Source organism: Thiomicrospira sp., assembly GCF_036568485.1.
GTDB lineage: Bacteria > Pseudomonadota > Gammaproteobacteria > Thiomicrospirales > Thiomicrospiraceae > Thiomicrospira.
Map to the genome: position 1 here is coordinate 57,672 of NZ_DATCSL010000008.1, position 51,199 is coordinate 108,870.

Annotated in this window: 54 protein-coding genes (1 of these 54 running past the window's edge); 14 read left to right on the forward strand and 40 right to left on the reverse strand. The window is 43.1% G+C overall.

Annotated features, from left to right (window positions below; genetic code table 11):
• Positions 1 to 114: the final stretch of a single-stranded-DNA-specific exonuclease RecJ gene (locus VIM91_RS01000; RefSeq protein ID WP_331862975.1), read on the forward strand. It extends 1,680 nt beyond the left edge of the window; 114 of the gene's 1,794 nt are visible here — the last part of the coding sequence; the start codon falls outside the window, past its left edge; it ends in the stop codon at positions 112 to 114.
• An 88-nt stretch (positions 115 to 202) separates the two neighbouring features.
• Here the strand turns inward: VIM91_RS01000 and thrC are convergent, their stop codons facing one another.
• The 4 genes from thrC to alaC all read right to left on the reverse strand — a co-directional run bounded on the left by thrC (position 203) and on the right by alaC (position 5,318).
• Positions 203 to 1,675, reverse strand: coding sequence for a threonine synthase (thrC, locus tag VIM91_RS01005; RefSeq protein ID WP_331862976.1), 1,473 nt, complete (start codon positions 1,673 to 1,675; stop codon positions 203 to 205).
• A 106-nt stretch (positions 1,676 to 1,781) separates the two neighbouring features.
• A complete protein-coding gene (locus VIM91_RS01010; RefSeq protein ID WP_331862977.1) occupies positions 1,782 to 2,795 on the reverse strand; it encodes a hypothetical protein in 1,014 nt (337 codons plus the stop codon).
• An 11-nt stretch (positions 2,796 to 2,806) separates the two neighbouring features.
• Positions 2,807 to 4,120, reverse strand: coding sequence for a homoserine dehydrogenase (locus VIM91_RS01015; protein WP_331862978.1), 1,314 nt, complete (start codon positions 4,118 to 4,120; stop codon positions 2,807 to 2,809).
• Between the two features lies 1 nt (position 4,121).
• On the reverse strand, positions 4,122 to 5,318 hold the full coding sequence (gene alaC, locus VIM91_RS01020) for an alanine transaminase (RefSeq protein ID WP_331862979.1): 1,197 nt from the start codon (positions 5,316 to 5,318) through the stop codon (positions 4,122 to 4,124).
• 170 nt (positions 5,319 to 5,488) lie between these two features.
• Here alaC and VIM91_RS01025 point away from each other — a divergent pair, with 170 nt between their 5' ends.
• Entirely contained in the window at positions 5,489 to 5,860 is a 372-nt protein-coding gene (locus tag VIM91_RS01025) for an Mth938-like domain-containing protein (RefSeq protein ID WP_331862980.1), read from the forward strand.
• A gap of 73 nt (positions 5,861 to 5,933) precedes the next feature.
• On the opposite strand, the gene VIM91_RS01030 is transcribed toward VIM91_RS01025, so the two are convergent.
• From VIM91_RS01030 to surE, 4 genes are read right to left on the reverse strand one after another with little or no spacing between them, the layout of a single operon-like run.
• A complete protein-coding gene (locus tag VIM91_RS01030; RefSeq protein WP_331862981.1) occupies positions 5,934 to 6,614 on the reverse strand; it encodes a LysM peptidoglycan-binding domain-containing M23 family metallopeptidase in 681 nt (226 codons plus the stop codon).
• Between the two features lie 5 nt (positions 6,615 to 6,619).
• Positions 6,620 to 7,192 carry a YqaA family protein gene (locus VIM91_RS01035; RefSeq protein WP_331862982.1) on the reverse strand — a complete coding sequence of 191 codons (573 nt, stop codon included), beginning with the start codon at positions 7,190 to 7,192 and terminating at the stop codon, positions 6,620 to 6,622.
• Positions 7,189 to 7,899 (reverse strand): protein-L-isoaspartate(D-aspartate) O-methyltransferase, encoded by a 711-nt coding sequence (locus VIM91_RS01040; RefSeq protein ID WP_331862983.1) that lies wholly within the window; start codon positions 7,897 to 7,899, stop codon positions 7,189 to 7,191. Before VIM91_RS01040 ends, VIM91_RS01035 begins: the two co-directional genes overlap by 4 nt.
• Positions 7,881 to 8,645 (reverse strand): 5'/3'-nucleotidase SurE, encoded by a 765-nt coding sequence (gene surE / locus VIM91_RS01045; RefSeq protein ID WP_331862984.1) that lies wholly within the window; start codon positions 8,643 to 8,645, stop codon positions 7,881 to 7,883. Before surE ends, VIM91_RS01040 begins: the two co-directional genes overlap by 19 nt.
• Positions 8,646 to 8,693: 48 nt before the next feature.
• Between surE and VIM91_RS01050 the strand changes: the two genes are divergently transcribed.
• Positions 8,694 to 9,218, forward strand: a complete 525-nt coding sequence (locus VIM91_RS01050) for a Smr/MutS family protein (RefSeq protein ID WP_331862985.1) — start codon at positions 8,694 to 8,696, stop codon at positions 9,216 to 9,218.
• 49 nt (positions 9,219 to 9,267) lie between these two features.
• Here the strand turns inward: VIM91_RS01050 and VIM91_RS01055 are convergent, their stop codons facing one another.
• The 6 genes from VIM91_RS01055 to VIM91_RS01080 form a co-directional block, all read right to left on the reverse strand.
• Complete coding sequence (locus tag VIM91_RS01055; RefSeq protein ID WP_331862986.1) at positions 9,268 to 9,630, reverse strand: FtsB family cell division protein; 363 nt, start codon at positions 9,628 to 9,630, stop codon at positions 9,268 to 9,270.
• A gap of 14 nt (positions 9,631 to 9,644) precedes the next feature.
• Complete coding sequence (gene eno / locus VIM91_RS01060; protein WP_331862987.1) at positions 9,645 to 10,925, reverse strand: phosphopyruvate hydratase; 1,281 nt, start codon at positions 10,923 to 10,925, stop codon at positions 9,645 to 9,647.
• A gap of 79 nt (positions 10,926 to 11,004) precedes the next feature.
• The gene (gene kdsA / locus VIM91_RS01065; RefSeq protein WP_331862988.1) at positions 11,005 to 11,841 is read right to left on the reverse strand and encodes a 3-deoxy-8-phosphooctulonate synthase; all 837 of its coding nucleotides are present in this window, start codon (positions 11,839 to 11,841) and stop codon (positions 11,005 to 11,007) included.
• A 13-nt stretch (positions 11,842 to 11,854) separates the two neighbouring features.
• Entirely contained in the window at positions 11,855 to 13,477 is a 1,623-nt protein-coding gene (locus VIM91_RS01070; protein ID WP_331862989.1) for a CTP synthase, read from the reverse strand.
• Positions 13,478 to 13,590: 113 nt separating this feature from the next.
• A complete protein-coding gene (gene tilS / locus VIM91_RS01075; protein ID WP_331862990.1) occupies positions 13,591 to 14,934 on the reverse strand; it encodes a tRNA lysidine(34) synthetase TilS in 1,344 nt (447 codons plus the stop codon).
• A 23-nt stretch (positions 14,935 to 14,957) separates the two neighbouring features.
• Positions 14,958 to 15,917, reverse strand: a complete 960-nt coding sequence (locus VIM91_RS01080) for an acetyl-CoA carboxylase carboxyltransferase subunit alpha (RefSeq protein WP_331862991.1) — start codon at positions 15,915 to 15,917, stop codon at positions 14,958 to 14,960.
• Between the two features lie 134 nt (positions 15,918 to 16,051).
• Here VIM91_RS01080 and VIM91_RS01085 point away from each other — a divergent pair, with 134 nt between their 5' ends.
• Positions 16,052 to 16,795 carry a DUF481 domain-containing protein gene (locus VIM91_RS01085; RefSeq protein ID WP_331862992.1) on the forward strand — a complete coding sequence of 248 codons (744 nt, stop codon included), beginning with the start codon at positions 16,052 to 16,054 and terminating at the stop codon, positions 16,793 to 16,795.
• A 67-nt stretch (positions 16,796 to 16,862) separates the two neighbouring features.
• On the opposite strand, the gene ycaO is transcribed toward VIM91_RS01085, so the two are convergent.
• Entirely contained in the window at positions 16,863 to 18,584 is a 1,722-nt protein-coding gene (ycaO, locus tag VIM91_RS01090) for a 30S ribosomal protein S12 methylthiotransferase accessory factor YcaO (RefSeq protein WP_331862993.1), read from the reverse strand.
• A gap of 131 nt (positions 18,585 to 18,715) precedes the next feature.
• On the opposite strand from ycaO, the gene VIM91_RS01095 reads away from it, so the two are divergent.
• Positions 18,716 to 18,997 carry a cytochrome c gene (locus VIM91_RS01095; protein ID WP_331862994.1) on the forward strand — a complete coding sequence of 94 codons (282 nt, stop codon included), beginning with the start codon at positions 18,716 to 18,718 and terminating at the stop codon, positions 18,995 to 18,997.
• A gap of 54 nt (positions 18,998 to 19,051) precedes the next feature.
• On the opposite strand, the gene VIM91_RS01100 is transcribed toward VIM91_RS01095, so the two are convergent.
• The 4 genes from VIM91_RS01100 to VIM91_RS01115 all read right to left on the reverse strand — a co-directional run bounded on the left by VIM91_RS01100 (position 19,052) and on the right by VIM91_RS01115 (position 23,081).
• Positions 19,052 to 19,849 (reverse strand): hypothetical protein, encoded by a 798-nt coding sequence (locus tag VIM91_RS01100; protein ID WP_331862995.1) that lies wholly within the window; start codon positions 19,847 to 19,849, stop codon positions 19,052 to 19,054.
• A gap of 57 nt (positions 19,850 to 19,906) precedes the next feature.
• Complete coding sequence (locus tag VIM91_RS01105; protein WP_331862996.1) at positions 19,907 to 20,359, reverse strand: universal stress protein; 453 nt, start codon at positions 20,357 to 20,359, stop codon at positions 19,907 to 19,909.
• A gap of 114 nt (positions 20,360 to 20,473) precedes the next feature.
• On the reverse strand, positions 20,474 to 21,127 hold the full coding sequence (gene tsaB / locus VIM91_RS01110; RefSeq protein ID WP_331862997.1) for a tRNA (adenosine(37)-N6)-threonylcarbamoyltransferase complex dimerization subunit type 1 TsaB: 654 nt from the start codon (positions 21,125 to 21,127) through the stop codon (positions 20,474 to 20,476).
• Positions 21,128 to 21,152: 25 nt separating this feature from the next.
• Positions 21,153 to 23,081 carry an ATP-dependent DNA helicase gene (locus VIM91_RS01115; RefSeq protein WP_331862998.1) on the reverse strand — a complete coding sequence of 643 codons (1,929 nt, stop codon included), beginning with the start codon at positions 23,079 to 23,081 and terminating at the stop codon, positions 21,153 to 21,155.
• A gap of 192 nt (positions 23,082 to 23,273) precedes the next feature.
• Between VIM91_RS01115 and ykgO the strand changes: the two genes are divergently transcribed.
• Complete coding sequence (gene ykgO / locus VIM91_RS01120) at positions 23,274 to 23,399, forward strand: type B 50S ribosomal protein L36 (RefSeq protein WP_006459136.1); 126 nt, start codon at positions 23,274 to 23,276, stop codon at positions 23,397 to 23,399.
• Between the two features lie 144 nt (positions 23,400 to 23,543).
• On the opposite strand, the gene VIM91_RS01125 is transcribed toward ykgO, so the two are convergent.
• The 15 genes from VIM91_RS01125 to rpsB form a co-directional block, all read right to left on the reverse strand.
• Positions 23,544 to 24,527, reverse strand: coding sequence for a chemotaxis protein (locus VIM91_RS01125; protein ID WP_331862999.1), 984 nt, complete (start codon positions 24,525 to 24,527; stop codon positions 23,544 to 23,546).
• Positions 24,528 to 24,610: 83 nt separating this feature from the next.
• Positions 24,611 to 25,231 carry a ribonuclease HII gene (locus tag VIM91_RS01130; protein WP_331863000.1) on the reverse strand — a complete coding sequence of 207 codons (621 nt, stop codon included), beginning with the start codon at positions 25,229 to 25,231 and terminating at the stop codon, positions 24,611 to 24,613.
• A complete protein-coding gene (gene lpxB / locus VIM91_RS01135; RefSeq protein ID WP_331863001.1) occupies positions 25,232 to 26,389 on the reverse strand; it encodes a lipid-A-disaccharide synthase in 1,158 nt (385 codons plus the stop codon).
• A gap of 9 nt (positions 26,390 to 26,398) precedes the next feature.
• The gene (gene lpxA, locus VIM91_RS01140; protein ID WP_331863002.1) at positions 26,399 to 27,169 is read right to left on the reverse strand and encodes an acyl-ACP--UDP-N-acetylglucosamine O-acyltransferase; all 771 of its coding nucleotides are present in this window, start codon (positions 27,167 to 27,169) and stop codon (positions 26,399 to 26,401) included.
• A gap of 4 nt (positions 27,170 to 27,173) precedes the next feature.
• Complete coding sequence (gene fabZ, locus VIM91_RS01145) at positions 27,174 to 27,611, reverse strand: 3-hydroxyacyl-ACP dehydratase FabZ (RefSeq protein ID WP_331863003.1); 438 nt, start codon at positions 27,609 to 27,611, stop codon at positions 27,174 to 27,176.
• A 48-nt stretch (positions 27,612 to 27,659) separates the two neighbouring features.
• A complete protein-coding gene (lpxD, locus tag VIM91_RS01150) occupies positions 27,660 to 28,724 on the reverse strand; it encodes a UDP-3-O-(3-hydroxymyristoyl)glucosamine N-acyltransferase (protein WP_331863004.1) in 1,065 nt (354 codons plus the stop codon).
• Positions 28,725 to 28,735: 11 nt separating this feature from the next.
• The gene (locus tag VIM91_RS01155; RefSeq protein WP_331863005.1) at positions 28,736 to 29,281 is read right to left on the reverse strand and encodes an OmpH family outer membrane protein; all 546 of its coding nucleotides are present in this window, start codon (positions 29,279 to 29,281) and stop codon (positions 28,736 to 28,738) included.
• 98 nt (positions 29,282 to 29,379) lie between these two features.
• Positions 29,380 to 31,692: an outer membrane protein assembly factor BamA gene (gene bamA / locus VIM91_RS01160; protein ID WP_331863006.1), complete on the reverse strand. Its 2,313-nt coding sequence runs from the start codon at positions 31,690 to 31,692 to the stop codon at positions 29,380 to 29,382.
• Positions 31,664 to 33,055 carry an RIP metalloprotease RseP gene (rseP, locus tag VIM91_RS01165; RefSeq protein ID WP_331863007.1) on the reverse strand — a complete coding sequence of 464 codons (1,392 nt, stop codon included), beginning with the start codon at positions 33,053 to 33,055 and terminating at the stop codon, positions 31,664 to 31,666. The genes bamA and rseP overlap by 29 nt, the downstream gene beginning before the upstream one ends.
• A 12-nt stretch (positions 33,056 to 33,067) precedes the next feature.
• Complete coding sequence (locus tag VIM91_RS01170) at positions 33,068 to 33,874, reverse strand: phosphatidate cytidylyltransferase (protein ID WP_331863008.1); 807 nt, start codon at positions 33,872 to 33,874, stop codon at positions 33,068 to 33,070.
• Positions 33,874 to 34,608: an isoprenyl transferase gene (locus VIM91_RS01175; protein ID WP_414719576.1), complete on the reverse strand. Its 735-nt coding sequence runs from the start codon at positions 34,606 to 34,608 to the stop codon at positions 33,874 to 33,876. Before VIM91_RS01175 ends, VIM91_RS01170 begins: the two co-directional genes overlap by 1 nt.
• A 130-nt stretch (positions 34,609 to 34,738) precedes the next feature.
• Positions 34,739 to 35,296 carry a ribosome recycling factor gene (frr, locus tag VIM91_RS01180; RefSeq protein WP_331863010.1) on the reverse strand — a complete coding sequence of 186 codons (558 nt, stop codon included), beginning with the start codon at positions 35,294 to 35,296 and terminating at the stop codon, positions 34,739 to 34,741.
• Between the two features lies 1 nt (position 35,297).
• On the reverse strand, positions 35,298 to 36,017 hold the full coding sequence (gene pyrH / locus VIM91_RS01185) for a UMP kinase (protein WP_331863011.1): 720 nt from the start codon (positions 36,015 to 36,017) through the stop codon (positions 35,298 to 35,300).
• Positions 36,018 to 36,196: 179 nt separating this feature from the next.
• Positions 36,197 to 37,084 (reverse strand): translation elongation factor Ts, encoded by an 888-nt coding sequence (gene tsf / locus VIM91_RS01190; protein WP_331863012.1) that lies wholly within the window; start codon positions 37,082 to 37,084, stop codon positions 36,197 to 36,199.
• A gap of 86 nt (positions 37,085 to 37,170) precedes the next feature.
• Positions 37,171 to 37,917, reverse strand: a complete 747-nt coding sequence (gene rpsB, locus VIM91_RS01195) for a 30S ribosomal protein S2 (protein ID WP_331863013.1) — start codon at positions 37,915 to 37,917, stop codon at positions 37,171 to 37,173.
• Between the two features lie 321 nt (positions 37,918 to 38,238).
• Between rpsB and map the strand changes: the two genes are divergently transcribed.
• Together map and glnD are read left to right on the forward strand one after the other, a co-directional pair.
• A complete protein-coding gene (gene map, locus VIM91_RS01200) occupies positions 38,239 to 39,015 on the forward strand; it encodes a type I methionyl aminopeptidase (protein ID WP_331863014.1) in 777 nt (258 codons plus the stop codon).
• A gap of 16 nt (positions 39,016 to 39,031) precedes the next feature.
• A complete protein-coding gene (gene glnD / locus VIM91_RS01205) occupies positions 39,032 to 41,650 on the forward strand; it encodes a [protein-PII] uridylyltransferase (RefSeq protein WP_331863015.1) in 2,619 nt (872 codons plus the stop codon).
• Positions 41,651 to 41,660: 10 nt separating this feature from the next.
• Here glnD and VIM91_RS01210 read toward each other — a convergent pair whose 3' ends face one another.
• Positions 41,661 to 42,035, reverse strand: coding sequence for a VOC family protein (locus tag VIM91_RS01210; RefSeq protein WP_331863016.1), 375 nt, complete (start codon positions 42,033 to 42,035; stop codon positions 41,661 to 41,663).
• Positions 42,036 to 42,121: 86 nt separating this feature from the next.
• Between VIM91_RS01210 and dapD the strand changes: the two genes are divergently transcribed.
• From dapD to VIM91_RS01235, 5 genes are all read left to right on the forward strand, one after another.
• Positions 42,122 to 42,949, forward strand: a complete 828-nt coding sequence (gene dapD, locus VIM91_RS01215) for a 2,3,4,5-tetrahydropyridine-2,6-dicarboxylate N-succinyltransferase (RefSeq protein WP_296830490.1) — start codon at positions 42,122 to 42,124, stop codon at positions 42,947 to 42,949.
• A gap of 96 nt (positions 42,950 to 43,045) precedes the next feature.
• Positions 43,046 to 43,381: a Spx/MgsR family RNA polymerase-binding regulatory protein gene (locus VIM91_RS01220; protein ID WP_331863017.1), complete on the forward strand. Its 336-nt coding sequence runs from the start codon at positions 43,046 to 43,048 to the stop codon at positions 43,379 to 43,381.
• Complete coding sequence (dapE, locus tag VIM91_RS01225; protein ID WP_331863018.1) at positions 43,378 to 44,517, forward strand: succinyl-diaminopimelate desuccinylase; 1,140 nt, start codon at positions 43,378 to 43,380, stop codon at positions 44,515 to 44,517. The genes VIM91_RS01220 and dapE overlap by 4 nt, the downstream gene beginning before the upstream one ends.
• 3 nt (positions 44,518 to 44,520) lie before the next feature.
• Positions 44,521 to 44,751, forward strand: a complete 231-nt coding sequence (locus tag VIM91_RS01230; RefSeq protein WP_331863019.1) for a hypothetical protein — start codon at positions 44,521 to 44,523, stop codon at positions 44,749 to 44,751.
• Positions 44,752 to 44,798: 47 nt separating this feature from the next.
• Positions 44,799 to 45,275: a cyclic nucleotide-binding domain-containing protein gene (locus tag VIM91_RS01235; protein ID WP_331863020.1), complete on the forward strand. Its 477-nt coding sequence runs from the start codon at positions 44,799 to 44,801 to the stop codon at positions 45,273 to 45,275.
• A gap of 44 nt (positions 45,276 to 45,319) precedes the next feature.
• Here the strand turns inward: VIM91_RS01235 and VIM91_RS01240 are convergent, their stop codons facing one another.
• Positions 45,320 to 46,768: a sodium-dependent transporter gene (locus VIM91_RS01240; protein ID WP_331863021.1), complete on the reverse strand. Its 1,449-nt coding sequence runs from the start codon at positions 46,766 to 46,768 to the stop codon at positions 45,320 to 45,322.
• Positions 46,769 to 46,912: 144 nt separating this feature from the next.
• On the opposite strand from VIM91_RS01240, the gene murB reads away from it, so the two are divergent.
• Positions 46,913 to 47,935 (forward strand): UDP-N-acetylmuramate dehydrogenase, encoded by a 1,023-nt coding sequence (gene murB / locus VIM91_RS01245; protein WP_331863022.1) that lies wholly within the window; start codon positions 46,913 to 46,915, stop codon positions 47,933 to 47,935.
• On the opposite strand, the gene nagZ is transcribed toward murB, so the two are convergent.
• From nagZ to VIM91_RS01265, 4 genes are all read right to left on the reverse strand, one after another.
• Entirely contained in the window at positions 47,932 to 49,002 is a 1,071-nt protein-coding gene (gene nagZ, locus VIM91_RS01250; protein ID WP_331863023.1) for a beta-N-acetylhexosaminidase, read from the reverse strand. The two genes, murB and nagZ, sit on opposite strands and share 4 nt — an antisense overlap.
• Positions 49,003 to 49,032: 30 nt before the next feature.
• A complete protein-coding gene (locus tag VIM91_RS01255) occupies positions 49,033 to 49,833 on the reverse strand; it encodes an ABC transporter permease (RefSeq protein WP_331863024.1) in 801 nt (266 codons plus the stop codon).
• Between the two features lie 23 nt (positions 49,834 to 49,856).
• Entirely contained in the window at positions 49,857 to 50,780 is a 924-nt protein-coding gene (gene nikB / locus VIM91_RS01260; protein ID WP_331863025.1) for a nickel ABC transporter permease, read from the reverse strand.
• Positions 50,777 to 51,199, reverse strand: a 423-nt coding sequence (locus VIM91_RS01265) for a L,D-transpeptidase (protein WP_331863026.1), incomplete at its 5' end; no start/stop codon positions are given. The genes VIM91_RS01265 and nikB, both read right to left, overlap by 4 nt.

Genomic DNA, 51,199 nt, shown 5'->3' on the forward strand with positions numbered 1-51,199 from the left:
ACTTTACCTTACAAGCAAAACGATTGGATTGAGTGTGTTTATCAGCCGACTTTAAACCAATATATGGGACGGACTTCTCTGCAGTTGCGTTTACAGTTTGCTTTTAAAGTTTAATAACCCTGCACTTTGATCTATTCAAGCCATAAAAAAACCACAGGAGAATCGCTTCGCCTGCGGTTTTTTATAAATAGTGACTATTCAGTTATTTAAAGAAACTTAAAATCTCACTTTCGATATTCTGCTTATCAATCACCTTGTCTTGAGTCGCCGGCAAATCAAATAAACGTGAAATTTGCTGCGGAATTGGAATTTGACCTTTATCAGCAATACGTTTTAACGCATCAATATCTGTACTTATTTCACCACCAAACAGGGTTTTGGCAATCACGGGTGAAAACTTAGTCCATTCCGCAGTCGAATAAGCAATGGTTTTGAGCTTTTGATCACGTTTGGTATCGTAGACTTTTAAACAGGTTGCGGTATGTGGGTCCATCAAATAGCCGTCTTCATAGGCTTGTTTAATGTAGTCTTGACCTTCCTGGTTGGTACAAAAGTCGGCGGCAAAAATACGTTGAACCGTTGCTAATTCATCGGTTGTCAGTTGATAAAACTTATCTTTATCCAACGCCAACATGAGTTCTTTCGTGCGTTCGGCACCAAATAAATCAAACAAAATACGTTCGATATTAGATGATTTTAAAATATCCATCGCGGGCGAAGTGGTAGCGATCACACTACTCTCTCTTAAATCGTATTTACCTTGCTCAATAAACTGGGTTAAAACATTATTTTGATTAGAGGCAATTAAGATTTTCTCGACCGGTAAGCCCATTTTATAAGCATAATACCCGCCTAACGCATTACCAAAGTTGCCACTCGGTACATCTAAATAAACCTTATCACCCAAGTTAATTTCTTGCTGTCGAACCAATTCTAGATAACTGTGGATATGGTAAATGGTTTGGAAAATAATACGTCCAAAGTTGACCGAGTTAGCCGCCGAAACCTGCACACCCTGCTGCTTTAACGTATCGCGGAAACTGGTTGAAACCAATAAAGATTTCAACGCGGTTTGCGCATCATCAAAATCGCCTTTAATGCCGATTACTTTTAAATTTTCGCCGGTTTCGGTCACCATCTGCAAACGCTGTACGTCTGAGGTGCCGCCGTCTGGATACATACAAACCACTTGTACATTTGGTTTATTACGGAAGGTATCCAACGCAGCTGGACCGGTATCGCCGCTGGTCGCAGCTAGGATTAGGAATTTTTCATTGCGTTTTTGCGCCACCGCAGACAACACCGTACCAAAAGGTTGTAACGCCATATCTTTAAACGCACGGGTTGGGCCGTGATAAAGCTCACTGACAAACAAATCATCACGCACTTTAACCACTGGTACTGGATTGGCCGGATCATCAAACTGATCATAAAGCGCCACCGCTTGATCAATTACCGCTTGATCAATGTCGACTTCAAATTCAGCCAATACCGCTTTAGCTAGGGTTTTATAATTTGAGTTTAAGTGGGTCTTTAAAAACTCCAAACCCAACATAGGTAAGCTTTTGGGTGAATAAAGCCCACCAAACGAAGACATTGGGCTTAGAATGGCTTGTGAAAACGTCACTTCTTTTGGGAATTGACCGTCGTTACCGCGTGTTTCTATAAAATTCATGAGTTCTTGCCTTGGGTGCTGACGAATCCGCCAGGTTTCAAAATAATGCGCGGATTATACCAAAAACCCGCTCAATCGCTAAATTCATGTGCTCTAAGTGCTTTGACTAGGATTTAAGTGGATTGCGCCAGCGTCGCCAAAAACGACGTAAATGTGAAGGTTCAATTAAGAAGCCTTTGGTACCACCTAAATCAATAAACAACGAATGAATACGAGCTTGCTTAAGATCCTCCAACAAGCCCTGCATCCAATCTTTCTCAAGATTCAACAGCAGTTGATTGTCTGTAGTCTCTGTATCCGGTTTCATTAAATGCTTTAAATCCAGCGTTATAAAATGCGCTTGCTGTGTTCTATCCAAGCACCAGGCCTGGTGGTCACTTGGTGTTTTCTGAAACTGAGCTTGGGCCAAATTTGCTAGGCCTTTTAAATAAGCATGGTGACCCCAAATTTTCGCTTGTGGGCGCATTTGAATATTATCTAGCTTAACTTGGCCTTCACCCCACACCCAAACACTGTTAATTTCAGCTTGTCCAACTTCACGGCGCGCCAGATTAACCGGATGCTGATAAAACAACATTTGAACTTCATTCATTAAAGTTCGCCAATAAGCTCCAGCATGGCCACTTGGATAAAGGCCGTGTAAGTTGCGATAATTGGCTTGCGCCAGATCGGTGGTTTGCAGATCGATCGCTTGCGGCAATTGCATATACCAGGAATCATTCGCGCCCCACTCGAGCTTGACACCATCTTGGGCAAAATGCTGGTTAAATGCGTCCAACAAAGCTTGTGACTCGGCTTGTGTAATGTCGAGATCTTGAGCCGAAACCAATACTAAGGTATCGCGATCAGGAATCATTTGAACCGGATCGACTTTTAACCAAAAAGCCTGCGGGTCGAAATCAGTTAGTTCAACGGAAGCCATGGTCGCCGCAGCACTGAGTGTTTGTGGTTGGTGGAAAAGTTGACTGGCGCGTTCAATAAAGCTGTAGGGTTTAAGGGGGTAAACATCCGCTTTATTAAGCAACGTTTGAAAAGCAGAACCCGACCACCAGGCCTGGTGGTCGGGTTGAAAATGATCAAGTAATCCAGGAATCCATAAAGTCACGGCCTGGTTGGTCACGTTTGAGTCCCTCAAAAATCGCTAACGCGGATTTTGGTGATTTTGCCTTCTACATCGTCCAGACCTTCCAGCACCGCTAAAGCTTCACCAAACTGTCCTTCATTAACCACATTCGTGGTTAATACCACCAAGGCAAACTCAGGCTCATCGCCGATCGGTTCTTGGTGCAGATGCTCAATACTGATATTGCAGTCGGCCAAAGTTTGCGATAAACGCGCCAACACACCCGGTTGGTCCTTAACCATAAAACGCACATAAAACGCGGTGTCAATATCATCAATCGACATAATATTGGCGTCTTTAAAAATCGCGTCGGCTTGATAACCTAGGCCTGGTACATGGGCATCAAATGGCGCATCCCAGCAACGAGTTAAGTCCATCAAATCCGCCATCACCGCTGAAGCGGTCGCGCCACCACCGGCACCGGCACCGTAATACATGGTCGAACCCACATGGTTGCCGTGAATCAATACCGCGTTCATAACACCGTTAACATCCGCCAATAATACCTTCTTAGGCACTAAGGTTGGATGAACGCGCAGTGAGAACCCATTATCGTCACCACGACTCGCAATACCCAAGTGTTTGATTTCATAGCCAAATAGATTAGCGAAGCGCACATCGTCGCCAGTAATATGACTAATCCCTTCGGTATAAACGCGCGAATAACTCAGTTCGATACCAAATGCGAGTGACGCTAAAATCGTCAACTTATGCGCCGCATCAATGCCCTCAACATCATAAGTTGGATCGGCTTCAGCATAACCTAAGTCTTGAGCAGTTTTTAATACGGCGGCAAAGTCGGCGTTGGGCTTTTTCATTTCAGTCAAAATGTAGTTGCCCGTGCCATTAATAATGCCCGCTAACCAGTCAATCTGGTTACCCGCTAAACCTTCACGTAAGGCTTTGATAATTGGAATACCACCAGCCACAGAGGCTTCGTAATAAATTTGTACCTGATGCTTTTCGGCCAATTCAAATAGCTCATTACCGTGTAACGCAATCATAGCTTTGTTTGCGGTCACAATGTGTTTGCCATTTTTGATCGCTTGCTCGACCAAATCACGTGCCAAAGTTGTGCCGCCCATTAATTCAACGACAACTTGAATATTTGGGTTTTGCACCACCTCAAACGGATCATCGGTTAACGGAATATCTTGGGTATCAATTCGACGAGGTCGATTTAAGTCTCTAACCGCAATACTGCCAATCTCAAAACGCTTACCTAAGCGACGTTCGATTTCGGTTGAACTGGTACGTAAAATGTTAACTAATCCACTACCAACCGTGCCTAGCCCTAAAAGTCCTAGTGTTATTGCCTTCAAACTATACTCCTTGAATCAAGCCGTCTTTTTTGAACATCTCACGAATTCCCCGAATGGCTTGACGGGTACGGTGTTCATTTTCAATTAAACTGAAGCGTACATGACCATCACCATAAGTACCGAAACCAATCCCCGGTGACACGGCAACCTTGGCTTCAATCAAGAGTTTTTTAGAAAACTCAATTGAGCCCAATTCACGATAAGCTTCTGGAATCGGTGCCCATAAGAACATGGTGGCTTTAGGGTATTCCACTTCCCAACCAATCGCATTTAATCCTTGGCAAAGTACATCGCGACGTAATTTGTACATGTCGCAAATTTCTTGCACACAATCTTGCGGGCCTTCTAACGCTGCAATCGCCGCCACCTGAATCGGCGTAAAGGTGCCGTAATCCAAGTAAGATTTCATGCGTTTAAGCGCGTTGACTAAAGTGGGATTACCCACCATAAAGCCAACACGCCAGCCTGGCATGTTATAGCTTTTTGATAAGGTGTAAAATTCAACTGCAATATCTTTTGCACCTTCAACCTGCATAATCGATGGCGCAACATAACCGTCAAATACGATGTCGGCATAAGCCAAATCGTGAATTACCCAAATATTGTGTTCTTTGGCGATTTCAATCACTCGCTCAAAAAAGGCCAAATCAACCGTTTGAGTGGTTGGATTGCCAGGAAAGTTCAGTACCAACATTTTAGGTTTGGGCCAAGAATCTTGAATCGCCTTTTGCAACTCTTCAAAAAAATCGACATTAGGTGACATTTCAACATGACGAATATCCGCACCCGCAATCACAAAGCCGTAAGGGTGAATCGGGTAAGCCGGGTTCGGCACTAATACGGTATCACCCTGCTCGACCGTCGCTAAAGCCAAGTGCGCCAAGCCTTCTTTCGAACCAATCGTCACGACCGCTTCTTTGTCGGCATCTAAATCCACATCAAAACGGGTTTTATACCAATTACAAATTGCCTTACGTAAACGCGGAATCCCTTGCGAAACGGAATAGCGGTGCGTGCCTTCACGCTGAACCACTTCAACCAGTTTGTCGACGATATGCTTAGGTGTATCCTGATCTGGGTTCCCCATACCGAAGTCGATAATATCTTCGCCACGACGACGAGCTTCAGCTTTTAGTTCGCCAACAATATTAAACACGTAAGGTGGTAGACGTTTGATTCTTTGAAATTCGCTAGTCACGAAAAAGGCCTTTTCAAGATTGCTGCAAAAATTGCGAGATTGTTTAAAAATTTGATGGTCAAAATGACGTTATTAAGCCGATAAATGATACAGAATCTATTAGATTCGTCAATTGAATTTCGGGTAAAACTAGGATTAAATAGAGACTTCACTTATAAAAGAAGCATCGAATGAAATTTACCGAACATCGCGACCCGAAAATCAACATGATTAACCGCTATGCACCAGGCCTGGTATCCGTTAATAACCAGGATTACCAAACTAGTTGCATTATTACTCAACAAAATCTCAACCCAGATTGGGCGGTTAAAAGTTTAGACGAATTAACCCCTGAAAAAATACAGCAGCTTTTAGACTTTTCACCGGAAGTGTTGATCTTAGGTACGGGTGAAACTCAGCAATTTCCTTCAGCTGAGATTTTTGGCTTGTGTGCACAAAACGGTGTCAGTTTAGAAGTTATGAACAATGCCTCAGCTTGTCGAACCTATAACGTACTCACCACAGAAGATCGTGAAGTCGTGCTGGGATTAATATTTAACTAACCTTTGAAACCGCTTTAAATAAACTTAAAAACAATTTATAAAACAAATCGTTAAAGTAAAAATCTAAGCCGCACTATGGCTGTTTCAACAAACCTTCAGCCGCTACTTTTCGACCATGTAAACGCGCTTCAAAATACAATTTAGGTAAATCCGTTGAACCGGAACGCCCTAAGTTGGCAATCACCTCACCACGCTTGACGATTTGGCCTTCTTTCACCTGTAAACGTTGATTGTGTGCATAAACGGTTAAATAGCCATTCTCGTGACGAATAATCACCATTAAGCCGAAATTACTGACACTGTTATCAGCAAACACAACTTCGCCGGCATCAACGGTTTTAACTAAACTGCCTGTTTCAGAGTAGATATTTAGGCCGGTAATCCCCGCTGAATCCTTCACATAATCAAACTTATCAAAATGTTCAACCGGCCATAGCCAATCCGGCTTCTGCACCGTAACTGAAGGCTTAGCCGCTTTATCAGGCAGACTTAGTTCTTGGCCCGGGTACAGTACATAAGGTGGGAAAATACTGTTCTTTTTTGCGAGTGCATTAAAGCTAACCTGACAACGTACCGCGACTTGGCTCAAAGTATCGCCTTTCGCGACCACATAATGACCCGACTTACATTTACCGGCATTTTGGTTTAAAGGATTGGATTGATAACTTTGATCAGCTTGCAAATAACTACGCGGCGTCTGACCGCAGCCAAATAAACTGATGGAAATCAAAGCAATCAACAACACTCTAAACATTAACTTTACCTTAACACAATATACAAAATCACTAATACCACAAAGGCCCAACCCAACCATTCAACCCAACGTCTAATCATCGGTTCGTAACGCGGCCCGCCCCACTTCATTAGCCAAGCCACCAAAAAGAAACGTGCGCCCCGACCAACTAATGAAGCCAATAAAAATGGCACTAACGCCATACCCGTGGCCCCAGCACTAATAGTAAACATTTTATAGGGTAAAGGACTAAAACCGGCGACAAATACAATCCAGACGCCATAAAGGTCAAAAAACTCAACGATTTGATGATAATGATGTTCATAACCCGCCGACACAATAAACGGCCAAACCGACTCCAGCAATAACATGCCAATCAAATAACCTAACAACCCACCTAAGGTCGAGAAAAGCGTAGTAAGCCAAGCAAAACATAAGGCCTTATTGGGTTGCGCCAAACTCATCGGCATCAACATAACATCAGGGGGAATGGGAAAAAATGAAGATTCAGCAAAACTCATCCCACTTAAATACCAAGGGGCTTTGGGGTGTTTAGACCAACGCAGGGTTAAATCATATAAAGGGCCAAATAATCTCACACTTCCACCCCAGTTTTTAATGGTACAAACATCACTTCTCCTAAAAAACTTTCTTTGACACCAGTTGAGGTTTTTTCATACCCCTTTAACATCTGAACCTCTTTGCCAATTGGCAAGACCAAACGCCCACCTTCATGTAATTGGTCTAACAAGCTTTCTGGAAGCTTTTCCGGTGCGGCCGCACACAAAATCGCATCAAAAGGCAATTTTTGCTGCCACCCCCAATGGCCATCACTGATATCAAACTCAATATTGGTTAAACCTAATTTTTTCAAAACTTGCTGAGCGCGAATCTGCAGAGGTGCAATGCGCTCAACACTATAAACTTTATCAGCTAATAAGGACAAAATAGCGGCTTGATAACCCGATCCGGTGCCAATATCCAACACCTTACGCAAAGGTCGACCCGCTCGAATCCAACTGGTCATCATCGCGACCACCCAAGGCTGCGAGATAGTCTGACCATAACCGACCGGCAACGCGGTATCTTCATAAGCTTGTCCGGCCAGAGCTTCATCAACAAACAAATGCCTGGGGACGACACGCATCACCTTTAAAACTTCAGCATCTTGAATACCTAAGGCCATTAAGCGTGAAATTAACCGATCTCGTGTTCTCTGAGAGGTCAAACCCACCCCTTGAAACTGCTCAAATTCAGCTGTCGGGTAAATGGGTTTTTGAGTCAAATCTACTGCGAGATGGGCCATTTTTTATCTATCCATTGATGCATAGTATTCAACATAGTGTGGTGCGTTAAATCAATTTGCAACGGCGTAACCGATACGTAGCCGGAAGCCACCGCATGAAAGTCGGTACCTTCACCCGCATCAGCCGCACTCCCGGCTGGGCCAATCCAGTACATCTGGCCACCTCTAGGGTCCACTCCTTTCACCACCGGCTCAGAAGCATGGCGTTTGCCTAGGCGCGTGACTTTTACGCCTTTTATCTGCTCAAAAGGTAAATCCGGCACATTAATATTAATAATGGTGTTGGCATCTAAGTCTTGGGTATGCAGGTCTTCTAACAAGTTCGCCACGATTTTAGCCGCGCTGGCAAAATGCCTGTCTCCACAAAGTGAGACTGCAATCGAAGGCTTGCCTAGAAATCGGCCTTCCGTTGCGGCGGCGACGGTGCCGGAATATAAAACGTCGTCCCCCATGTTTGCACCGTTATTTATGCCAGACACCACCATGTCAGCTCGATAAGACAACGCGCCATTAATACCGAGGTGCACGCAATCCGTTGGTGTACCATTCACACTATATACTTTTGGTTGATGCTGAGTAATACGCAATGGATCCAATAGGGTTAAGGAGTTGCTGGCTGCACTGCGATTACGATCCGGCGCAATTAATACTAAGTCATCAACGGAGGCATGATTAATGAGCGCATCAAACAAGGTTTGAATACCCGGCGCAAGATAGCCATCATCATTCGATAACAAGATGCGCATAGCTCTTATATCCTTTAAAATATAATTTGAATGAGTAAGGATTATAAAGTGTCTAAGCTGTCAGAAGAAGACAAATTACTATTTGCGCAAGCAATTGAAGGCGTATTGCCTATTAACAGGTCAAAAAAAGCTGAACTAGCGCGGCCTAAATTAAAAGTCAAACGGTCTAAAAAAAGACATATTGAGCTAATAGAACCTGAAAATATCGAATTAGTAGAGGCCGTCAGCGCTCACCAAAGCCTACTATTTCACAAAAAAGGTGTACGCCCTCAAGATTTGAGTCGGCTTCGAAAAGGCGAATTCCATATTCAAGCTCGTTTGGATTTACATGGCGATACCGAAGACGTCGCGCAACAACGTTTATTACAGTTTGTTCAACAGGCTTACCAGGCTAAATATCGATTTGCCTTAATCATTCATGGCAAGGGTTATAATTCAGATACCGACTACCCTGCACTGAAAAACTTAGTAAATCAAAACCTTAGGGGCCTATCATCTATTATCGCTTTTTGCAGTGCACAGCAAAAAGACGGCGGAACAGGTGCGGTTTACATCATGCTCAAAGCGCATTAATTTTAAGATAGAAATGAACACAGACACCAGGCCTGGTGCTAGCAAAGACTCAATCAGTAACAATACGATTGATAGGCTGAGGGTTCTCAATCACCGGAGTGGCCGATTGATCAGGAGATGGTGCGACAATATTACTGGGTTTAAGCTCAAGAAGCTGAACAAATACCTCACCTTCTGCCACCATGCCTAAACGTTGACGTGCAATGGTTTCAATTGCGGTATCGCCCGATTGTAAGTCCAACACTTCCTGCTTAAGTAATGCGTTAGTGTTTTGACGCGTTTCCACTTGTGTTTCGATTTCAGCCAGACGTGACTGTAAAGAAAGAAGCTCGCCTAAACCGCCATTAGAAGACAGTAGACGAGCCAGAGATAGAAACAGTAAGACAGTGAGAATGATTAAAAATACTCTCATCCGTCCTTACCGATTTACTTTAGGTTATAAAACGCAGACATGCCAGGGTAAACGGCCTTGTCACCTAAAGCTTCTTCGATACGTAGCAACTGGTTGTACTTAGCAATACGGTCAGAACGTGACATAGAGCCAGTTTTAATTTGACCCGCACCCGTCGCCACCGCGATGTCCGCAATAGTTGCATCTTCCGTTTCACCCGAACGATGTGAAATAACCGCTGTATAACCCGCGTCTTTTGCCATTTGAATCGCGTTCATGGTTTCAGTCAGCGTACCGATCTGGTTTACTTTAATTAGAATTGAGTTGGCAATGCCTTTATCGATACCTTCTTTTAGAATCTTGGTGTTGGTGACAAACAAGTCGTCGCCGACCAACTGAACTTTTTTGCCCAGTTTTTCAGTTTGCATTTTGAAACCGTCCCAATCACTTTCATCAAAACCATCTTCGATTGAGATAATTGGGTAACGTTCACACCAGTCAGCATAGAAATCAACCATTTCAGCACTGCTCAAGGTACGACCTTCAGAGGCCAACACATAGTTGCCGCCTTTGTAGATTTCACTCGCTGCCACATCTAATGCAATCATAATATCTTTACCAGCGACATAACCGGCTTTTTCAATTGCTTCTAGAATAACGGTAATCGCTTCTTCATTAGACTTAAGGTCCGGGGCAAAACCGCCCTCGTCGCCTACAGCCGTATTATAACCCTTGTCATGCAATACTTTTTTCAAGGTATGGAAAACTTCGGCACCATAACGTAACGCCTCTGACAAGCTTGGCGCGCCAACTGGCATGATCATAAATTCTTGAAAATCCACGCTGTTATCAGCATGCTCACCACCGTTAATGATATTCATCATTGGAACCGGCATACGGTAATCGTCATTTTTTAGGTATTCAAACAAGGCTTGGCCTTTTGAAGCGGCTGCCGCTTTTGCAACCGCCATAGACACGGCTAAAATCGCGTTTGCACCCAAACGTGCTTTGTTATGTGTACCGTCAAGATCAATCATAATCTGGTCGATTTTGGCTTGAGCCGTAGCTTCTTGGCCAATTAAGGCTGTACGGATTTCAGTGTTAATGTTATTGACGGCATTTAAAACGCCTTTGCCTAAATACTTAGACTTGTCGCCATCACGTAATTCAATGGCCTCACGAGACCCTGTTGACGCACCAGAGGGTGAAGCTGCGCGTCCCATAGATCCACATTCTAAAATCACATCTGTCTCAACCGTAGGATTACCACGTGAGTCGATGATCTGGCGTGCTTTGATTTCTTTAATCAATGACATCTTTTCAACCTTTTCAATAACTTAAAAATTAAACTTACTATAAAACCACATCAAAATAGTTGGCATTAAAGCCCGCTATTTACATCAAATCATTTTCTACAAAACCGTGTTTTTTAACCGTATCATCCAGTGCTTTGAGCACTTCCAATACTGGTTTTAGATTATGTAAAGGCCACATATTTGGACCGTCACTTTTGGCATTAACAGGATCTGGGTGAGTTTCCATAAATATACCCGATACGCCAGCAGCAATCGCCGCACGAGCTAGTACAGGCACAAATTCACGTTGACCACCCGATGTTGAACCTTGACCACCTGGCTGTTGCACAGAATGGGTTGCGTCAAATACAACTGGGCAGCCTGTTTGACGCATTGAAGCCAAGCCACGCATGTCAGATACGAGCGTATTATAGCCAAATGAGGTACCACGATCACAAACCATGATCTGCTCATTACCCACTTCACGCGCTTTAGCGACCACTTGATCCATATCCCAAGGGGCTTGAAACTGACCTTTTTTGATATTGACTGGAATACCTTGACGGCACACGTTTTGGATAAAGTTTGTTTGGCGCACTAAAAAAGCCGGAGTTTGCATGACATCCACCACCGATGCGACTTCACTTAAAGGTGTGTCTTCATGCACATCGGTTAAAACTGGTACCCCAATTTCATCTTTCACTTTTTGCAAAATGCGCAAGCCTTCATCAATACCTAACCCACGAAAACTGGCGGTTGAGGAACGGTTCGCCTTGTCATAAGACGATTTAAAAATAAACGGAATGCCGAGCGAGTCGGTGAGTTCTTTTAATTGACCGGCTGTATCGATTGCCAATTGCTCAGATTCAATCACACAAGGACCAGCAATTAAGAAAAACGGTTGATCAATACCAACATTAAAATTACAAAGCTTCATATTGATTCCTTAACTATTTGTTTGTTTTAGCCGCTTGCACAAAAGCACTAAAGAGCGGATGACCGTTACGTGGTGTTGATGTAAATTCAGGGTGGAACTGACAAGCCACAAACCAAGGGTGATCTGGAATCTCTATCGACTCAACCAAATGCCCATCTTGCGAATGCGCTGAAAACACCAGGCCTGCTTGTTCTAAACGACTAATATACCCGTCGTTCATTTCATAACGATGACGATGACGTTCACGAATCACATCTTTGCCATAAATACTAGCCAGTTTGGTACCGGCCTTTACTACACAGTTTTGACCACCTAAACGCATCGTACCACCCAAGTCCGAGGTTTCGTTTCGCTCAATTTTAGCGCCTTTTTCATCCGTCCATTCAGTAATCAAAGCCACGACTGGATGAGGGGTACTGGGGTTCAGTTCCGTACTATGAGCCTTATCTAGCCCGGCAACATGACGTGCATATTCCACTACCGCCATTTGCATACCTAGACAAATTCCTAAATAAGGTTTTTTAGTTTCGCGTGCATGTTGGATCGCTAAAATCTTACCTTCGACACCACGCTCACCAAATCCACCCGGTACCAAAATAGCATGCATGTCTTTTAGCTGATCAATGCCGACTTTTTCTAATTCTTCTGAATCAATATAGTGAATTTTGACTCGCGTACGTGTATGAATACCAGCATGTAATAAAGCTTCAATAACCGATTTATAGGCTTCGGTAAGATCCACATATTTACCGACCATTGCGATATTAACTTCATCTTGTGCGTTAAGCTGAGCATCCACCACTTGATCCCAATCTGATAAATCAATCGGATTAAGATTGGTCATTTGCAGTTTTTTAACAACTAGCTCATCCAAGCCCTGTTCATGCAACATGCGTGGCACTTGATAAATTGACTTAGCGTCCAATGAACTGATAACGGCTTTTTCTTCTACATTGGTAAACAATGCGATTTTACGTTTTTCGCTTTCACCTAATGGAATTTCAGAGCGGCAAATCAACACGTCTGGCTGAATACCAATAGAACGTAACTCTTTAACTGAATGTTGAGTAGGTTTGGTTTTGACTTCACCTGCCACGGCTATATAAGGCAACAAGGTTAAATGCATAAACATGGCACGATCACGCCCCACTTCTACACCCATTTGACGTATGGCTTCAAGGAAAGGTAAAGACTCAATATCACCAACCGTACCACCAACTTCAACAATCGTGACATCAAATCCATCGGCGGCTAACTTAATGCGCGCTTTGATTTCATCGGTAATATGCGGAATGACTTGTACTGTGCCGCCCAAGTAGTCGCCACGACGTTCACGACGAATCACCGTTTCATAAACTTGGCCTGTCGAAAAGCTATTACCCTTGCCACATGGTCGCTGAACAAAGCGCTCGTAATGTCCCAAGTCCAAATCCGTTTCAGCACCATCATCGGTCACAAACACTTCACCGTGTTGAAGTGGGCTCATCGTACCTGGATCCACGTTGATGTAAGGATCCATTTTAAGCATACTGACTTTAAGACCTCTTGCTTCTAGCAAGGCACCCAAAGACGCGGCGGCTATGCCTTTCCCTAAAGAAGAGACCACACCACCGGTTACGAATATAAATTTAGTCATTATTCACACTTTGTAGAAAATTTAGAGAAGCTCGCCTGCGATTCCTTTTAAGACGACTTGGCGATTTCAGAGCTCAGAATGGAAACAAATTTTAACCTAAAACCCACTTAGCTTCAATTTAAACCCACCAACTTTAGCGCTTTTTCATCAGATTTCGCCTGAAACTCCTTTAAGGTACGATAACCAACAATCACTGCAAGTTTGGAATTAATTTCAACAACTGGCCAATTTTGACGTTGCCAAGGTGGAATTTTTTGGCTTTGAAACCACTTCTTTAATGAATCCCGGTTTACGGGATCTTCACTAGATAGAGATCTCAAACGCACTTCATTCTCAGGCTTCAGCCAATGCAAAGCCAATCCTTGGCCGAAAGTGTACAGGTGTTTTATGCCCTGCTTTTTCCAATCTGACTCCTGCTGAATCAAAACATTAAAAGGAGAACGAAGAGCAGATTTATCCAATAAATAAATCCAGTTTTGATAACGTCGAATTTCAGCACATTTCAAAATTCGTTGAGGCTGAGCATTCATGTTCTGACTAAACCCATCCGAGCGAAGCCAATCTAAAGTTGCCTGATCAATCGAAATCTGATGAAAATGTTTAAACCAGTAACGCAATAGATTTTTTTGGCGCGGCCAGTTCAGTTTTTGTAACGCCTGCCAATTAAACCGAGTTGCATCATGCTCAATGCTAGCCAAATCAGCTTGGGCCAACTCTTGAAGCAATTGCGCCGATTCCGCTTGTTGCCTACTCGCTTGTGCTAATTTCGCTTGCGGATTAGACCAGGCCTGGTCGAGTAGTGGCAATAACCGATGTCGAATAAAATTACGCCGATACTGCAGGAGTTGGTTCATCGGATCTTCAACCCATTGCAAATGATGTTGTTGCGCATAATTTTGAATCACATCATACGCGATATTTAACAAAGGGCGAATCAACCAGGCCTGGCTAGTTGAACGAGCTTTATTGTCTAAAACTCGCCGTTCAGGCATAGCACTTAAGCCTTCCAAACCAGCCCCACGTAGTAGGTTTAACAATAAGGTTTCAGCTTGGTCACGCTGATGATGCCCCGTGCAAATCACCTCATTTTCAGTTACCCATTTTTCAAAGGCTTGATATCGAGCTTGACGCGCTGCAGATTCAAGATTCTGGTTTCTGTCTACCCGTACATATTCTATTTGGATGGGAATCTGAAGGTCATGACAAACGGTCTGACAATGCGACACCCAATCATCGGCCTCGCCTTGTAAGCCATGATGCACATGAATGGCCGCCAGTTCAATATGGTCAGGCTTAAACCTTGCCAACGCGTGCAGTAGCACATGTGAGTCTAACCCACCACTATAAGCAACCCAAACTTTTGTAGCCTGAAACGAGGCATAAAACTGTTTAATAGCTTGAACAACCAAGTCGGAGGATGGCATATTTCTAGCACTCTGAAATAAAAAAAGCGCCAACGGCGCTCTTAAAATGAGGGGCTTTAGGCCACATCAAAATTACCATAACCCATATAACGGTCATAACGTCGTTTGACTAACTGCTCTGGTGATTGTTTTTTGAAGTTTTTCAATTGCTCTAAAATGGCCGCTTTTAAGTTGTCAGCGGCGGTTCTTGGGTAACGGTGAGCACCGCCAATTGGCTCAGGCACAATCACGTCGACTAAACCTAGGCTCTGTAACCGTGGTGCCGTTACACCTAAAGCCGCCGCCGCATCTGGTGCATTCGCCGCACTTTTCCATAAAATCGATGCACAGCCTTCTGGTGAAATCACAGAATAGGTACTGTACTGCATCATCATCGTAACATCGCCGACACCAATCGCGAGCGCACCGCCCGAGCCACCTTCACCAATCACGGTGCAGATAATAGGCACTTTCAATTCAGCCATTTCAATCAAATTACGTGCAATCGCTTCACTTTGTCCACGCTCTTCGGCGTCAATTCCAGGATAGGCGCCAGGTGTGTCGATAAAAGTTAAAATCGGCAAGTTAAAACGCTCGGCCATTTTCATTAAACGCAAAGCTTTCCGATAGCCTTCTGGGCGAGGCATACCGAAATTACGACGGATTTTTTCTTTGGTATCGCGGCCTTTTTGCTGTCCAATCACCATAACTGGCTGACCGTCAATACGCGCTAGTCCACCGACAATGGCCGCATCGTCTGCAAACGCACGGTCACCGTGTAACTCGGAAAACTCGGTGAAGATATGCTCAATATAATCCAACATGTAAGGACGTTGAGGATGACGAGCTAACTGCGAAATTTGCCAATCTGACAAGCCTTTAAAAATACTTTCGGTCAAGGCATGGCTTTTCTTTTCAAGTGAACTGATCTCTTGTAACAGGTCAAAGTCTTGACCACCTTCCAAGTGGCGCAGCTCATTTATTTTGGCTTCCAGCTCTGCAATCGGCTGTTCAAAATCTAAAAAATCTAATTTCATCATCTTATCCTGAATAGGTTAAATCATATATTGGCGTATTCTACCAAAAAAATTCAGCCTAAAGTCGTGGGCTTTAATCAAACCTAACGAAACGTTATAATGCTGATTCACATTTTTAACACTAAAGGTCATTCATGCTTAAAAGTCGAATTCTACTAAGCTCCATTTTAGCGCCAACACTTATGTTAAACAGTGCATGGATACACGCCGAAGAATCAAATGAAGAGTTAGGTTTTAATGGTTCAGGTGAAGCCGGATTTAACCAAAAAACAGGGAATGTCGATTCTGAATCTTTATTGGCTCGTTTAAAACTAAATTACAGCCAAGAACAAACCGATTATAAAAGCCTATTAGAAATCGAAAATAAAACCGAAGATGATGTCAAAATTTCTGAACGTTATGTATTAGATTTACAAGCGGATCGTTATTTCACAAAAGATAAAAACTATTACGCGTTTGCAAACACACGCGGCGAACAAGATGAAATTGCAGGTTTAGACACAGATCTCAGCTTAACCCTTGGTTTAGGTAAAGTACTTTATCGAACCGAACAAACCCGACTCAGTACGGAAATTGGTTTGGGTTACCAGGATGTAAGTTATGTGACCGACACGGAAAATGACTTTACTCAAACAACAGGTCGAGTAAAACTAGATTTAAACCACAAATTTAATGACAACGTTCGATTTGTACAGGATTTAACGTATTTTACTGGTACAGAACAGTACAAAACGGAAAGCAACTCTAGTTTACGCGTGGCGTTAAACAGTAAGCTTTCCGTTAGCACATCCTACAAATATCGCTATAACTCAAACCCAGCAGATGCCGCTGAAAAAACCGATACCGAAACCAATCTAAGTTTAATTTACAGCTTTTAAACAACCAGGCCTGGTGCTTAACTTAACCACCAGGCCTGCTTTCCCATTTGTAACAACTTAAAGATCTCTACTGATAAAAGGCTTGTTTCGCCTTACGAGCTCGAGCGTAAACCTGCCACATAGCTTGATGACGTTGGCTATCTAAGAAAGCTTGCTGCCCTAGTGGGATATCCCAAGCCTGTTTTTGTTGGTTTAAGTGTTGTTCAACTTTCACCACACAGTCTTCACCAAACAATTGCAACATTCCAGCTCGATAATCTTCCCAACTCAGCGCTTCAAGCTTGATATCTAAAGCGAAACTAAATGCTTCATACACCTTTGCCATAGGTTTATCTGGATGAACATACGCTTTACAAACCTGCAAAGACTCATAAGCCGCCGCATAGTCTTGAGACGCCAATTCAACCCAAAAACGTAAATCAATAATTTTCAAATCGTTCCATAAGTTACCCGCATCCGGCATTAAGCCAATCAGCGAAGCGACACCTTGATGGTCACTAAAGCCGATCTCATCTAATAAATCCAAGAGTTCTCTGGCTTCAGAGTTATCCACAAAACGCTGGATTGCTTGGCGTAATCGACGACCGTCGTTTTGATTTTTGACTAGCAGTTCGTCCATCGGATAAACCTCCGACATACCCGGCGCGACAATGCGACAGGCTTTAAAACCATAGTGTTCATAATCCGCAACATATACCTCAAAACCCTGTTGCGCCGCCAAGTCCACTAACCATGACCATTGCTGCTGGGTTGGATAATCCCAGTTCCACTCGGCAAACTCGAAATCAGCCTGGTGTGAAATAAAACGCGCGTTAATTAAACCACTCGAATCAATAAAGTGATTTTCTAGATTTTCAGCTTCGGCTACCGCTTTCTGGTCAAAAGTAGGAACCTGAAAACCATCCAAAAAGTCTAAATGGCGACCTTGCAAGGATTCTGTCAGCGTACGCTCCAACGCAACTTCAAAAATAGGATGTGCGCCAAATGAGGCAAAACACTGGCCTTTTTCTGGATCAAATAAGGTGACGTTCATCACCGGAAACTGACCGCCTAACGAAGCGTCACGTACCGAAACTTCCAGCCCTTGCTGGCGCAGAGCGGTTAGCGACTGATAAATAGAAGGAAAACGCTTTAAGATCACATCCGGCACCTCTGGCAAGCAGAGGTTTTCAGTTAGAATTTTGTTTTTAACCCAACGCTCAAATATTTCTGACAAACCTTGAACACGTGCTTCTTCAAGCGTATTGCCGGCTGAGAGGCCATTGCTTGCATAAAGGTTACTCAGTAAGTTCATCGGAAAATAACTGACTTCAGATGTTTTGGCGTGGCGCATTTCAATTGCACGAATTTGATTGCCATCATCATTAAAACTTAACAAGTCTTCAGCTTGTAATTCATTATGCGGATCGTAAATCGGCCAAAGTTGTGCATTTAAGCATGACTTATAGTCAGCCAAATCAAAACGTCGTTCATTTGGGTAATACAACCAATCTGAATCGGTTGAGTCCGCTTGCAAGTAATAATCGGAAAAGAAGTAATTCGTCGATAAACGCTCTAAATATTCCCCCAGCGCACTAGCTAGGGTAGCTTTGCGGCTAGCACCCTTACCATTTGTAAATAATCCAGGGCATACTTGATCATGTATATGTAATGAGAAAATGTTATCGACTGGGTTTAACCATTTAACCTGATTAATCTCAAAGCCCTGCTGTTGCAAAATGCCCTGCATAAATTCAATTGATTTTTCGAGGCTCTCATCTTTACCTTTAATATACGTGACTTCGCTCACCGTTCCGCCTTATTAGTTTTTTGATTTAGTGGATAAATAATTTTTTAATTATAAGTTTGATTTACACGCTAGAATGAAACACGGCTATATTCGTAATATCACCTTGCTATCATAACTTAGAGGACGTAATCATGAAGAAACTCGCCTTACTCGTTAGTACATCACTTACCCTACTTATATCCAACTCAAGCTTCGCTGGAAACCCAGAAGCAGGTAAATCACTGTATGACGAAGCAAACTGCTTAAAATGCCATGCTGACCAGCCCTACAACCCGGCTAAAACCAATACCTACGAAAAACTTGTCGCAGCCGTTAGTTTTTGTAATAACAACATGAATGTTGGTTGGTTCGAGGATGAAGTTGAAGATGTTGCGGCTTATCTCAATCAAAAATACTACAAACATCCCAACTAACTCAGCTATCTAGTTTCATAGAAAAATGCCAGAATGATCTGGCATTTTTTTGCGTTAAATTTTGGGCTTCCCTAGCGCTTCGAGGTGTTTCGTTAAAGCTTCCACTTCTGCAGGGTCGGCTTTTTCTATGTCTTCGTACAATTGATCGTAGGCATCATCAACCAACTTATCAATCGCCGTCATTAAGAAAAACTTACGTGAACTTGATTTAACTTCTTCTTGATCGCGCGGTTTTTGTTGCCACAAACGCTTTAAAGCAGGATCCTGTTCGAACAAAGCATCAATTTTATTTAGCAAACCATTTAATGCTGGAACCGTTTCGTATGGCCAATAGGGGCGTCCCCACCCCTCTTCATAAAAAGCAAAACGATGCGCAATCGCTAGATCAAATGCTTCCGTCATCCCAGCCAAACCTATCGATTCTGCTGTTTTCTTGGCCCTTTCTATACGCTCTGGTGCCAAAATTGGTGCATCCGACATCCAACGCCCAAACACCACCCAGGTATTGTTGCGCTCAATATACTCATATTGACCTGCGCGATAAGCCATCACATTTTTGGCTTCAACAATGTATTCTAAGTTTGGTTGATTAAGTTTACTGGTGTCTTCCCACTGCTCCCAACCATCACCATATTCACTTTCTTTGTCCGGCAAATTAACCGCTACGGGCGTACAAAAAGCGCCATAATCATGCCCTTCTACATAGTCCTCAACTGAAATTTGGTAGTCACCTGACTCTAAAACCCGTGTGACCTCTCCTACTATAAAGGCATCATCGCGAATCGTGGTAGATGGAAAACCAATAAAAACACGTTCACCAACACTAAAGGTTTGAGCGTAAGCGCTGCCCATTACTAAACATGATAAGAGAACGAACCAAACTTTTGATTGATTAAAAAAGCGCACAGCTTACTCCTCAATTTTAACCGCTAATACATCACATGCGGCCTCATGCAAGATGGCATCGGCGGTCGAACCAATTAAGCGTTGCAAACCTGAAATACCACGTCGACCAATCACAATTAAGTCGGCATTAATTTGCTGCGCTTTTGCAATTACCTCAACGCGTGGAATACCGGTTAAAACTAAGCAACTAGACGGCTCGACCCCTTCTTTAAGCACCAAGGATTTTAATCGATCTTGAGCTGCGTTATAGAGTTTATCTCCCAGTTCGTCATCCCAGATTCCAGGCATTCCTGTGATGGCAATATCTTCTAACACGGGATAAGTTGGAATTTCGGTGACATGAATAACATGTAACTCAGCATCATAAATCTGGGCTATTTGCTTGGCGCGCTGCAAAGCTTGACCACTGTGTTGTGAAAAATCGATGGCGACAAGGATGGTTTTATAGTTATGCATTTTTCTTCCTTTTTTACACAGTTTCTGTGGATAAGATTGTTAGGAACTATTTAAATCTAGCAAAAACTTCAATAAAGTCTAGTGGATGTTGGCGATTGCACATTTTTTTGGCAATCACGAACTAACCGATGCTCTTAGGTAAACTGGCTGAGGAATAAAATCCGTCAAATATTTTGATTGCGCCAATTCACTTAAAGCCAGTCTGGCTAAGGCTTCCGCCTGTGGCACAGCATCTACCCAGCTTGCAAAACTTGCGACCAATTCAGGGTAAGTCTCTGTGATATCTCCTACACCATTTGACGCTTCTACCAGAGGTTTAAATTGATCAGGTTTAACCAGTTCTGCTGACTTGGCTATCATTTTGGCTTCTTGTGGATCAAATTCACAATGTTGAACGTAAATTTCACCCATTCTTGCATCCAAACACGCCCACCAGGTCGTTTTACCTGTAGATTCATAAGCTTGATAAGCTAAGGCCTTTAAAGAGGAAATCGCCAAGATCGGTTTATTCCATCCCAAAGCTAAACCTTGCACAACACCGGCGGCAATTCTCAAACCGGTAAAGGCACCCGGTCCTTCACCAAATACTAGGGCATCAATCTGCTCTGGCTGAATACCAGCCTGTTGCATCACCTTATCCACCATTGGCAGAATAAGTTGGGCATGTTGTTGTGGGGCAAACTCGGCACAAGTATAAGCTTTACCATCAACAATCAAACTGGCGGCGCAATTCGCCGTGGCACTTTCTACCGCTAATACAATACTCATGCTTTACTCATCGTTGTAATTACTTTCATTCTATGTCTTGCTGGGCGTTTAATAAATCCAAAGCTTGCTCAGGCTCAAACACCCAGGGAAAATTCGGCAAGCTATCAATAATACTCTGTCCATATCGTTTAGTGGTTAAACGCGGATCACACAGCATTAACACTCCTCGATCAGTCTGATCTCGAATCAGGCGCCCACTTCCCTGTTTTAAAGCCATCACAGCTTCAGGCAGTTGAAAGTGTGCAAAACCATTTAAGCCCTTTTGTTTTAAATAACTTTCGCGTGCTTGCACCAAGGGATCATCAGGTGGCGAAAATGGAATCCGATCGATAATCACCAGTTGCAGCGCTTTGCCTTTTACATCCACGCCTTCCCAAAAACTGCTGGTGCCTAATAGTAACGCGGATTCTTCGGATTTAAAACGTTCTAATAATAGGTTTTTAGGTGCTTCACCTTGAACCAATAAAGGCCCCGACCAGTGTTTTTGTAAAATAGCTTGAGCTTCACCCAGCGCACGAAAACTAGTAAATAATAAAAAAGCACGGCCTTGACTCACTTTAAGGAGCGGCCAGGCGGCTCTTAAACAAATTTTAATATAGTCCGGGTCGCGTGGTTCAGGCAAACCGACTGGATGGTAAACCACCCCTTGTTTGGCATAATCAAATGGACTCGGCCAAACGGCTGTTTGGGCTGTATATAAACCCAAACGCTGCTGGAAATAATCAAATTGATTGCGAACACTCAATGTCGCCGACGTAAAAATCCAGGCGCCACCAATGGACTCGCGTTGACGTTTAAACGGCTCAGCCACACTTAACGGCGTCATATTAAGCTTAAATCGAGCTTGCGACGACTCGGCCCAACGCACCTCGGTTTCTTTTTCCGTTTCCAGCCACGCTTTTAGCTGTTTTTCCATCTCTTGGGTGCGTTTGGCGACCGCGGCTAAGAGTTTGCCGCGTTCTTCCAAACCTTTTAAGTGGTCGGCTAATGCGCCCAAATGATTTAACAGCCGCTTTAGGCTAACTAAAAACACATCGGTGCTAGATAACTGCTGCCAAGTCCAACGTTTTTCCCATTTACCTAAGGCTTCATTAACCAGCTTTATTTGTTCCGCTAATAAGTTAACACGATCAATCAAATCATCCGATTCAGGTGACTCTTCTGCTTTTGCTTGTTTTATATCACGACAAAGTTCGTCGAGCTGATGGCGTGATACTGAAAAACCTAAAAACTGCGCCGCAATATCGGGAAGTTGATGAGCTTCATCAAAAATAGTGACATCTGCATTTGGCAATAACTCGCCAAACCCTTGTTCACGTAAAGCCAGATCGGCGCAAAATAAGTGGTGATTTACTACTAATACTTGAGCTTCACTGGCTTTTTGTTTCATTTGGGGATAAAAACAATCGGCCTCTTTCTGGCAGCCCACCGCCTGACAAAACTCCAATCGGGCGCAGACTTTTCGCCAAATGGGATCACTTTCTTCAATTTGAACGCATTCAGCTAAATCGCCGGTTTTGGTTTTGTCCGACCAATCACGAATATCAGATAGTTTTTGCCAATCCGATTTATTATTTTGCTCTTGGGTCTCGGCTAAGGCCAAGCGTTGACTGCACAAATAGTTTTCTCGGCCTTTAAATAGAACAATCTGTCCTTTTAAGCCACATACTTTTTTAAGCAAGGGTAAATCTTTATCTACTAGCTGCTGCTGAAGAGTTTTAGTGGCGGTTGATACGATGATTTTTTTGCCGGATAACAGCGCTGGAATTAGATAAGCAAAGGTTTTACCCGTGCCTGTGCCCGCTTCAGCAATTAATGTGGATTCGGCTTCGATTGCCTGAGCAATCTGCAAAGCCATATCTATTTGAGCATCACGAACACCAAAACCTTCGATTGTGTTCGCCAACCCACCACCTTCTTTTAAAAAGGCTTTCACCTCATTTTGCAACGCCAATTTGCACCCTTGATACCCTAAAAATTAATTAAAATTCAATCGTAGCTGATCACTAAAGCGACTAGCATAACCAATAATCACTTTATTTCAATCAAAATCCCGTTCAATACTAGACAAAGTCATGACAAGCCAGTAGAATTCGCGTTTCAAATTTGAACCGAGTTGAAAAACTCATTAACCTAGGTAATTATCATGAAAATTTTATCTTCATTGAAATCAGCGAAAACTCGCCATAAAGATTGTCAAGTTGTACGTCGTCGCGGCAAGGTGTATGTGATCTGTAAAACAAACCCTAAATTTAAAGCCCGTCAGCGTTAATCGTTAAGATTAAATCGACTAAATAAAAAAGCCGTCCTGATCAGACGGCTTTTTTGTTGGCTGAACTTGAGTTTAGCCTGCATTTAACTGTATATATTAAAAAGCACCAGGCCTGGTGCTTTTTAATATGAACCACTTACAAATTTAATTAGCCAAGGCGGCGAAATCTTTTTGAGCTTGCTGTAAGGTTTTTACGATTAAATCTGTATCTACCTTACCAATAAAGTAGTTGGCCCCCATTTCAATCACTTCGCGGCTATTATTATCACTGGTCATTGAGGTATGAACAATGATCGGTAAATTACGCGTCTTAGGATTTAAACGCAATTCTTTAATGACGGTATGACCTGATGCAACCGGCATCTCCAAATCGGTAAAAATAACCGAAATATCGTCCAAATTGGGTTGTTTGGCGATATAGTCCAACATTAATCGGCCATTATCAAATCCTTGTGAACGCAACCCTAACTGTTCGAACACCATACTCATGTACTTTTGGATAGATTTACTGTCTTCAGCAAACAGAATCTGGCGCTGCTTCATCGCTGAACTAAAAGCTACTTTAGATGCATCCACTTCTTTTGCCGACGAAAATATCTTTTTCGCCATGACAGGCATGGCTTCAATTAAAAGTTTCTCGATATCTAAAATGTAACAAAGCGTTTCACTGCCTTCTAGATAGGTATGGTTTACAATTTGATTACGGTTAACGTCTACATTGTAGTTACCGGCTGGATGAATATCGGTCCACTCTTTTTCTTCAACACCATGTATATGCGCAACCCGCAAACCGATAAAGTTACGACTGAAATCGGCCACAATTATGATTGATTTTTCCCGCTCTTCTTCGGTCATATCAAAGCCCATCCACTTAGGCAAATCAATAACTGGAAGATAAGTTCCGCGTAATTCAATCATGCCTTCAATTAGCGGATTAGTATCCGGCATTTCTGACACAGGATAAGCGCGCGCTTCTAATACTTCACGAACCTTAAATACATTCATTCCGTAATAAGAGGGTTCTCTTTGATTAGGCTGCGGAAACCGAACTTGAAAAACCATCAAACTTAACTGATTGTTTTTACTTAAATTAGCGGTCTTTTCAATTTGTTCCAGCGTTGTACTCATCCAATATCACCTGTTTTGATTAGGGTTGACTGGCTTTATATTAATACCAATTCCCAAAGATAAAAAGCCCAGTCGACCAGAAACTAACGAATTTGGTTTTTCTCAAGCCAATGTCTAACTGGCTTAAAACTAGTTCGATAGCCTTCAATTAAACCATAACGCTCAAGCGCCGATAAATGATCAACAGTGGGATAGCCTTTATGACGATCAAACCCATACTCTGGATATTGCGCATGCAGCTGCATCATTTGCTCATCACGGTAGACCTTGGCTAAAATCGACGCCGCACTGATTTCAGCTATTAACGCATCGCCTTTAACAATTGCGCGACACGCACAAGATAACTCCGGGCAGCGATTACCATCCACCAACACTTCATCAAACGGCTGTTTTAAGGCTTCAACGCTTTGACGCATCGCCAACATAGTGGCCTGCAATATATTGATTTCATCAATTGTCTTAGCGCAAACCCCTACCACCGCATAATCAAGTGCCACCTCACGAATTTTATCCGCCATCTCGACACGTTGGGCATGGGTCATTTTTTTAGAATCTTTTAAATGCAACTGACAATCAGCGGGCAAAATAACCGCCGCCGCGACCACTTCACCAATTAACGGGCCACGACCAACCTCATCTACACCTACTCGAATAGCACCAGGCCTGGTGGTTGTAGAGGCCTCAAATAAACTCGCCTGTTGCATTTAATTTAACTCGGCCCAATCAATCACCGCTTGCGCGGCAAGTGATGCACTGTCTTGTTTAAGTGCACTGCGCTGAACACGGAAGGCTTTAAGCTGAGTTTCTCGACGGCTTTTATCTAAAATAAGGCGACCTAACTCTAATGCTAACTTATCCGGTGTAACCTCATGCTGAATCAACTCAACCGCAACATCTTGCTGAGCAAGAATATTTGGCAATCCAATCCACTTTGAAATCGCCAATCGTTTCATAATCCAGTAAGAAACCGGATGCACTTTAATTGCAATCACCATCGGCCGCATCATTAATGCAGCTTGCAACGTTGCCGTACCAGATGTCACAATCATTTGATCACAAGCTTCCATTACAGTTTGTGACTGTTGGTCAATCAGCTTTATGGACAATTTTGCGCCATAACGTTTAACCGACTCTTCTATACGTGCACGTGCGGCTTGATGCACACATGGAATAACAAACTGCATATTAGGATGAATTAAGGCTATTTTTTTGGCCGCTTGAATATAAGGATCAGCCATCCGATCGATTTCACTCATACGTGAACCGGGTAATAAAGCCGTGACAGGCATATCCAAAGCCAAACCTAGTGTTTGTCGGGCTTGTACGCTATTTGGCTCATCAGGAACTTGGTTGGCCAATGGATGACCAACAAATTTAACAGGAATCTGATAACGATCATAAATCGTTGGTTCAAAAGGAAATAAAACTAATACGCCATCAACTGACTTTTTGATTTTCTCTAAACGATTTTCACGCCAAGCCCAAACCGATGGGCCAACATAGTGAATGGTTTTGATACCCGCTTGCTTAAGCTGGCGTTCAACATAGAAGTTAAAGTCTGGCGCGTCAATCCCTATAAAAGCATGCGGCTTTATTTCACGCAGCTTTTTAATCAAACGCTTACGAAGTCGCAATAGTTTAGGTAAATATTTAAGAACCTCAAACAAGCCCATCACCGAAAGTTGCTCCATTTCAAACCAACTTTCTAGCCCTTCAACCTGCATATTTTCGCCACCAATTCCGACAAAACGAGCATGAGGATAACGAGCTTTCAACCCTCGAATTAAATCGGCACCGAGCAGGTCACCAGACTTCTCACCTGCGACCAATGCAAAAACAATTTGTGACTGGCGGTCATTCATAAGAGTTTATTAACGCACAATACCGCGAGTTGCCTGCTGAATGAATTGAACCAAGGAATTTAATGTTCCGCGATCATCATTTAAAGCTTGGATTTCGGCAAGTGCTTCATCCAATTTCAAGCCACTCCGATACAGAGCACGATAAGACTTTTTAACTAAGCTTAATTGATCTCGATCGTAACCACGACGTTTCAAACCCTCTAGGTTGACACCGCGAGGCTGAGCTAAGTTTCCTGATACAACGACATAGTCTGGAACATCTTGATTAATCACGCTGCCCATACCGCAAAAACTGTGGGCGCCAATATTACAAAATTGATGGACCAGGGTATAACCACCCAAAATAGCCCAATCATTAACCGTTACGTGACCTGCTAATGCCGTGGCGTTGGCAAAAATAGTATGATTACCTACAACACAATCATGGGCGATATGGACACCAGCCATAATCCAGTTATCGTCACCAATCAGCGTTTCACCTCGATCTTGCACCGTGCCGCGATTGACCGTCACATTTTCACGAAAAGTATTGCCATTGCCAATCACTAAAGTAGTAGGTTCATCACGGTACTTTTTATCTTGCGGGGCGGCGCCAATAGAGCAAAATTGGAAAAAATGGTTTTCACGTCCAATTCTAGTTGGCCCGGTAATAACCACATGAGGTTCGAGCACGCAATCTGCACCAATCTCGACATTGGCACCAATCACACAATAAGCCCCTACTTTAACGCCTTCTGCAATTTGCGCATTTTCATCAATAATAGCCGTTGGATGAATCAATCTGTTATACCTTTCTTTCCGCACACATCAGATCAGCCGAAGCGATCACCTTTCCATCGATGCGTGTTTCACATACAAATTTCCAAATACCGCGCTTATTTCCAGTGGTACGTACCTCAAAATCTAATCGATCCCCCGGAATCGCCGGCTGTCTAAAGCGACAATTATCAACCGCCGCCAAATAATACATGGTATCCCCATCTGGCTTAACTTCCTGGGTTTTGAAAGCCAAAATGCCAGTACATTGCGCCATCGCTTCAACAATCATGACACCTGGCATAATCGGGTTATTAGGGAAGTGTCCAGTAAACTGTGGCTCATTAAACGTCACGTTTTTATAGGCTTTTAGATATTCGCCTGCTTCAAATTCGGTCACCCGATCAACTAACAAAAACGGATAGCGGTGTGGTAAATATTCAAAAATATCTTTGACGTTTAACATGAGTAAGTATCCCAATTAATAGTATTTATTTTCTTGTTTCAAACAAACTTAGGCTTCTTTTGTTTGCTTTTCTAGTAGGTTTAGTCGCTGGTTTAAACCTTTAATTTTTTCAGAGAACTTAGCCAAGTTTTTGGCATAAATTGCATTCTTTTGCCATTCGGCTAAAGGCACAGCCGGAAAACCACTATAAACGCCAGATTGGTGAATGCTGTGGGTCGCTACTCCGCGCCCCATAATGGTCACACCATCGGTCAACTCAATGTGTCCAACCATGCCGGACTGGCCGGCAAAGGTACAGTTCTTACCTACCACGGCACTGCCAGCAAAACCGACTTGACCGGCAATGGCGGTTCCAGATCCAATTTTTACGTTGTGTGCAATATGAACCAAATTATCAATGATACAGTTGTCTTCAATTACGGTATCCTCAATGGCTCCACGATCTATTGTCACATTATTGCCAATAGAAACATGGTTTCCAATTATCACACGGCCAATCTGTGGAATCTTCACCCATTGACCTTGATGTTTTGCCCAACCGAATCCATCACCACCAATGACGCTGCCAGCCTCCACTATACAATCTTCACCGATTTGGCAGTCCTGCATAATCGTGACATTAGGAGCCAGTCGAGTCTGTTTACCCAATACAACATTGGATTCCAACACACAGCCAGCACCAATAACAACAAGATCTGACACCACAACGCCTTCTCCAATTACTGCATTAGCGCCAATGCTAGCCTTTGGTGAGATGCGAGCGCTATCAGCCACCACCGCGCTTTCATGAATACCATTCACGTCTAATGGCGCATAAAGTTTTTGCGCTACAAACGCATAGGCTGCGTAAGGGTTATCTAAAATTATGGCCGAATTTTGACAGGAATCGGCATGTTTTGGCTGAACCAATATGGCCGATGCATTTGAGTTTGTAAGCTCTTTTAGATATTTCTCATCTGATAAAAAACTTATATCACCCGTTTGAGCCGCTGACAAACGTTCGATTCGCTTTATTTTTTGTGATGCATCTCCACGCAACACTAGATCAAAGCCTTTGTCTGTCAAATAATCCACAATTTCTTGTAGCGTCAGACTATTGGAAGCTTGTGCCATATAAAACCTATTTATCGATTAAAATTAGAACCTTGCTTTTCGAAGTCTTTGCTCAAATAGTCCAATACGGCTTGGGTTAAGTCGATACGTTTATTGGTGTAGGCTATACCTTCGTACAAAATCAAATCATAAGCTTCGCTGGTACCCACCTCTCGAATCGCCGAATTTACCAGACTTTGTAGTTTTGCTAACTCTTCATTTCGTCGAATATTTAATAATTCTTGTACATCATTGCGTTTACGTTGAATTTCGCGCGTCAACATCTGGATTTCGCGCTCTTTTGAAGCCTGCTGAGCCTCGCTCATAGCCAAACTATTACGCTTCAATTCGCTCTTTTCTTTTTCAAGCTGGCTATTGAGCTTTCCTAACTCTTCTTGTTGTGGCGCAAATTCTCTTTCCAATTCAGCACTAGCGGCCTTAGCTTGAGGCGATTGCTCTAAGAGTAGCCCAACATTAACTACGCCAACTTTGATTGATTCATTCGCTTGAGCCGTAAAAGTTGCAGCTAACAAAACCAGGCTTAAGGCTAAACTTCTTTTAAGCTTATTCAACATCATGTATTTTCCGTTTTTTGGTGAGTGAAAACCCGTAAATAATAAACCATCTGAGTCGCTGTTAACAGCGAATAATCTTTTTTCTCAGGAATTGTGGCGGATCAAAATGGCACACCTAAACTAAATTGGAATGATTGTAATTTATCGTCTTTTTTGTAGTGCACAGGTTTTGAGAAACTAAATGCAAGCGGTCCAACAGGGGTAATCCAAGCGAAAGCAAGCCCTGTTGCCGAACGAAACTCACTGGTTTCAATGTCATCGAAAGTGTCAAAAATATTACCCGCATCAAAAAACAGGCTTAAACGCAAATTAGACGAGTCTTCAATTAATGGCATAGGGAACACCAGCTCAGCAGAAGTCAAAACACGCGCATCTCCACCGCGTGGTCGGTTAATATCTTCGTAATAACCGCCCAGCGAGTTGGGATCAAATCCGCGAACAGAGCCGATACCACCGGCATAGAAACGCTCATAAAACGGCAGTTTTTCTATGTCACCGTAACCTGCCCCATAGGACAAGCCGCCACTCAATTTGACACTGAAATTATCAGTTAAAGGGTAAAACCATTTTTCCTCGGCAAAGATTTTATAAAACGTCATATCAGACGTGCCAGGAATGACAGCTTGAGCGGATAAGTTGGTGGTATGCCCTTTTGATGGAAAATAAAAGCTATTACGCGTGTCATAACGCCAACCCGTGGTAAACAACAAGTATTGATTATCTTCGCTAAATTCAGCGAGATGTTGCTCGCAGGCATCAAATGCGGTTAAACAACGCAATGACTGGCTTTCGGCTTTTATACCAAAGTTTAAACGTGTTTCCTCACTGGTGGGATAGCCTAAATTCACCCTAAAACCAACCTTATCCAAGGTGTAGTCTGTAATATTTAATTCGGATGCATCAATTTTGCTGTAATAAAAGCCGGTTCCTAAGCTCACACCATCGTCGGTAAAGTAAGGGTTGGTATAACCGATATCTGCCGACTTCATTGAAGCACTGGAGTTCATGCTTAAATTCAACTCATTCCCTGTACCCAAAAAGTTTTTCTCAGAGATACCTAAGTTAAAACTGACCCCATCTAACTGTGAATAACCAATACCCGCGGTAAATGAGCCAGTAGGTTGTTCTTCCACGACAATCACTAAATCCACCTCATCTTCTGATACCCGACGTGTATCAATATCAACTTTCGAGAAGTAGCCTAGACGATTTAATCTAGTGGTTGACTGACGCACGGCGGCTAATGAATAAGGCGCACTTTCTTGCTGACGCATTTCACGACGTAGCACATAATCACGCGTACGTGTATTGCCTTCTACTTCAATTTTACGAACATAGACACGACTCTTAGGCTGAATATAAAAATCTAAATCAACCAATTGCGCTTTCGGATCCATTTGAGTACGCGGTTCTACTTCTGCAAAAGCGTAACCTTCCTCACTTAAACGATCGCGAATAGCGGTTATTGCAGCAATCACTTCGCTACGAGAAAACAAATCTCCGCGTTTAAGCTTAGCCAGCTCAACTAGTTCCTCTTCGGTTAATTGCGTAATGCCGCTGAATTTAATTTCATCTAAACGGTACTGCGGCCCCTCAGTTAAACTGGCTGAGATAAAAACCTTGGTTTTGTCGGATGACAAGGAAACTTGTGAAGAGTCGATAGAAAATTCAGCAAAACCGCGATCCATATAAAACGAGCGCAATGTTTCCAGATCGGACTGAAGTTTAGGTCGTGCGTATTTATCGCCATTACCAATTAACACACTTTCAGACAATAAAAACAGGCCTTTTAAACGTTCATCAGGATAGGTGGCATTTCCCACAAGCGTGATACGCTCAATACTCGCTGGCTGGCCCTCATCAACGGTTATTTTAAGTTCGACACGATTACGTGGTAAGTCAATCGCTTCAATCTTAATAGCCGCCGCATAATAGCCCTGATTGTGATATTGACGCTTCAAATCAATATTCACGCGATCCATTTCAATCGCATTGTAAATCTTGCCCTGACTGATTCCGAGCGACTTTAAAGCCTCCATCAGATCATCAGTTTTGATTAACTTGTTTCCTTTCACATCAATCTGAGCAATCGATGGGCGCTCAGATACCTGAATAATCAACTCGTTATTGTCACCACGATAAAGCGCGATATCATTAAAAAATCCGGTTTTATATAAAGCGCGTAAACTTTCGCTTTCTTTTTCAGCTGTTAAATTGTCGCCAATACTAACAGGTAGATAAGTATTCACAGTTTCAAAACCAATTCGCTCGGTACCATCTACAACAATATCATTAATCACAAAGTCGTTTGCTAACAGGGCGTGAGATAAGCTTAAGACACAAAAGCCGATAATAAGTTTGGGTTTGAAAAAATTCTTCAACATTCTATCCATTTGTAATTCTGACCAAGTCATTCGTAAAAGCCAAAATGGTTAGACCGACAATTAATGTCAATCCAATACGGTAACCAATTTCTTCAACGCGCTCACTGACTGGGCGACCACGTACCATTTCAACCAAGTAATACATTAAATGCCCACCGTCCAACATAGGAATGGGCAATAAATTCAAAATCCCTAAACTTAAACTCAACAGCGCCATCAAACTTAAAAAACTAATCAAACCCGACTGCAAAGCCTGCCCTGAAAAGTCAGCAATACTCAATGGGCCCGACAAGTGAGCTAAACCCACTTCACCAATCAGCATTTTTTTTAACATCACCAGCGTCATATTCAATAAGTTAACCGACTGATGCCAAGCTTGCTCAAACGCCCCAAATAAGCCATAACGCTGAATGGTATAGTAATCCGTTTGTTGTAACTGAGTTTGATCAACCGACGCCCCTAAACGCCCAATGTCTTTACCCGCTTGCTCAAAGCTATCAAACTGAACCATCACTTCATAATCCGCTTGGTTACGCTGGTAACTGATCAAATGTGATTCGTTTGGGTGCTGTCGCACAAATTCCACTAAAGCTTGCCAATCATTCATCACTTGGCCATTAATGGCCAAAATTCGATCACCCGACTGCAAGCCAGCTTTGAAAGCGGGCGACCCTGCTAGCACCTCTTCTACAATCGGCTCTAAACTTGGTGGTTTCGGTTTAAAACCCAGCTCGGCTAACCAATTGGTTTTAACATTATTAAGATCCAAGCCTGACAAGGACAGCTCAACTAACTGACTATGAGCCGGCTGAGTTTGTGCATCAAAAACTTGCAACAACAAACTCAGGCTCGCTTTATCATGCACCAAGCCTTGCAAAACGGCTTGCTGAACTTGTGGCCAACTTGAGACAGGCTGTTGATCCACTTCAACCAACCACCAGGCCTGGTGGCTATGATCTACTCCCGCCATTGCAACAGCTAAAGCTGAGCGATCGGCTGGCGTGTCAAAGATCGGCTTTAAACTGCTAACTCCGATCATATTAATCACGACGAACAAAAACCAAGCAAAGATTAGATTAATCAAGGGGCCAGCCAGCACTATCGCAAAACGCTTATATACTGATTGCTGATTAAAAGCACGTGACTTTTCGTGCTCAGGCACCGAGTCGACGCGTTCATCTAAAAATTTAACGTACCCACCAAGTGGAATTAAGCCCACTTGATATTCGGTTTCTCCCTTCTGGAGTTTATAAATGGGGCGTCCAAAACCGATTGAAAACGTCAGCACCTTCACATTAAATAGACGTGCAACGGCAAAATGACCCCATTCGTGTATCGTCACCAACACACCAATCAGTAAGGCAAAACCCAGCACAGCCCATAAAATCGTCATATCAGTTAATACTCACATAAACGACCAAAACACCCAGAACAAGGGCAAGGCTACAAGTAAACTATCAATGCGATCCAGCACCCCGCCATGCCCCGGCAAAATTTTGCCACTGTCTTTTATATTCACTTGGCGTTTTAGTAAACTTTCAAACAAATCACCATAAACAGACAACGCGGCGATTAAGCTAGCTGCCAACACAAAGACCACCAGGCCTGGTGAATAGAAAGTTTGTGCCCATACAAACCAAGTCAGTGCTGACACCAAACCAACAAAAAGCACACCACCTAAAACACCTTCCCAAGTTTTCCCTGGGCTCACATAAACCGCAAGTTTATGTTGCCCAAAACGACGTCCAGCAAAATAGGCGCCGGTGTCCATCATCCAGATCATGGCCATACTAAACAGCACAATCCAAGCTGAATAAACTTCTCTCAGCCAAATTAGGGATAAGGCAAAACTGACCAGTAATACCAGCCCAATCAAAGCGGCTGAAATTCGGTTACTTAAACCGACCTGCCCTGCTGTCATCTGGAAACGTGTGACCATCCACACCACAAAAACTAATTGAACAATACTTATATAAACAATCCAGCTTTGCACATCAAAATACAGCCCCAGAGCCACTAAACCAGCGGTTAGCAGGCTAAAACCAAGCTTTAGAATGCGACGTTCTAAACGCATAAATTGTGTCCACTCCCAAGCGCCCACCATAGCAACTAAAATCACCGCTAGTTGCCAAATCAATTCTTCTGCTCCAAATAAGGCCCATGAAGAAATTACAATTAACACCAAGGCGGTGATCAGTCTTTGTTTTAACATTAGGAAATTTGCTCGCTGGTTTGACCAAAGCGACGCTCTCTTTGCGCAAATGAGTCGATCGCTTCATCTAGACTGGCCTCGTTAAAATCCGGCCACAAGGTATGGGTAAAATAGAATTCTGCATAAGCCATTTGCCAAATCAAAAAATTACTTATGCGCTGCTCACCACCAGTGCGTATTAAAAGATCTGGCTCTGGCAAATCAGCTAAACATAAATGAGGTGCTAAATCAGCTTCGGAAAGTTCGGCTAGTGCCTGATTTGGATGGGCTGCCTGCCATGACTTGACGGCCTCTAGAATATCCCAACGTCCACCGTAGTTAGCCGCAATATTAAGTGCTAAACCAGTGTTGGCCTGAGTAAGCTGTTCGGCCTGGAGAATGTGAGACTGAATCGTTTCACTGAAACCGGCGCGGTCACCAATAACACGCAAACGCACATTATTTTCATGCAACTTACCTACTTCTTTTTGCAAAGCTTGCAAAAACAAATCCATCAACTTACTCACCTCATCCTGCGGACGACGCCAGTTTTCGGTACTAAATGCAAACAAGGTTAAGGCTTTAACGCCTCGCTTTGCACAATGAGCTACGACCTTACGAACCGCGTTACGGCCTTTTTGGTGCCCTATATAGCGCGGTAAAAACCGTTTTTTTGCCCAACGACCGTTACCATCCATAATGATGCCAATATGTTGAGGAACAGGTTGTGAAGGCTCAGTCTGTGACAAGGTCATTCCTAAATAGTGTTCTAAATGCAATTAAGCGTATAGCCAAGCCAAAATTGATGGCAAAGAATGACAACGGCCCAAAAGGGCCGTTGTAAGTGCAGACGAAATTATGCCTTATTCAAGGCTAAAATTCGACTTATATTTCCAATAATGACGCTTCTTTATCCGCAAGCAACTTATCGATTTTACCGACAAACTCATCCGTTAACTTTTGAATATCATCATCTGAACGACGCGCTTCATCTTCAGTAATTTGTTTATCTTTTAACAAGTTTTTAACATCGCCATTCGCATCTCGACGAATATTACGAATCGCAACACGCGCATTTTCGGCTTCCGTACGTGCCACTTTGGCAAACTCTTTACGGCGCTCTTCGGTAAGCATTGGCATCGGAATACGCATCATATTGCCATGCACAACGGGATTCACACCCAAATCCGAAGTCATAATAGCTTTTTCAACCTTTTGTAACATAGGTGCTTCCCAAGGCTGAACTGTTAAAGTGCGCGCATCTTCAACATTAATATTGGCTACCTGGCTGATTGGCACATCGGAACCGTAGTAGTCCACCATCACTGAATCTAAAATGCTTGGGTGAGCACGGCCAGTACGAATTTTTGCAAAATTACTTTCTAAAGTTTCAAGTGATTTTTGCATTCTACTTTTCGCATTATCGCGAATCTCTTTTAACATGTTAGTCTCCTGTCGTTACTAGTGTGCCTTCATCTTCACCTAGTAAAATTCGATTAAGCGCGCCATCTTTTAACATATCAAACACGCGTATGGGCATTGCATGGTCACGACACAAGGCAAAGGCGGCCAAGTCCATAACCTGTAAATTCTGTTGAATAACGTCTGAATAACTCAGACGAGAAAATCGAATGGCTTGAGGGTTTTTCTTGGGGTCAGAGTCGTAAATACCATCGACCTTAGTGGCTTTTAACACTACATCAGCTCCAACCTCAATTCCACGTAGAGCCGCCGCCGTATCCGTAGTAAAAAATGGATTACCAGTTCCTCCTGCAAATACCAGAACCTCTCCATTGGCCAAGCACTTTTGTGCATGGTTAGCACTAAAACCTTCGGCCACACCCTCAACAGCATTGGCACTCATAAGACGGCTTTTCAAACCAATACTTTCAAACACATCTCTTAGCGCCAGTCCGTTCATAACCGTCGCCATCATTCCCATCTGATCAGCCGTACTACGTTGAATTGAGTTGGATTGAACTTGCCCACCACGGAATACGTTACCCCCGCCAACCACAATGGCCACTTGTACACCCTGCTCACAAATCGACTTCACTTGCTCGGCTACTTGCTGTAAAACCACCATATCCCAACCAAAGTCGGCTTTTCCCATCAAGACTTCGCCGCTAAATTTTAATAAAATTCGAGAGTACTTTAGTTTCATGGCGAACCCTTTTATTTATTTTACACTTTATAAAGTTTTTAAAATTACAGGCAAGTTTATCGATTACATGCAATTTTAAAAACACTGCAAAGCTTCATAACAAGTTTGTGTTTTAAGTACAAAAAAACCATAACCATCAAGCCGATTTATCGACTGACGGTTATGGTTTTATTAACAAATTAACCTCGAGCTGCGGCTGCGGCTGCGGCTACTTCGTCTGCAAAGTTTAATACTTCTTTTTCAATCCCTTCACCTACTTCTAGGCGAATGAAACGTGTCACAGAAGCATCGTTTGCTTTCAATAGTTTTTCTACCGTTTGATCCGGATCCTTAACGAAAGGCTGACCTAACAAGGTAATTTCTTCTAAGAACTTACGGATACGACCATCAATCATTTTTTCAATGATTTCCATTGGCTTACCACTTTCCTTAGCTTGATCTGTCAAGATTTCACGCTCTTTATTAAGCATATCCTGATCCACATCATCCGCTGAAATAGCTTGTGGCTTAGTGGCCGCCACATGCATGGCTACATCACGAATAAGTGTTTCATTACCATTGTTCATAGCAACGACAACACCGATCTTCTCACCATGCTGATAACTACCGATTTCGCCATTTGAAGTTTCAACGATTTCAACGCGACGGATCTGCATATTTTCGCCGATCTTAGCGATAAGTGCGCGACGAGTCTCATCAATGGTCTTGCCTGAATCTAGTGTTTCTTTCTCTAAGTCTTCAACGCTTGTAAAACCTTTTGCAAGCACAACTTTCGCAACACCGTTTGCAAACGTCTGGAAATCATCGCCTTTCGCAACGAAATCAGTTTCGCAGTTTACTTCAACAATTGCGGCTTTTTTCTTATCATCTGAAATCGCAATCGCAATCACGCCTTCAGCCGCCACACGACCGGCTTTTTTATCCGCACCAGCCATACCTTTTACACGCAAAAACTCAATTGCTGCGTCCAAATCACCCTGAGTTTCGTCCAAGGCTTTTTTACAATCCATCATGCCTGCGCCGGTTCTTTCGCGCAATTCTTTTACCATCGCTGCAGAAACTGCCATGTTTAATTCCTTCTAAATAATCTTTGTTTGGTTAGAAACAACCAGGCCTGGTATGACCAGGCCTGGTGATGATGCATTAAGCTTTATTAAACGGCTTTTTCTTCCGTTTCTACGGCTTCAACAAACTCATCTGCCGCAGAAGCTGTAGTGATACTTGCTTTTGCTTCCAACACCGTATCAGCCATAGACTCTAGATATAGCTTGATCGCACGTAACGCGTCATCGTTACCAGGAATCACGTAATCTACGCCATCAGGGTTGTTATTTGTATCAACCACGCCAATAACAGGAATGCCCAGCTTTTTCGCTTCTAAGATGGCGATATCTTCATTACCAGTATCAATAACAAAAATAGCATCGGGCATCGCGCGCATGTCTTTAATACCACCCAAAGACAACTCTAACTTTTCCAATTCACGAGTTAGCGTTAACGCTTCACGCTTGGTAATTTTATCGAAGGTGCCGTCCTGCTGCATAGATTCAAGTTCTTTCAAGCGCTTAATCGACTGCTTGATGGTTTTAAAGTTGGTCAACATACCACCTAACCAGCGGTGGTTTACATAAGGCATACCACAGCGAGTTGCTTGCTCAGCAACCAAATCACGCGCCGCGCGCTTAGTACCAACGAACAAAATCTTGCCTTTATTAGCGACAACAGAACCTGCAAAGTTCAATGCATCATTGAACATAGGAAGGGTTTTTTCGAGGTTTACAATATGAATCTTGTTGCGAGCACCGAAAATGTATTGACCCATTTTTGGGTTCCAATAACGAGTTTGGTGTCCAAAGTGACAGCCCGCTTCAAGCATTTGACGCATTGTTACTTTTGCCATGTTTCTCTCCAATTTTGGGTTAGGCCTCCGTTTACCCAGCTAAAACGAACCAAGTCAAGCTTTCTGACTTAGCACCCCGTTTTATGTTCCGATAAACGTGTGTTTTAATTAAAATTGCGTTACCTTCAAATCCTGTTTAAAAATAAGCGCGGCATTTATACCATAACACCCCAAAACACTCAAGCTTTCTAGCGATAAATAACACCAAAACTAAACTTTTAGCAAATATTTATTAGGATCACGTTGCTTAGCTCTTTAGCCAGAAGCTAGATATCTGGTAGACTTTCCTAAAATAACTGCTTGGAATAAACCTAATCGACTATGAGTATTATCTTAAAAAACCCACAACAAATTGAAAAAATGCGTGTTGCCGGCCGTCTCGCGGCAGATGTGTTAGAAATGCTAACCCCCCTTGTCAAACCCGGGGTGACAACGGAAGAGCTGAATCAAAAAGCCCATGAGTATATGACCCAAGTGCAAGGTACGATACCAGCCACACTAAATTATCATGGGTTTCCAAAATCTATTTGCACCTCAATTAACCAAGTTGTGTGTCATGGCATCCCTGGTGATAAAAAGCTCAAAAAAGGTGACATTATCAATATTGACGTTACCGTGATTAAAGATGGGGTTCATGGTGATACCAGCATGATGTTTGAAGTAGGTGAAGTGGCGCCTTACGCTTCACGACTCTGTCGCGTTGCTCATGAGTGTTTATGGAAAGGCATTCAACAAGTGAAGCCTAATGCCACTCTTTATGATGTCGCCTTTGCGATTGAACAACATGCTCATGCCAACGATTGCTCAGTCGTAAAAGAATATTGTGGACATGGCATTGGTGAAGACTTCCACGAAGAACCTCAAGTTCTGCATTATAGCTCAGAGGAACAAAAACAAACCGTGCTTAAACCTGGTATGACCTTTACGATTGAACCCATGATTAATTTAGGGCGACCAGAAGTCAAACTGCTAGGTGATGGTTGGACAGTGGTAACGAAAGACCGCACACTATCCGCACAATGGGAGCACACCTTGTTAGTGACTGAAACAGGCTATGAAATTTTTACATTAAGAACCAATGAGCAACCACTCCTATAGTACCAAAGGCTCATGAATGCACACTCAAACCGACCTACCTAATTTTATTAATGCACTCAAACAACCTGATATCGCGGCTAAGGTCGGACGCGATATGCTTCAACGCTTTAGCGCCCACCAATTCAATCAATTTGATCAAGGAACAGCGGTCTCAGAACTAGTTAAAGAGCGCTCCGTGTTTGTAGATCAAATCCTAAAAAAAATTTGGCATCACAGCTTTGATGCTGAAAACTTTGCCTTAGTTGCAGTCGGTGGGTATGGCCGTGGAGAATTACACCCTCACTCCGACATAGATTTACTCATTCTATGCAAAAGCCCTTTTAGTGACGCTAACCAAATCAGTCAATTTATTACGCTATTATGGGATATGGGTTTTGAAGTCGGCCATGCGATTAGAACCATTGAAGAATGTCGCCAAGCCGGCTTAGAAGACATTACGACAGCGACAAATTTACTGGAATCTCGCTGGATTACAGGAAACTATGAACTGTTTGAGTCATTACAAAGCCTATGGAAATCGAACGACTTCTGGCCAAGCCAAGAATTTTTTGAAGCCAAGCTCACCGAACAAGATCAGCGCCACAAACGTTTCCATGATACGGTTTACCAACTGGAACCAAACATCAAAGAAAGTCCAGGAGGTTTACGTGATATTCAAACCATATTCTGGGTAGCGAAACGTCATTTTAATGCCAGCTCGATTCACCAACTCGTCCAAAAACAGTTTATTACGCCAGATGAATACCGTGAATTAGACGCCGCCTATAAGTTTTTAAGCCGTGTACGCTTTATACTGCATCGTTTAAAAAGTCGTCGCGAAGACCGTTTGTTATTTGATAATCAGCAACAGGTTGCTGAAACCTTTAACTACCAAGATACCAGTGAAAAACTAGCTGTTGAGCAGTTTATGAACAGCTACTATCGAAACCTACGTTCAGTCGTCAAGCTGAATGAAATCTTGCTGCAGCACTTTTATGAAGAAATATTTAGCCAAAAATCACAAAAAATTACCAAAATTAACCAACGTTTTCAGCTAGTTAACCAGTACCTAGACATTCGAACTGAACAAGTTTTTCAACACTTCCCTAGCGCCTTACTTGAACTTTTTATTATTATCGAAAACGATCCAAGCATCGCTGGTATTCGTGCTCGCACTATTCGACTGTTGCGTGAAAGCTTGCACTTAATTGATGAATCATTTCGCAACGACCCCATTAACAAAGCTTTGTTTATTGAAATATTCCGTCAACCCAAAGGGGTTAACGCCTCGTTAAAACGCATGCACAGCTACGGAATACTCGAAGCTTATATTCCGGCTTTCCATAAAATATCAGGGCTCATGCAATTTAATATTTTTCATGCCTACACCGTTGATGAGCACACCATTTTGGTCATTCGCTACCTAAGACGATTTTTCATTAAAGAATACGCGTTTGAATTCCCTACCGCACATCAAGTTGCGCGCTCAATATGCAAACCCGAAATTCTGTTTTTGGCCGGCTTATTTCACGATATTGCAAAGGGTCGAAATGGCGCTCATGAGGTATTGGGAGCGGAAGATGCCTTACAATTTTGTAAGGCCCATAACTTATCGGACAGCGATACCAAACTGGTTGCTTGGCTCGTTCGACATCATCTTGAGTTCTCAAGTGTTGCGCAGCGTAAAGACTTAAGCGACCCGAATGTCATTTTAGAGTTTGCTCGTTTGGTTGGTGATCAAAACCGCCTGAACTATTTATATCTGCTAACAGTAGCTGACGTCTGCTCCACCTCAGATGAGGTATGGAATGACTGGAAAAATGCCCTATTTTTAGAGCTATTTAACGAAACTTCTAACGCGCTGGATAAAGCACTCGAAATCCCAAAAGATAAAAGTAAAAAAGCCTTGCTACATCAAGAAAAAGCACGTGAAATCTTAGCTAAAAACTCACTTAACACCAGTGATTATCAAGCCTTGTGGAACGGTCTTAAAAAGACCGAGTTTTTTAACCGCCAAACCCCACTTGAAATTAGCCGCATCACACAACAGCTTTATCAAACACCCTTAGAGGAAATTGCCGTATCGATAACTGGGAAAACCCATCGCGGAGCCTCTGAGTTGATGATTTATATGCCGAACCGAGATTTTTTATTCGCACAAATCACTCAAACACTTGATAACCTCAACCTAAATATTGTAGAAGCCAAAGTTTACTCGACCCTTGAAAACATGACCTTAGTTTTGGTTTACTTTCTAGATCGAGAAAATGTCGCCATTGAAGACCTTGAGTTATTGCACAAGATTAAGCAAAAACTGGAACATAACCTAGTCGACCATCCACCCATTAAACCCATGGTCAATCACACCAAAGAACGCCGAATCCGTCACTTTAAAACCCCCACTCAAGTACAGTTTCAAGACTTGAGTAAGAAATTTACTGAAATCACAATAGTAACCAAAGATATACCAGGCCTGCTTTCTCGAATAGGTCAAGCTTTCCGGGATTGCGAGATACGCATGCATGATGCCAAAATTAACACCGTCGGTGAAAAGGCAGAAGACACCTTCATTATTAGCACCACTGACAACGAAGCGATTCCGATTGAACGACAGCAGCAACTCACACAAACTTTAATGACCTATATTGAATCCTAGCAAACTTAACTCAACCCGCTTCAAAAAGCTCAATCGCGTTGTGATCCAAATCTCTAAAAAACAAAGCATTACGCCCTGAACGACTGCGAGTGTAAGCAATATTTTGCTGAACAAGTAATGGCACAAATTCATCAATCCTATCCACTCTTAACGCAAAATGTTGATCCTGACCTCCGTGATCGGGGCGATCTACTTGTTCACAAGGGTTTGGTAACTGCATAATATGTAAACTCTGACCTGCACCTAAGTCCAACCAGTACCCCTTAAAATCTAAATTGGGTCTATCTAAACAATTGAGACCTAATATTCTTTGATAAAACGCCAAGCTCGCCTGCGCGTCTTTTACCAAAATACTGACATGGTCGAAGCCGACTACTTTTGCCACGCTCTCTCCTTTTTTCTTTAGGGCATAAATCAAAAATGTTATAATTGCTTAATTGTATTTTAATTAAGTAAACGGAAACTAAAAATATGTCTGCGGATCTACAGCAAATTATTGAAGCGGCGTTTGAACGTCGTGCCGAAATCACGCCCAAAAATGTTGATGCGGAAACTAAGCGCGCCATTCAAGAAAGCTTACATTTATTGGATAGCGGTCAAATGCGTGTGGCAGAACGCCAATCAGTCGGCAAATGGACGGTTAACGAATGGCTAAAAAAAGCGGTTCTATTGTCATTCCGTACCGAAGATAATGTCGTGATGAACTCATCTGAAACTCGTTATTTTGACAAGGTACCATCCAAGTTTGCTGATTATTCACAAGCCGATTTTGAAGCCGCGGGTGTGCGTGTCGTCCCTCCAGCCATGGCTCGTCGTGGCTCTTACATTGCACCAAGCACGGTGTTAATGCCCTCTTATGTCAACATCGGTGCTTATGTTGACTCTGGCACCATGGTTGATACCTGGGTAACCGTTGGGTCTTGTGCACAAATTGGTAAAAACGTGCATCTATCGGGTGGCGTTGGTATCGGTGGTGTACTTGAACCCTTACAAGCCGCACCGACGATTATCGAAGACAACTGTTTTATCGGCGCACGCTCTGAAGTCGTAGAAGGTGTCATTGTTGAAGAAGGCTCCGTTATCTCTATGGGCGTTTATATTGGCCAATCAACCCGTATTTATGACCGCGAAACCGGCGAAATCCACTATGGTCGCGTACCGGCTGGATCGGTGGTTGTTTCTGGCAACCTACCATCAAAAGATGGTTCCTATAGCTTATATTGCGCGGTAATCGTGAAAAAAGTAGATGCTAAAACACTTGGAAAAGTCGGCATTAACGAACTATTACGCGACATTTAATCACCCAAAAAAAGGCGCTTTTCAGCGCCTTTTTTGATTTAACCAGATATCAAGGTTAAACTCAGTCTATAACACTTTTTCTGGAACACCCTTTACATGATGATTCTCTACGGCATTTCAAATTGCGATACGGTCCGCAAGGCACGGAAATTTTTAGAGTCTGCCGGACACAGTTTTCAGTTTCACGATTTTCGCAAAGATGGATTAAGCACTGAAACGATACTAACCTGGTTAACCTATACAGATTACAGCGACCTGATCAATAAACGCAGCACGACTTGGAAACAGCTTTCCAATAGCGAACAGGCCGCGATTGACGATCAAGATCTGACCCTCCTAACCCAACACCCAACTTTAATTAAACGGCCGGTTCTGCAACTTGATCAAAGACTACTGATCGGCTTCAAATTGGAAGAATATCAAAACTTATGAGTGCCACGATTGATTTAGCCCAAGTCCTACTCCGCATCGACTCAGTTACGCCCGACGATAAAGGCTGTCAGAATTTAATTTCAGGCTTTCTTACCCCACTTGGCTTTAACTGCGAACCCATGCCATTCGGCGAAGTCAGCAACTTATGGGCACGTAAAGGTGATTCTGGCCCCCTGCTTGTATTTGCAGGCCATACCGATGTTGTGCCAACTGGCCCACTAGACAAATGGAAGCACCCACCCTTTTCAGCTGAAATTGACCAAGGAATGTTATATGCGCGTGGCGCGGCTGATATGAAAAGCAGCATTGCTTGCTTTATGGTCGCAACTGAGCGCTTTGTTAAGGATTACCCACAGCATAATGGCTCGATTGGATTCTTAATTACCAGTGATGAAGAAGGTCCCGCAACAGATGGCACCGTAAAAGTAATTGACACGCTTGAAGCTCGAAATGAAAAAATCGATTATTGTCTAGTGGGCGAGCCCTCCAGCGACGTCAAGCTAGGGGATTCGATTAAAAATGGTCGACGTGGCTCATTAAACGCTAAACTCATAATCAAAGGTGTGCAAGGGCATATTGCCTATCCACAATTAGCGGATAACCCCATACATAAAGCGCTACCCGCCTTGGCTGCGCTAACTGGCATTGAGTGGGATCAAGGCAATGACTACTTTCCACCGACATCCTTACAAATATCCAACATACAATCCGGTACAGGTGCCACCAACGTCATTCCGGGTGAAATAGAAGTCATGTTTAACTTCCGTTTCTCCACTGAACATACACTTGAATCCTTACAGCAAGGCGTAATAGATTGTTTAGCGCCGTTTAACCTAGACTATCAAATTGAGTGGAATTTATCTGGGCTACCATTTGTAACGCATGCGGAAGGCGAACTGATTCAGGCTACTTCTGACGCGATTCAAAAAATCATGAACTATCGTCCAAACCTATCGACAGGAGGTGGTACGTCCGATGGCCGTTTTATTGCTCCAACTGGTGCACAAGTAATTGAGTTTGGCCCTTTAAACGACACTATTCATAAGGTCAACGAATGTGTTAGTGTTAAAGACCTAGACTTGTTAACCGATATCTACTATCAAATACTGGTAAACCTACTCGTATCAAAGGCATAAAATATGGAACTTCCTAGCTGGCTTGAGTATTTATTAATCGGCCTTCAAATAGGCGCCGCCGTGTTTTTTATCTGGCTGGTATGGCCACTGATTAAAGGCGAACAATGGCGTAAAAAGTTTATCGAAAACAAGCAGGCTTTTTCTATCCTTATCGTATTTATTCTGGTTTTTATATTTGTATACGGATTAGGCTTTGTTTTTGATACTCTATTCCCACTCGAAACCCTTCGTTGACCAGCAGAAAAGTTTTTTTAATATTTATATAACAAGGAATCGATTAAATGAGTTCACATGACATCTTAACGCTTTCACAGTCAGTACTCGGTAAGGACTTATCGGAGACCGAATGCCAGGCTCTGTTAGCCATTTGTCAAAAAAGAAGTTTGAAAAAAGATGATCTATTATTTAAAGAAGGCGACTCGGATGATCAGTTATACGTCGTCATATCAGGCAAGATAGATGTGATTAAAAACCTCGGTGCGAAAGATGAAACCATCATGGCAGCTTTAACCGCTGGTTCGTTAGCTGGTGAACTGAGTTTTATAGATGGCGAGCCTCACTCCATGACATTAAGAAGCCGTAAAGACAGCGAAGTCATTACTTTAAATCGAAGCGATTTTGAAAGTTTGATTACGACCCAGCCGCATGCAGTTTACAATGTCATGCGAGCGATTGTGCGAGCCTCACATAAATTACAGCGCGATTTAAATGCTCGTTTTATGGAAATGAACCGCTTTGTGACTAACCAATATATGTAATCACAACACAATCCGACTAAGTTTTAGTCGGATAACCTTTTAAATTATGTTCTATTCTTTAAACGTTTAAGATTTAGCAATCTCAAAACATAAACTAAATAGATCGCAATACTAATTAGCATGATCGGCACAATATAAGTTTGGCTCAAATTATAAGCGAATACCAAAATTACCGCGAAAGGCGTCACATAACGCAAACTGAAGTTAAATAAGCGCATGACCCAACCTTGCAAATCAATTTGCTGGGCTTTTAAATCCGCCCGCATTGTCCAAGCGACAAATACACCAATTAACAAACCACCCAAAGGCAACATAATACTTGAGGTTAAAAAATCCACCGAGCCAAAAAAGTTACGATCACCTAACAATTTAATATCTTGCCAATAATTAAATGACAACACACTACCCAGCCCGATTAACCAAGCAATCGAACCCAAAATCCATGCCGATTTTTTACGTGAATAACCCCAGTTTTGCTCAAACCAGCTAACGGCTGGCTCAATCAAGGAAATTGCTGAACTAAGAGCTGCCATCACCACTAACAAAAAGAATAGGCTACCAAAAAACCAGCCCCCAACCATTTGCCCAAAGGCAATAGGCAAGGTTTGAAATAACAAACCCGGTCCGGCGCCTGGAGGCAAGTCATTCGCAAATACGACTGAAAAAATTACCAGGCCTGCCATAATCGCAATCAGCGTATCCATTACTACAATCCAAACGCTGGCTTTAACAATCGACATATTTTGATTGACATACGCACCATAGGCCATCATCGTGCCTAAACCAATACTGAGGGTAAAAAAGGCATGCCCTAACGCGATTAATACGGCTTCCCAGCTGAGCTTAGTAAAATCAGGCGTAAACATAAACGCCACACTTGCACCAAAAAAACCAGTGGTAGTAGCGTAACCTAACAACACCAACAAAATAATCAATAAACCTGGCATCATAAAGTTAATCGCTTTTTCTAAGCCACTTCTAATGCCTTTTGAAACAATGACAATCGTAAACACCGTTACTAAACTATGCCAGAACAATAGTTCCCAAGGATTAGCGACCTTTGTTTCAAACAAGTCTTGCGCTTGCTCACTCGTTATACCTACAAAAGCGCCTTGCACACTGGTGACAAAATAGGCGACGGCAATACCAGCGATAACCGTATAAAACGACAAAATTAATAAACCCGCCAACACCCCATTAAAGCCCAAACCAGACCAAATACGTGAAGCGTCACTTTCATAAGCCACATTCGCCATCGCTTGCACCGGATTTGCTTGGCCTGTACGTCCCAATGCTATTTCAGATAACAAGATCGGTAAACCGATAATTAAAATACAAGCCAAATAGACCAATACAAACGCACCACCACCATTGTCACCCGCTATATAAGGAAACTTCCAAATATTCCCCAAACCCACAGCCGATCCAACGGCGGCCATAATAAATACTGTCTGAGAAGACCAAGATTGTGTCGAAAGTTTCAAAAGACTCATGTGTTTTCCTTTATAATTTGGCCTGCTCGATCCGTCTCGACATCACGTTTTGGCAAAAAAGCTAACCCAATTGAAAAAGTTAGCTCACAATGGGCATTTAAGACTTCTTAAATTTTTAAAATTATAGCAAACTAAGCAAAAACTATGCACATTCAAGCCAACTACCCAATTACGCATCTCAATACATTCAATATTGCGACTAAAACGCGTTATTACGTTGAGGTCAGCAAACAAAGCGATATTCCAGTACTGCGCTCCGATTTAAAGCTGGCTTCGATGCCTTGGACCATCATGGGAGATGGCAGCAATATATTGTTTACGCATGATATAGAAGGTGTCATCGTCCGCTGTAGCTTTAATAAGATAAAAGTCGTTAAAGAAGATCATGAGGGTATTTGGTTATCGGTTGGCGCTGGCATGAATTGGCATCAATTGGTCGAGTACACTGTCAAAAAAAATTGGTGGGGACTTGAAAACTTAGCTTATATCCCAGGAACCGTGGGTGCAGCCCCTGTGCAAAACATAGGCGCTTATGGCACAGAAGCACGAGATACGATCACTCGAATTCAGGCGTTAAATTTATACGATGGTCATCGTATTGAGTTTCGGAATGCCGACTGCGAATTTGGCTATCGCACCAGTATTTTCAAACGACAGTTTTCAAACCGCCTGTTGGTGCATCGTGTCACTTTTCGTTTAAGAAAGTTACATGCCGGTCAAGCCAATTTAGTTTACGAACCGCTAAAAAACTATCTGCAAGCTCAAAATTTAACAAGTATCACGCCTTTAGATGTCTTCAATGCGGTGGTGACTTTGCGCCAAGAGCGCTTACCTGACCCAAAAATACTTGGCAATGCCGGCAGTTTTTTCGAAAATCCCATTGTATCAGCAGAGTATTTCGAACAAATGCAGCAAGAACATGGGGAAATTCCTAACCATAAAATGTTGGATGGCCAATACAAAATTCCCGCTGCTTGGTTAATCGAGCAATCAGGTGCACACAAACTGAGTCATGGCCGTGCAGCAGTATCTGATAAACACGCATTAGTTTTGGTTAATTTGGGTGGCGCCACCGGTAAAGAGCTTGTTGAACTATCGCAAATGGTTCAAGACGAGGTAATGCATAAGTTTGGCATCCACTTAGAACCTGAAGTCAATATCCTCTAAATTAACGTTGTTTGTAAAGCCTGCTCACTTAACTGACTAATATTCTTAGCCGCAGCTTGCCACAGAGGTTCATAATGCAAACGATCAAATGAAACATGAGCCCGTCCATGCAATCGGATTAAACGTGCGTGCGAAATTGGGCAACGCCGTTGAGTGCCCTGCGCTAGCACGGCTGGAATTTGGTCCAATTCATTGCATACCAACACCAAATCACAACCTGCTTTTAAGGCTAGGTTAACGCGCTCAACCACCGAACCATAAACAGCGGCGGCATGCATACCCAAGTCGTCACTGATGATTGCGCCATCAAAATGACATTCTTCACGCAAAATCTTTTGCAACCAATAATCAGAGAAACCTACCGGCAAATCATCGACATTAGGATAACGAACGTGCGCGGGCATAACCGCTTCTAAACCGTGCGACATCAAGCTCAAAAAAGGTTGTAGGTCCTGTTGCTGAATTTGCGGCCAATGCCGCTGATCGATCGCAATTTCTTCATGGGTATCGGCTTTAACATAGCCGTGGCCGGGAAAGTGCTTGGCAACCGACGCCATTCCCGCTTCACGCATCCCTGAGCTGACTTGCATCGCCAACTTTCCGGTAATGAAAGGGTCCGATGAAAAAGCACGATCACCAATTACATGGCTTTCGCCATAATCTAAATCCACAACGGGCGCAAAACTAAAATCCACACCACAGGCCAATAATTCGGTCGCCAACAGCCAGCCTAGCTCGTAGGCTTTTTTTAGCGCGGTTTCGGCAGATTGTTGATAAAGCTGACCTAACACACGCATAGATGGTAAACGTGTAAAACCTTGGCGGAATCGCTGCACCCGTCCACCTTCATGATCAACCGCAATCAGTAGTTTAGGATGACGTAGTGCATGAATATCATCACACAAAGCTTTTAATTGCTCAGGTGACTCAAAGTTACGGCTAAACAAAATCACCCCTGCCACCATTGGACTGAGTAACCAATCCCGTTCCTGATCGGTTAATGTTAAACCGCCAACACCAATCATCACACTGCCTAGCGACATGGCTTTGCCTTGAACTTTCAACATAAATACATTTCCTTATACCAGGCCTGGTACTTATAGGTGTGGTTTACCTTGTTTAACATCTAGGTAATCTCGCCAACGATCGCCCAATACATTAATCGCCAATACCACCAACATTAGCGCGACACCTGGCACAATAACCAAGTGCGGCGCTACCAACAAATAGCGTGTACCCTCTCGGATCATATTACCCCACGACGCATCAGGTGGCTGAACCCCTAATCCTAAAAAAGACAGCCCGGCTTCGGCAATCACCGCGCCTGCAAAACCAAATGTAGCCTCAACACCTAAAGGTGCGATAATCAAAGGCAATAAATGTCGGTATAAAATAACCGGCTGGTTCACGCCCAAAGCGCGGGCCGCTTGAATATGCTCCCGATGGCGTAAACTTAAGGTCTGAGCGCGTGCTAAACGTGCATAACCCACCCAACCTACTGCGACGAGTGCCAAGATCACATTCTCAATCCCTGGGCCTAATACGGCCGCCAAACCTATCGCTAATAACAAGCCAGGGAAAGCTAAAAACACATCAATCACTTTAGTGATGACACGATCAACCCAGCCACCCATAAAACCGCTGTAAATGCCGATACTGGTACCAATTAATGCCGAGAAAACCACCACACCTAAGGCCACAAACAAGGAGGTTTGTGCACCAAGTAATAAACGCTCAAATAACGGGCGTCCTAACTCGTCGTAGCCCAACCAGCTCTGCCAATCAGGCACCGCCAACAATTTGCTCAAATCTACTAAATTCGCTGACTCACCAACCAAAAAGGCACCCAACGCCATCGCAAACCAAGCAAGCACGATTAGCAAACTTAACCACTTCATCTAATGTGTCACCTTATTAGTTTTCATTTTGCCAACCGAATTCTTGGGTCTAACCATGCGTACACCAGTTCCGTAAGTGCATTCACAGTAATATAGGCCACACTAATTATTAAAATACAGGCTTGAACCACTGGGTAATCGCGCCGCTGAATCGAATCAACTAATAATTGACCTAAACCCGGCCAATCAAATACCACCTCGGTTATAACCGCGCCACCTAATAAAGTACCCAGCTGCAACCCCATAATTGTCACCACGGGTAACAACGCATTACGCAGAGCATGCAGGCCATAAACTCGGGTATTGGATAACCCTTTTGCTCTGGCGGTGCGAATATAGTCTTCATGGAAAATTTCTAATAATGAAGCACGTAACATCCTAGCTAAGATGGCCGCTAATGCCGTACCCAGTGTGACTGCCGGCAACACCCAAGCCCAAGGCTGATCCGCTCCACTGACTGGCAACCAAGCTAAACTAATCGAAAACAGTAAAATTAACATCGGCCCCAGCCAAAAATTGGGAATAGAAACCCCGACCAACGCCACTGTCATCGACGCATAGTCTGGCCAGCGACCGGATCTGAGCGCCGCCCACATGCCTAACGGAAACGCAATCAACACCGCAATCAACATCGCCATGACGGCTAAATAAGCGGTCATAGGTAAACGCTGTAAAACCAAATCAGATACTGGCTGCTGAAAGAATAACGAGGTGCCTAAATCAAACTGCAATAGCCCCATAAAGTAATGAATGTATTGCTGCCAAAGTGGCTGATCCAACCCCAGTTGATGGCGTAACGCCTGTTCATCGGCCGGACTCGCCCAGTCACCCAGCATCACGGAAACGGGGTCGCCTGGAACCAAATGAATAAGCAAGAAAACCAGACTGCTCACCACCCAAGTGATAAACAATAAAGACAGGCCCAATCGTAGTAAATAATTAATCATAGGTGAATGTTAACTCTTGTGCCCACAGAGACAAGCTCGAATAACTCCAACATATCTTGATTGCGCATACGCACACAGCCGTGTGACAAAGCTTGCCCCATGGGTTCAGAATCAGGCGTTGCATGAATGTAAATATAACGCTGCATGGTATCCACCGAACCCAATCGATTGCGGCCTTTTTCACAGCCGCTTAACCAAAGAATACGAGTCAAAATCCAATCGCGCTTTGGGTTCGATTTAGCCAACTCATCATTATAAATTTCACCAGTTGGTCGGCGTGCAACAAACACACTATTTACCGGTAATCCGTCGCCAATTTTGGCTCGAATAATATGTTTACCTAGTGGGGTTTGATTTGAACCTTTGGCTTGACCTATTCCTTTTTGAGCCGTGCTGATCGAATAGGTTTTTTCAACACG

Excerpts from the sequence above, each read along its gene's own strand:
- frr (WP_331863010.1), bottom strand. The coding sequence starts at position 35,296 with ATGTTAAAAGAGATTCGCGATAATGCGAAAAGTAGAATGCAAAAATCA.
- VIM91_RS01040 (WP_331862983.1), bottom strand. The coding sequence starts at position 7,899 with ATGGCCCATCTCGCAGTAGATTTGACTCAAAAACCCATTTACCCGACA.
- eno (WP_331862987.1), bottom strand. The coding sequence starts at position 10,925 with ATGTCATTGATTAAAGAAATCAAAGCACGCCAGATCATCGACTCACGT.
- fabZ (WP_331863003.1), bottom strand. The coding sequence starts at position 27,611 with ATGTTAAACGTCAAAGATATTTTTGAATATTTACCACACCGCTATCCG.
- thrC (WP_331862976.1), bottom strand. The coding sequence starts at position 1,675 with ATGAATTTTATAGAAACACGCGGTAACGACGGTCAATTCCCAAAAGAA.
- VIM91_RS01055 (WP_331862986.1), bottom strand. The coding sequence starts at position 9,630 with ATGAGAGTATTTTTAATCATTCTCACTGTCTTACTGTTTCTATCTCTG.
- tsaB (WP_331862997.1), bottom strand. The coding sequence starts at position 21,127 with ATGAGTATTGTATTAGCGGTAGAAAGTGCCACGGCGAATTGCGCCGCC.
- VIM91_RS01030 (WP_331862981.1), bottom strand. The coding sequence starts at position 6,614 with ATGTTTAGAGTGTTGTTGATTGCTTTGATTTCCATCAGTTTATTTGGC.
- VIM91_RS01255 (WP_331863024.1), bottom strand. The coding sequence starts at position 49,833 with ATGAAGTGGTTAAGTTTGCTAATCGTGCTTGCTTGGTTTGCGATGGCG.
- tsf (WP_331863012.1), bottom strand. The coding sequence starts at position 37,084 with ATGGCAGTTTCTGCAGCGATGGTAAAAGAATTGCGCGAAAGAACCGGC.
- nagZ (WP_331863023.1), bottom strand. The coding sequence starts at position 49,002 with ATGTTGAAAGTTCAAGGCAAAGCCATGTCGCTAGGCAGTGTGATGATT.
- VIM91_RS01220 (WP_331863017.1), top strand. The coding sequence starts at position 43,046 with ATGATGATTCTCTACGGCATTTCAAATTGCGATACGGTCCGCAAGGCA.
- dapE (WP_331863018.1), top strand. The coding sequence starts at position 43,378 with ATGAGTGCCACGATTGATTTAGCCCAAGTCCTACTCCGCATCGACTCA.
- bamA (WP_331863006.1), bottom strand. The coding sequence starts at position 31,692 with ATGACTTGGTCAGAATTACAAATGGATAGAATGTTGAAGAATTTTTTC.
- VIM91_RS01085 (WP_331862992.1), top strand. The coding sequence starts at position 16,052 with ATGCTTAAAAGTCGAATTCTACTAAGCTCCATTTTAGCGCCAACACTT.
- ykgO (WP_006459136.1), top strand. The coding sequence starts at position 23,274 with ATGAAAATTTTATCTTCATTGAAATCAGCGAAAACTCGCCATAAAGAT.
- nikB (WP_331863025.1), bottom strand. The coding sequence starts at position 50,780 with ATGATTAATTATTTACTACGATTGGGCCTGTCTTTATTGTTTATCACT.
- VIM91_RS01230 (WP_331863019.1), top strand. The coding sequence starts at position 44,521 with ATGGAACTTCCTAGCTGGCTTGAGTATTTATTAATCGGCCTTCAAATA.
- VIM91_RS01080 (WP_331862991.1), bottom strand. The coding sequence starts at position 15,917 with ATGAAATTAGATTTTTTAGATTTTGAACAGCCGATTGCAGAGCTGGAA.
- rpsB (WP_331863013.1), bottom strand. The coding sequence starts at position 37,917 with ATGGCAAAAGTAACAATGCGTCAAATGCTTGAAGCGGGCTGTCACTTT.
- surE (WP_331862984.1), bottom strand. The coding sequence starts at position 8,645 with ATGCGCATCTTGTTATCGAATGATGATGGCTATCTTGCGCCGGGTATT.
- VIM91_RS01105 (WP_331862996.1), bottom strand. The coding sequence starts at position 20,359 with ATGCATAACTATAAAACCATCCTTGTCGCCATCGATTTTTCACAACAC.
- glnD (WP_331863015.1), top strand. The coding sequence starts at position 39,032 with ATGCACACTCAAACCGACCTACCTAATTTTATTAATGCACTCAAACAA.
- lpxB (WP_331863001.1), bottom strand. The coding sequence starts at position 26,389 with ATGAATGACCGCCAGTCACAAATTGTTTTTGCATTGGTCGCAGGTGAG.
- map (WP_331863014.1), top strand. The coding sequence starts at position 38,239 with ATGAGTATTATCTTAAAAAACCCACAACAAATTGAAAAAATGCGTGTT.
- VIM91_RS01155 (WP_331863005.1), bottom strand. The coding sequence starts at position 29,281 with ATGATGTTGAATAAGCTTAAAAGAAGTTTAGCCTTAAGCCTGGTTTTG.
- pyrH (WP_331863011.1), bottom strand. The coding sequence starts at position 36,017 with ATGAAACTAAAGTACTCTCGAATTTTATTAAAATTTAGCGGCGAAGTC.
- murB (WP_331863022.1), top strand. The coding sequence starts at position 46,913 with ATGCACATTCAAGCCAACTACCCAATTACGCATCTCAATACATTCAAT.
- dapD (WP_296830490.1), top strand. The coding sequence starts at position 42,122 with ATGTCTGCGGATCTACAGCAAATTATTGAAGCGGCGTTTGAACGTCGT.
- rseP (WP_331863007.1), bottom strand. The coding sequence starts at position 33,055 with ATGACGATTTTATGGGCTGTGCTGGGTTTTGCCTTACTGATTGGTGTG.
- VIM91_RS01095 (WP_331862994.1), top strand. The coding sequence starts at position 18,716 with ATGAAGAAACTCGCCTTACTCGTTAGTACATCACTTACCCTACTTATA.
- VIM91_RS01240 (WP_331863021.1), bottom strand. The coding sequence starts at position 46,768 with ATGAGTCTTTTGAAACTTTCGACACAATCTTGGTCTTCTCAGACAGTA.
- kdsA (WP_331862988.1), bottom strand. The coding sequence starts at position 11,841 with ATGAAGCTTTGTAATTTTAATGTTGGTATTGATCAACCGTTTTTCTTA.
- VIM91_RS01235 (WP_331863020.1), top strand. The coding sequence starts at position 44,799 with ATGAGTTCACATGACATCTTAACGCTTTCACAGTCAGTACTCGGTAAG.
- VIM91_RS01175 (WP_414719576.1), bottom strand. The coding sequence starts at position 34,608 with ATGACCTTGTCACAGACTGAGCCTTCACAACCTGTTCCTCAACATATT.
- VIM91_RS01130 (WP_331863000.1), bottom strand. The coding sequence starts at position 25,231 with ATGCAACAGGCGAGTTTATTTGAGGCCTCTACAACCACCAGGCCTGGT.
- VIM91_RS01170 (WP_331863008.1), bottom strand. The coding sequence starts at position 33,874 with ATGTTAAAACAAAGACTGATCACCGCCTTGGTGTTAATTGTAATTTCT.
- VIM91_RS01070 (WP_331862989.1), bottom strand. The coding sequence starts at position 13,477 with ATGACTAAATTTATATTCGTAACCGGTGGTGTGGTCTCTTCTTTAGGG.
- VIM91_RS01100 (WP_331862995.1), bottom strand. The coding sequence starts at position 19,849 with ATGGGCAGCGCTTACGCTCAAACCTTTAGTGTTGGTGAACGTGTTTTT.
- VIM91_RS01125 (WP_331862999.1), bottom strand. The coding sequence starts at position 24,527 with ATGAGTACAACGCTGGAACAAATTGAAAAGACCGCTAATTTAAGTAAA.
- VIM91_RS01025 (WP_331862980.1), top strand. The coding sequence starts at position 5,489 with ATGAAATTTACCGAACATCGCGACCCGAAAATCAACATGATTAACCGC.
- lpxD (WP_331863004.1), bottom strand. The coding sequence starts at position 28,724 with ATGGCACAAGCTTCCAATAGTCTGACGCTACAAGAAATTGTGGATTAT.